The organism is Mesorhizobium sp. P2_A12, assembly GCF_056405075.1.
The window spans coordinates 52797-109080 of sequence record NZ_JBFUCU010000007.1 but is presented as its reverse complement, the minus strand read 5'-3'; the positions used below and the strand labels follow the sequence as shown (position 1 = coordinate 109080).

Sequence of the window (56284 nt, the reverse complement as noted above, 5' to 3'; positions counted from 1 at the left end):
GCCGGCTTCGTCCAGAGCCGCAAGGGCAAGGAAGGCGGCTATCGCCTTGCCCGGCCGGCCTCCGAAATCAAGATCGGCCATGTCGTGCGCGTGCTTGACGGACCGCTGGCGCCGATCCCCTGCGCCAGCCGCACACAGTATCAGCGCTGCGAGGACTGCGACGAGGCGACCTGCCAGGTCCGGCACATGATGTTGGAAGTACGCCAGGCGATTGCCGAAGTGCTGGACAATCGCAGCCTCGCCGCCATGCGCGACGCCGACAATGATGATTTTCCGGTCGAACTGACGTCGCAGATTTAGCGCATCTGACGAACCGCGGCAGCGACAAGTTCGCCGACCGGGCGCGTCGCGTCGAGCGTCAATGCCCGCTCATCCGCCGCCGGTGGCTCGAGGATGGCGAACTGGCTGTCGACCAGGCTCGCCGGCATGAAATGACCCTTGCGGCTGGCGACGCGTCGCCTCGCCGTGGCAGCGTCGATCTCCAGATAAAGGAAGACGATCTCCGGGCAGAAGCCGCTCAGCCGCTCGCGATAGCTGCGCTTCAGCGCCGAGCAGGCGGCAACCACGCCTTCGCCCTGCCCTACCGACATCACGATGCGCTCGCCAATCGCGTCGAGCCAGCCTTCACGAAGTTGATCGGTGAGCGGCTCGCCGCTTGCCATGCGCGCGACGTTTTCGGGCGGATGCAACTGGTCGCCCTCGATGAAGATGGCGCCCAGCGTGGCGGCCAGCGCGGTGCCGACGGCCGACTTGCCGCAGCCGGCGACACCCATCACCACAATGGCCGGCACCGAACCGGGAGCGCCCGTTGGCGCCTGTTCTGTCTTTTCGTCCACTGTCAGCGGCTTGCCGGCGCGCGGCCGTAGAGCAACAGCATGGCAACGATGACGATGCCATAGATGATCTGCCGCCCCGCCTCCGGCATCTGCATGACGGACAGGATGGATTGCAGCAGCGTGATCAGGATGACGCCGGCGACGGTGCCGAGATATGAGCCGCGCCCCCCGAGGATCGAGGTGCCGCCAAGCACCACCGCGGCGATCGACGGAAGCAAATAAGCGTCGCCCATCGATTGCGCCGCCTTGGAAGCATAGCCGGCCAGGAGCACGCCGCCGAAGGCCGAAAGCCCGCCCGAGACGGCGAAGGCAATCATCACCACGCGCCGTGTGTCAATGCCCGAGAGATAGGCGGCGCGCTCGCGATTGCCGATACCGTAGACGGCGCGGCCAAAGCTGGTGCGAGTCAATGCGAACACCATCGCCGCACCGATCAGCGCCCAGATGATGACCGCGTTGGGGACGCCCGGAACGGCAAAACCGGTCGCCAGGTAACGCATCGCGCCCGTTGCCGAATCCTGTGGCGAGAAGCCGCCGGTGTAGACCACCATCAGCCCTTGCGCGACGGCGTTGGTGGCCAGCGTGATGATCATCGAGGGGATGCGCAGATAGGCGACGCCGATGCCGTTGACGACGCCGATCAGCATGCCGCAGACGATGCCGAACGGAATGGCCAGCGCCACGCCGACGGGACCATAGGCGGCCGCCGCACTGGCCATCATGGCGCCCATTGCGACCGACCACGGCACCGACAGGTCGATCTGACCAAGCAGGATGACCAGCATCATGCCGGTCGCGATGACGCCGAGGAACGACGCCACCTTGAGCTGCTGCAGAAGGTATTCAGGAGACAGGAAGCTTCTGGAATAGAGGCTGCCTAGGAACAGCAGCAGCACGATGCAGGCAAAGGCCGTCAGCACAGCCGGATCGGCGTGCCGGATGAATCTGGGCATGCGGCCGGCAATGCCGCCAAGCGTCGTTTCGCTCACAGGAACCACTCCAGCCGGTTGCGGACCCGAAACAGGGCGAAGGCGCCGAGGCTGACCGCGATCAGCAGGATAACGCCCTGGAACAGCGGTTGCCAGAGCGGATCGAAATCGAAGACGAAGAGCAGGTCACCGATGGTGCGGAAAGCCAGCGCGCCGAAGATCGCGCCGATGGCGCTGCCCTTGCCGCCGAACAGCGAAACACCGCCAAGCACGACGGCGGCGATCGAGAACAGCGTGTAGGCGTTGCCGCTGGCATAGGCTGCGTCGCCGGTATAGGTGAAGAAGGTCAGGAACAGCCCGCCGACTGCGGCAAGCAGCCCGGCCAGTGCGTAGGCGGCGAATTTTCCACGGCGGATCGGCACGCCGGACATGTAGGCTGCCGTCTCCGACGAGCCGGCTGCGTAAGCCGCACGACCGAGCACCGAGCGGCTGAACGGCACCCAGACAAACAACACCACGGCCAGCAGCACGACCAAGCTTGCCGGCACCACGCCGAACAGTCGTCCTGTCAAAGCGTCGGCGAGGTCCTCATTGACCGAGCCGCCGGGAAAAGGTCGCAGCAGCAGGGCAATGCCGAAGTAGACGGCGCCGGTGGCGATGGTGGCGACAATCGGCTGCAGCCTTCCATAGATGACGATGGCGCCGTTGATCGCCCCGCACAGCAGCCCGGTGCCGAGCACCGCGATGACGCCGAAGGCGGTTTCGATGCCAGTGCCGATGACCAACCAGGACGCCAGGCAATTGGTCAGGGTGAAGATCATGCCGACGGACAGGTCGATGCCGGCGGTGATCACCACCAGCGTCTGGGCCATGGCGACGAAGGCGAGCAGCACGCCCTTGTTCGCTGCCGTCTGCACGACATTGGCGGTGAAGCCGGCCGGGTGGTTCGAGGTGTAGATGACGAACATGACGATGAAGATGCCGAGCGCCAGCAGCGTCCCGCGCTGCTCGGCCAGCCAGTAGCGCCAATCCTTCACGCGTTTGCTCCCAGGCTCACAGGGCTCTCCTCGCCATGGATGTTGAGCGCGCTGGCGATCAGCGCCCGCTCGGTGATCTCGGCGCCAACCAGCTCACGCTTGACCGCCCCATCATAGAGCACCAACACGCGGTCACAGCAGCCGATCAGCTCGTCATAGTCGGTCGAATAGAACAGGATCGCAGCACCGGCATCGGCGAGCTTGCGCATCAGCTGGTAGAGCTCCTGCTTGGTGCCGACATCGATGCCGCGCGTCGGATCGTTGAGCAGGATGATGCGCGGCTGGCGCATCAGCCATTTGGCGATGACCACTTTCTGCTGGTTGCCGCCCGACAGCGCGCCGACCGGAATGTCGAGCCCCGCGGTCTTGATCGCCAGCAGGCCGACCATGTCGTCGATCAGCCGCTGCTCGGCGGCACGGTCGATGATGCCGGCTTTGGACAGCCGGTCGAGCGCGGCGAAGGACAGGTTTTCGCGCACCGTCATCGGCAACATCAGCCCTTCGGTCTTGCGGTCTTCGGGAATGAGCGCCATGCCGATACCGTCTTCACGTGCGGCGGCGGGGCTGGCGATGGCAACGGGCTTGCCGTCGATGAGGATCTGGCCCGACAGGCCGCGCAACACCCCGAAGAAGGCAAGCAGCAGTTCGCGTTGGCCCTGACCGTCGAGGCCGCCAAGACCAACGACCTCACCTGCCCCAACGGTCAGCGAGACATTGTCCAACCGGTCGGTCCATGAAAGCTTGCGTGCCTCCAACACCGGAACGGCGGCAGCCGAAGCGCGTGGCGGCTTCGGCGGAAAGATGTGGCTGTATTCTCGCCCGATCATCAGTTCGACGACTTCATTGTCGCTCTTTGTGCCCGCCGCGTAACTGGCGACATTGCGACCGTTGCGAAACACCGTGCATTGGTCGGCCAGTTCGGCGATTTCGTTCATGCGGTGCGAGATATACAGCAGCGCCAGCCCTTCCGAGCGCAGCCGCTTCAGCACGCCGAAAATCTTGGCGACATCCGTCGCGGTCAGCGCCGAGGTCGCCTCGTCGAGGATCAGGATGCGCGGCTTGCGTGCCAGCGCCTTGGCGATCTCGACCATCTGGCGGCGCGACAGCGGCAGGTCCTTGACCAGCGCCAGCGGGTGGATATCTGCTGCGCCCGCGCGCGCCAACGCTTCCTCCGCAATCCGGCGTTGTGCCTTGCGGTCGATCATGCCGAACCGCGTCGGCGGGTCTGAGATAACAATGTTGTCGGCAACGCTGAGTTCGGGAACCAGCGACAGTTCCTGGAAGATGCAGACGATGCCGGCCTGGTTGGCGGCAGCCGGCGAAGCGAACGTCACCTCGCGGCCATCTAGCGTCATGCGCCCTTCGTCGGGCGCAACGACACCGGCCATCACCTTGATCAGCGTCGATTTGCCGGCACCGTTTTCGCCGAGGATGCCGTGAATGCTACCGGATGAGACCGAAAGCTCGGCCTTTTCCAGCGCCCGCACACCACCATAGCGCTTGGATATGCCTTCCATCCGGAAGAGCGGAATCGCACCGTCCATCGGGCCTCCCGAGGCTCTTTGACGACTAGGGATATCGAGTGGTCGGCGCCGCGGAATATCCCGCGGCGCCTGGGTGCAGCTACTGGTCGGCCTTGGTCTGGCCCATGATTTCCTGCGCGGTGAAATTGATACCGCAGGTCGGGAAGGAATTGCCGACGAAGAAATTGTCGGACTGATCAGGGAAGAAATCCTGACCTGCCTTGAAGTTCGGATCCTCGACGATCGCAAGCGGCAGCTTGACCGACTGCGGGACGACGTTGCCTTCAAGGGCTGCTATCGCCGTCTTGATGGCAACCGCCACCTGGGCGGGGCCGGTACCGGCTGACGAGCATTTCAATCCGTCCGCCGCATGGGCCGCGCAGAATTTGCGGAAGCCGTTCTCTGTTTCGCCGCCGAACGGCACGAACGGATGCTTGGCGTCGATCATCGCCTGCACGATGCCGGTATCGCCACCCTGGCCGGTGATGCCGACGAACGGACCATTGGTGGCGATCGCGTCAGCCGTGACTTTCTGCGCTGTCGGATCGTCCCACTTGCCGGCGACTTCGGTGACGTCCCATTTCTTGCCCGAAGCGTCGAGAACCTCATGGATGCCATTGTGGCGATCGGTGTCGACCGACGTGCCGGCGACGCCGCGGACTTCAAGGATCTTGCCGCCTTCGGGGATATGGCCGGTCAGCCATTTGCCCCAAAGTTCGCCAAGGCCCTTCTGATCGACATTGACGTTGATGGCATCCTTGGTGTCGAGAATGTTGTCGAAGGCGACCAGCACGACGCCGGCTTCCTTGGCGCGCTTGATGACCGGGGCAAAAGCGGTCGGGTTCTGCGCGTTGACCACAATGGCGTCGTAGCCGGAATCGATGAAGTTGTTGATCGCCGAGATCTGCGCCGGCACATCCTCGCCGGTCGACACCACCTTGAATTCCTTCAGCTTGGCGGCGACGTCCTTCTGCGCTGCGTAAGCCTTGGCCGTCTGGATCATCTGGATGCGCCACGTGTTGGCGATATAGCCATTGGCGAGCGCGATCCGGTACGGGCCATCTTTTTTGGGAAACTTGAAGAACTGCGTGTCTGCGGCCCAGGGCGCGAAGCAGTCCGGTTCGGCGGCTGGGCCCTTCACGACTTCGGGGCCGGCGGCCATTGCGGCCGAGTTGAGCATGACAAATGCAGTGGCGGCAACGATGCCACCCACGAGTGACTTGATCATCGATATTCCTCCCAGTTGCAGTTTTGATTGTTTTGGCTGCCATGCACTTCACGCGTCCGGCGAGGCACCTCCTGCCTTGCCTGTCGCGTTTTCTTAAGTCGCCAATGTCGACCCGGCTTCCTCCCTTGCCACCTCTAAATGGGAAATAAAAACTATCATATTATACATAATAAACAAGCATGAGCTGTCGCTTATATATAATAAACAGGCTTGGCTTTTGTCGTAAGTTTCCACTCTAGACAACTGGTAGCGCTACCATGACGTTGTGTAAACCGGCATTCACACAGTCGCTTCTGTGTGTTTCAACGGGCAGTGCTCTCGCGGCGTTTGAGTTCGAAGCCGAGATCGACGATCCGTTGTTCCGGCCTGTTGCCGGCGATCGCCGCCAGCGCCATGGCGACCGCGCGTCGGCCGATCTCATACCGGTGGGTGCGGATGCTGGTGATCGAAGGAAACGCCACCTGCATCATGTCGAGGTCGTTGAAGCCGACGATGCCTATCGTCTTCGGCACCGCGATCGAGGCGCGATGACACTCGAACAACACGCCGAGCGCGATGTCGTCATTGTTGCAGAACACACCGTCGAGCGTCGGTACCTTTGCTAGCGCGTCGCGGAGCATTTCGCGCCCGAGCGGCACGCTCGACAGCACTGGCGTGGTGGTGACGAGGCGTGGGTCGAACAGCCCGGCGGCCTCCATCGCCGCGCGATAGCCGGCCAGGCGCCGCTGCGAGCGCGGGTCCATGCGCGCGCCGATGAAGCCGATGCGGCGGTAGCCTGTCTCGATCAGATGCTCGGTCGCCGCCCTGCCGCCGTCGAAATGCGAGAAGCCGACCATCATGTCGACAGGATCGGGCCCGGTTTCCATGACCTGCACCACCGGGCAGCCGGCGCTCTCCAGCAGTTTTCGCGAGGTCGGTGTCTGGTCGATGCCGGCGACGATCAGCGCTGCCGGCCGCTGCGAACCGAAGACCTGCAGCAGCCGCTCTTCCTCGAGGCCGGAATAATGGGTGTTGCCGAGTTGGATGCGGAACGGGCTGGCCGACAGGCTGTCATAGATGCCGCGCACCACCTCGGCAAAGACGTTGTTGGTGAGCGACGGCACCAGCACGCCGAACACCTCGGCGCGCGCCGAAGCCAGTGCCCGCGCATTCGGGTCCGGCACATAACCAAGTTCGTCGACCGCGGCCTGGATCTGGCGGCGCAATTCCTCCGAGACGCGCCCCGGCTCGCGCAGGGCGCGCGACACGGTGATGGCGCCGACACCGGCCTTGCGCGCGACATCGGCAATGGTCGGGCGGCCGCCGCCCCGGCGCGAGCGCGGCTTGATCAAGGACCCGCTCCCTCGGAAGAGCACCCACCAAAGCGCGGGGATACGATCGTCCTTGCTGTCGTCATCTCACCCGGCTTGCCTTGCCGCACCCACTCATGCTCTGGCGTCGCGCAGCCTTTCGCCCTTGTCAAGCAACGCGAAGTAGCTCAGCCATTTCAAGCCATCGCCACGGCACGTTGCCTTGCCTTCCAAAACAACAGACCGATCGCCAGTATGTTCAGCAGATTCCAGGCGATACCGTTGAGGAATGCCGCGGCGTAGGAGCCGGTCAGGTCGTAAATCCAACCCGACATCCAGCCGCCGATCGCCATGCCGAAGATCGTCGCCATCATGACAATGCCGATGCGCTGGCCGGCCTCTTTGGCCGGCATGTATTCGCGCACGATGATCGCGTAGCAGGGCACGATGCCGCCTTGCGACAGGCCGAACACCAGCGATACGACGTAAAGCGAGGCAAGCCCGTCGAAGGGAATGTAGAACAGCAGCGACAGGCATTGCAGCACCGAGCCGATGAGCAGCGTCTTCACGCCGCCGATGAGGTCGGCGAGAAAACCGGAGGCCAGCCGGCTGACGACGCCCGCCGCCATCATGATCGACAGCATGTCGGCGCCGTGCGCCATGCCATAGCCGAGATCCATGCAATAGGCGACGATATGCACCTGCGGCATCGACATCGCCACGCAGCAGCCGAGGCCAGCGACGACCAGAAGCACCTGCAAGGCCGCCGGCGACAGCGAGATCGGCTGCACCGGCCGGCTTCCCGGCGAACCAGCTGCGGCAGTCTCCGGAGCACCGCGCCGCAGCAACAGCACCAGCGGCACCATGGTCACCAGGCAGAAGACGCCGATCAAGGCATAGGTGAAGCGCCAGCCTTCAGACTTCATCAGCGTCGGCATGATGGTTGGCCAGATCGCTCCGGCAAGGTAGTTGCCGGCGGCCGCCGCGGTCACCGCGACACCGCGCCGGCGGTTGAACCAGTGCGAGATATCGGCGATCAGCGGCCCGAAGATCACCGACGTGCCGACACCGATCAATAGCCCTTGAGCAAGGGTGAATTGCAGGATCGAGGTCGACAGCGCCGCGAGCAGGAGGCCGGCGGCGAGCGCAATCGAGGAGAGCAGCGCGGGGATCCAGTAGCCCATGCGGTCGATGGCGCGGCCGACCAGCACGTTGCCCGCGGCGAAACCAACCATGGTCGCGGTATAAGGCATGGACGCCGCGGCGCGATCAACGCCGAACTCGGCCTGCACGGCGGGCAGCACGACAACCACAGCCCACATGCCGACGCCGCCGATCGTCGCCAGCAGCATCGAAATGGCGAGCCGCATCCAGGAATAACTGCTGTCGATACCGGGGCTCGGCCGGCTCAAGTCGGTTCGGGTCAAGGCGTTTCCTGTCGGCGGTCTCGAAAATCGGCAGCCGTTTGCGCCACTATCGGCACATTCGCAACGCGCAGCAGCGCCACGGCGGGCAAATCCGTCGCACCAGACCCAAGACCAATGGGGAACCGATGCCAAGGTGTGGAGTTTCCCGGCAAGCCACCCTGCAAAGGAGTCCTGTCATGACCGCGAAGAAGAAATGGTCGGCCGAGGTGACCGAGCACAGCGACGCTATGGATCTCGAGGACCACGTCTTTGAACCCGACGACGCCAGGAAGATCGCAGCCTCCCTCAAGCGATCCGCTGAACACAGCCACCGGCGCAAGGCCGAGCCGTTCCAGTCCGCCATGTCGATGCTGAACTTCTACATCAACCGCGCCGGCAAGAATCTGCCCGCTTCGCGCAGACAAGTGCTTGAGGACGCCAAAGACGAGTTGCGCGCCGCCTTCGGGCGAGAGAAAGAGGACTAGCCGCGACCCATTGGGTGCCTAGCGCGAACGGATGACGCCGTCGGTGTTGGCCAACAACTTGCGCACCGCGTTGCGCGCCGCATCCGGCCGCTGCAGGCGGATGTTCTTCTCGATCGCCTCGTGCAGCTTCTGTGCGTGCTGCAAATCATCCAGCTCCCGCGTCGTATAAGCGAACAGGTGGTCGAACGCGGACTCGATGAGCACGCCGAGCGGCACCAAAAGGTCGTTGCCGGATGCGCGCAGGATCGCCAGGTGGAAACGCGTGTCGGCACGCGTGCGCTCCTGCAGGCTCGTCGCCTCGCCCATCTCGCGGCAGGCCTGGCTGATCTCGGCCATCTGCTCGTCGGTCCGCCGCATGGCGGCAAAGGCGGTCGCTTCCGGCTCGATGATATGGCGGAACTCCTGGACGGTCTTCAGGAACACCTCGCGATCCGGGGATGTCGCGTACCAGGCGAGCACGTCGCGATCGAGAAGGTTCCAGCGTTCCTTCGGCTCGACCCAGCTGCCGATCTTGGGGCGCGACGCCAACAGGCTCTTGGCCATCAGCATCTTGATCGCTTCGCGCACGGCCGAGCGGCTGACGCTGAAGGTTTCCGACCATTTCGCCTCATTGGGCAGGATGGTACCGGGCGGATAGTCGCCGCGCACGATCCTGAGACCAATCTCGCTGGCCAGCGAAGCATGGACGCTCGAGCCGGGGATGCGCGCCGCGTCAGGTCGGCGAACGCCTGCCGGGCGCTCGCCGGAGGCCGCTTTCGCTGGCGATTTTTCCTTGTTCGGCTTCGCGTCCCGCATAGGCTCCAGAAAGGCCGGATTGCAGGGGCTGTCAAGCGCGGCAAGCGGCTCAGACGGCAAAGCCGGCCGCTGTGCACAGATCAGCCCGATTGCTCCTGCGGATCAGGCCTGCTTGACGTATTTGCGCCAGCTGTGCTCCGGGCGGAAGCCGAGAATATCCCGCGCCTTGCGGTTCGACAGCAGCGTCTCGTATTCGCCGAGTTCGGCCTTGACCGGTACGCTGGGATAGAACCGCTTCAAGAGTTCGGCGGTCGGCAGGTCGGATGAGGTATCGTCATTGGCGGCGTTGAACACCTGATAGCCGAGCCCGTCCTTCTCGACGGCACGCAGCGTGATCTGGCCGAGGTCGCGCGCGTCGACATAGCTCCAGGCGATGCGCTTGCGGAAACCCGGGTCGGCGAACCATTTCGGAAACAGTGAATATTCATGTGGCTCGATGACGTTGCCGATGCGCAGCGCATAGATGTCGGTGCCGCTACGCAGCGCAAAGGCGCGCGCCGTCTTCTCGTTGACGACCTTGGACAGCGCGTAGCTGTCCATCGGATCGACATCATAATCCTCGTCGAGCGGGAAATACTGGGGATCACGGGGCTCGTTGGCGAACACCAGCCCATAGGTGGTTTCGCTCGAGGCAATTACTACCTTGCGGATGCCGAGCTTCACCGCCGCCTCGATGACATTGTAGGTGCCGAGCGCATTGATGCGGAACACCTCGTTGTCGGTGGTGATCATGATGCGCGGGATGGCGGCGAAATGCACCACCGCATCGACTGGCTGGGAGCGCAGCGACGGGTCGAATTCGTGCAATCCCATATAACTCGACAGCGCGTTGAACACCTGTCCGCTGTCGGTGATGTCGGTGATCAGCGTGCGCACCTTGGGATTGTCGAGCGGCTTGGTGTCGATGTTGAGCACCTGGCAGCCCTGCTCCACCAGATACTGCACGACATGGCGTCCGGCCTTGCCGCTACCGCCGGTGAACATGATCCGCTTCGTCATTTTGCTCTCCACATACGCTGGGATTTATGTGTATTGTCAGACAAAATCGCAATCCGCAACCACCCTCGCCTGCAAAACGGCAGCGCTGATCATCAATCATTGCAACAGGACTTGAAGACATGAACACGACTGCCGCGAGCGAAAAGATCGGCTTCATCGGCCTTGGCCTGATGGGGCACGGGATCGCCAAGAACATCGTCGACAAGGGCTACAGCCTGACCTTTCTCGGCCGCAAGAACCGCAAGCCGGCGGAAGACCTGCTTGGCCGCGGTGCCGTGGAAGCATCGACCTCGCGCGACGTCGCGGCGGCATCGGACATCGTCTTCATCTGCGTCACCGGATCGCGCGAAGTCGAGGCCATCATTCGCGGCCCCGGCGGCCTCAAGGAGGGCTTGAAAAAGGGCGCGGTCGTCGTCGACTGCTCGACCTCCGATCCGGTCTCGACCATTGCACTGGCGGCCGAACTCAAGGCGCTCGGAATCGACTATGTCGATGCGCCGCTGAGCCGCACGCCGAAGGAGGCCTGGGAAGGCACGCTCGACGCCATGGTCGGCGCGCCGGACGCCGTCTTCGCCCGGCTGAAGCCGGTGCTGGAAACCTGGGCCGGCCGCATCGTTCATATCGGCGACACCGGCGATGGCCACCGCATGAAGCTGCTCAACAACTTCATCTCGCTCGGCTATGCCGCGATCTATTCGGAGGCGCTGGCGCTGGCGCAGAAGGTCGGCATCTCGCCGCCGCGCTTCGACAGCGTCATCCGCAACGGCCGCATGGATTGCGGCTTCTACCAGACCTTCATGCGCTGGACGCTGGAGGGCGACCGCTACGCCCACAAATTCTCCATCGCCAACGCCTTCAAGGACCTGACCTATCTGGAATCGATGGCGGGCGCGGCCGGCATCGCCAACCCGCTCGGCAACGCCACCAAGAACTCTTTCGCCGGCGCCTTCGCCACCGGTCCGGCCGAGCAATTCGTGCCGATGCTGGCAACCCATATCGGCAAGGTCAACGGCGTCGACCTGATGCCATCGAAGGATGGCAAGAAACAGACGATTTGAGGGAGAAGCAGTCCGCGCAGCGGACGGAAAGCCAATTAAGGGCCGGCGTCACTGCCGCACTATCACCGCCGTGACCGCCCGATCCCTTCATCGGTGTTCTCAAGCAGTTTGTGCACGGCGTTGCGCGCGGCTGTCGGACGCCGCAGGCGGATGTTCTTCTCGATCGCCTCATGCAGCTTCTGCGCATGCCGCTGATCACCAACCCTCTGCGTCGTGAAGTCGAAGAGATGGTCGAGTGCCGATTCGATCAGCACGCCGAGCGGCACCAGCAGATCGTTGCCGGAGGCGCGCAGGATGGCGAGATGAAAACGCGTGTCGGCGCGGATACGCTCCTGCAGGCTCAAGGCATCGCCCATCTCGCGGCAGGCTTGGCTGATCTCGGCCATCTGCTCGTCGCTGCGCCGCATGGCGGCAAAGGCCGACGCTTCCGGCTCGATGATATGGCGAAACTCCTGCACGGTGCGCAGGAATGCCTCGCGATCGGGCGCCGTCGCGTACCAGGCCAGCACGTCGCGGTCGAGCAGGTTCCAGCGCTCTTTCGGCTCGACCCAGCTGCCGATCTTGGGGCGCGAGGCCAGAAGGCTCTTGGCCATCAGCATCTTGATCGCTTCGCGCACCGCCGAACGGCTGACATTGAAGATTTCGGCCCATTTGGCCTCGTTGGGCAGGATGGTGCCGGGCAGATAATCGCCGCGCACGATCCTGAGGCCAATCTCGCTGGCCAGCGAGACATGAACGCTCGCTCCCGAAAAGTGTGCAGCGCCAGCCCTGCGCATGACAACCGGACGGAGGCTGTCTTGTGCCTTGGCCCGGTCGGTTCGCTTCTTTGACTTCTTGTCCGGCATCCACGTTCCAATGCGTCGGCCGTCTGTCGTCCGGACTGGTCCGAACCCGAACGGCACGCCGATCTCGTTGCCGAAAAATCCAGACCATGGACGCGGCAAAGCCGGAGCCTGCCGCCCCAACCGCAGTGTCCCGTTCAGGAATCGACGGGGGGCGCCCGTTGCCGAGCGCCCCAAATCGAGAACCTACTTCTGGATGCAGGTGTCGACGGTGTCCTTGGTGCATTCGTCGAGACCGGTAAACACCGGATCGGCGACGGTCTTGCCTTCGATCAGGTCGATCATCACCGAGGGCGCCTTGTAGCCCATTTCGAACGGCCGCTGGCCGACCAGTGCGGTGACCAGGCCGTCACGAGCAATCGCCACCTCGTCGCCAATCGTGTCGGCTGCGCCGATGACGAAGTCGTTGCTGGCGATGCGGTCCTTGAGCGGCCCGAACAGATCGCGATAGGGCTGCGGCGCACCGAACAGCGGCCAGCCGCCCATGATGCCGAACGCGTCGAGCTTGGGGTTGGCGGCGAGGATATCGGTCATCGCCTGAACGCCCTTGGCGCCATCGTCATTGGTGAACACCGGGCAGCCGGCGACTTCGGTCCAGCCACCTTCGCCGGCGAGCGCAGCGAGGCCTTCCTTGCCCGACAGTGCGTCACGCATACCTTGCGCGCGGCGCAGGATGTTGTCGGCCGCAGGATTGCCCTCGATGGTGCAGATCGTGCCGCCATTCGGCTTGCCCTTCTTGATATACTCGCCGATCTTCTTGCCCATCAAATAGTTGTCGGTGCCGAGATAGGTCTTGCGCAGCGCCGCATCTTCCTTGCTGAGGTCGGCATCGACCGTCATGATCGGGATCGTCGGATTGGCGGTCTTGATCGTTTGCGCGATCAGCGGCGCGTTGGATGGCGAAATCGCCATCGCCACGGTGTCGGCCTTGCTCAGCATGTCCTGGACGATCTGCGCCTCGCCGGCCTCGTCCGAGGTCGAAGCCGGGCCGGTGTAGAAGCATTCATATTCCGAGCTGGCGTTTTCCTTGTTCCATTTCTCGCAACCCTGGTGGATGGCTTCGAAGAACGGATTGTCGAGACCTTTCACGACAATGACGAGCTGTTTCTTGGCCAAAGCCGGCCCGGCGCCAAGCGCCATCATGGCGGCGGCGGCGAGCAAAAGTGATTTCCTCATGTCAGTCCTCCCTTGAAAACAGACGGACACGGCGTGCCCGCCACACAGATCGACCGGACGCGTGATGACCGAGGTTCGTTTCGCGAGCACTCGTGTCGCCAAGACAGATCGATAAGCATTTCCAGATGCGGCTTTGGACCGGCTCAACACACGGGGTATAGCCGGAACCTCGACCGATAAGCCTCCACCGATTCCACCCGGCGAACCGCCGGCAGGGATCGGCATAATCTCCTCCGACGCTTAGCTAATATCGGCTCGCCGCCAACGTCAATGCTATTTGTCCTACAAAACTGATTTTTAGAATAATCCAGCCTTAATTCATCCGACAATTGATTGACGCGCGCCGGCTTTTGCGTAAAAGAACGCTAACGCTGTTTCCGGGAGGAGCTGGGGAGAGCGAGGCCAAAGCAGGGCCGGCATTGACGCCGGGAACAGCAGCAGGTCGCAAAGCACGGGGAGGCAAGAAGGCTGGTGGCGGTTCTCGAACTCACCAACATATCGAAGCATTTCGGCGCCATCCAGGCGGTCAACGATGTGTCGTTGTCGATCGAGCCCGGCCAGGTTGTCGGCCTGATGGGCGACAATGGCGCCGGCAAGTCGACGCTGGTCAAGATGATCGCCGGCAATTTTCGCCCGAGCCACGGCACCATGCAGATGGACGGCAAGGATTTGATCCTGCACAAGCCGGTCGAGGCCCGCCAGCACGGCATCGAGATCGTCCATCAGGATCTGGCACTCTGCAACAATCTGACGGCAGCGGCGAATGTCTATCTCGGCCGTGAATTGCGCCGCGGCGTCGGCCCCTTCCGCATTCTCGACTACGCTTCTATGTACAAGCGCGCCGGCCAGATCTTTGCGGAGCTCAAATCCGAGACCCGCCCGCGCGACCTCGTCAAGCAGATGTCGGGGGGCCAGCGCCAGGCGGTGGCGATCGCCCGCACCATGCTGTCGCAAGCCAAGATCGTGCTGATGGACGAGCCGACGGCGGCGATCTCGGTGCGGCAGGTCGCCGAGGTGCTGAACCTGATCCGCCATTTGCGCGACCAGGGTATTGCCGTCGTACTGATCAGCCACCGCATGCCCGACGTCTTCACCGTCGCCGACCGCGTCATCGTCATGCGACGTGGCCGCAAGGTCGCCGACAAGACGATCGCGTCCAGCTCGCCCGAAGAAGTCACCGGGCTGATCACTGGTGCGATCGAACAGGTTTGATTTCAGCGCGTTCCACCGGCAGATAAAGGTCGATAATGGCAGTCACCCTTGATCAGACGATCGCACAGAAACAGCACACCTTGCTGTCGAAAATGTTTGCCAGCCAGACCTTCTGGGTAGTGATCGCGGTCATCCTCGCCTGCCTGTTCCTGTCGTTTGCCACCGACGCCTTCGCCACGCAGAAGAACCTCTACAACATCACCCGCAACATCACCTTCGTCGCCATCATCGCGCTCGGCATGACCTTCGTCATCATCACCGGCGGCATCGACCTCTCGGTTGGTTCGGTGTTGTGCCTGTCGTCGATGGTGCTGGCCGTCACCATGCACGCCGGCTACTCGATCGAGATCGGCATCCTGGCCTCTATCGCCACCGCGCTTGCCATCGGCGCCTTCAACGGCATCCTGATCGCCTATCTCGGCTTTCCGCCGTTCGTGGTGACGCTCGGCATGTTGTCGATCGCCCGCAGCCTGGCCATGGTCGCCTCCAACAACACCGTCGTCTTCCAGTTCGGACCGGACCACAACAAGCTGCTGGCGCTGGGCGGCGGCGCCTGGGTGTTCGGCATCGCCAATCCAGTGCTTTACATGATCCTTCTGGCGCTGATCACCGGCTTCATCCTGCGCTGGACCAAGTTCGGCCGGCACATCTTCGCCATCGGCGGCAATGAGCATGCTGCGACGCTAACCGGCGTTCCGGTGCGCCAGATCAAGGTCGCCGTCTACATGATTTCTGCGCTGTCGGCCGGCATTGCCGGTATCATCCAGACCGGATGGCTGGGCGCCGTCACCACCAATCTAGGCACCGGCATGGAGCTTCAGGTCATCGCCGCCACCGTCATCGGCGGCGCTAACCTTGCCGGCGGCGTTGGCACCGCCTTCGGCGCCATCGTCGGCGCGGCGCTCATTGAGGTGATCCGCAACAGTCTCGGCCTGCTCGGCATCAACGCGTTCTGGCAAGGCGTGTTCATCGGCGGCGCCATCCTGCTGGCGGTTCTGTTCGACCGCATCCGCAATTTCCGCCGCAACGACTAGGACCATGATCCCAAAAAGTGGAAACCGGCTTTTCGGACAAACGGAAACCGTTTGTCCAGAGATCATGGTCGAACAAAAGACAGCCTGATGGCAAACTCGCTGTTCAGCCTTGAGGGCCGGCTGGCGCTGGTAACCGGCTCTGGTCAGGGCATAGGTTTTGCCCTGGCGCGCGGCCTGGCTGAACATGGCGCGAGCGTGGTGCTGAACGGCCGCGATGCCGCCAGGATCGGCGGCGCCGTCGAAAAGCTGCGCGATGCCGGCTTCAAGGCGCACGCCTCGACCTTCGACGTCACTGATTTTCAAGCGGTCAACGCGGACATCGCCCGCATCGAAGCCGAGATCGGCGCCATCGATATCCTCATCAACAACGCGGGCGTGCAGTTCCGCGCCCCGCTCGAGGACTTTCCAGAGGAGCAATGGGAGCGGCTGTTCAAGACCAATGTCTCGGGCGCCTTCCATGCCGGCAAGGCGGTCGCCCGCCACATGATCGCGCGCGGCATGGGAAAGATCATCAACATCGGCTCGGTGCAGAGCGAACTGGCCCGGCCGAACATCGCGCCGTACACCGCAACCAAGGGCGCGATCAGGAACCTGACCAGGGGTATGTGCGCCGACTGGGCGAAACACGGCCTGCAGATCAACGCGATCGCGCCCGGCTACTTCCGCACCGAGATGAACCAGGCGCTGGTCGACAATCCCGAATTTTCCGCCTGGCTGGAAAAGCGCACGCCTGCCGGGCGCTGGGGCAATGTCGACGAACTGATCGGCGCCGCCGTGTTCCTCGCCTCCGACGCATCGTCCTTCGTCAACGGCCACACGCTCTATGTCGACGGCGGCATGACGGCTTCGGTTTGAGGCACCAACGCCGGCGCGGCCATCCAACCGTTGTTCGGTTCACTGCCTATCGCTCAGTCTGAAAATCCACCGGCATCGGCCGTCACCCGACCTCGCCAAAGGCCCACGTCTTGACGCGGCCCCGAACCCCGCCGCACAATCCCCCTGCAGGCGAAGGGAGGCCAGTCGTCTGCGGGAGGAATACCCATGACGGAAGCGATCAGGCTCTACTGGGGCCGGTTCGGACATGTTTCTGTCCTGAATGTCGCAAGCGACTTCGTCACCCATGCCCATGTCGAAGCACATTTGATCATCTGGCTGGAAGGCACGGCCGGCGAGATGACCATCGGCCGCGAGACGGTAAGGCTTGGACCGCGCACCGCCGCCGGCATCAACTCCTTCCAGCCGCACAGCCATGTCCTGGCGCGGAACGGGACGCCGGGCCTGTTCCTCGCGTTCTACATCGATCCCGAATGGGCGCGGCGGCGCCGCGACCTGCCTTCGTCCGCACCGCTGTTCTCGCAGGCCGCAATCGTGCTGGAGCCCTGGCTGCACCAGGCCGCCGCCAGTCTGCTCGATCACCTCATCGACAATGAAAGCGTCGACGATGTCGCCAATTACGAGATCGAGCGTTTCATCGACAGCGTCCTCGATGCCGCGGACGCGTCGGCGCCGCAGGAAGCGCGCGTCCGCATAAACACCATGCAGGATTTCCGCGTCCGCAAGGCAATCCAGCTGATGAAGGCCAATGTCTGCGAGCGCATCTGTTTCGACGACGTGGCGCGCGCGGTCGGCCTGTCACGGCCGCACTTCTTCGCCCTGTTCAAGGAACAGACCAATCTGACGCCCAATGTCTACTGGAACACGCTGCGCATGGAGGAAGCGGTGCGGCAATTGCAGTGGTCGCAGGAGCCGCTGATTTCGGTCGCCTGCAATCTCGGCTTCACCACGCAGGGTAATTTCTCGCGCTTCTTCCGCGACCATGTCGGCGTGCCGCCGACGCTCTACCGCGAAGCGGCGCGGATGATCGCCTGAGCCAACCGGCCGCCACCTTTTTCGGACTCCCGCCGTTTTTCAGACTCCTTGATACGGGCTCAAGACGCATTGATAAGCGTCCCTGACATACCCGCCCTACCCTTGCCCGACTGCCGCATCTGCAAGGGACATCCATATGGCGAACGTCACCATCTCCAGCGTCATCGACGCACCGGTCGAACAGGTCTGGGCACGTATTCGCGACTTTAACGGCTTGCCAGGCTGGCACCCGCGCATGGTGGAAAGCCATATCGAGGACGGCAAGGACGCCTCGACGATCGGCTGCGTGCGCAATTTCCAGCTCGCCAGCGGCGCCCGCATTCGCGAAAAGCTGCTCGACTTCTCAGACAACAATTTCCTCGTCAGCTACTCGATCCTGGAGACGCCGCAGCCGCTCACCAACCACAAGGCGACGCTGCAGTTGCGACGCGTCACTGATGGCGACCGAACCTATGCCGAATGGACCGCCAGCTTCGACGCGGCGCCCGAGGAAGCCGGCAAGCTGGCCGAGGGCATGGGCGCCAATGTCTTCCAGGGCGGCTTCAATGCCCTGAAGAGCCATTTCGCCGGCCAGAGCTGAGGGAGCCCGGCTATGGCGCTAGCATTGCAGACTTTTGCGACGGTGAAGGAGGCCAACGCGGCGCTGAAATCCCAGGGCACCCGGTATCTCGGTGGCGGCACGCTGGTCGTGCGCGCCGCCAATGAAGGCGATGTTTCGGTCTCCAGCCTGGTCCGTTCGACCGAGCCGTCGCTTTCAGCGATTACCGTCACCGACGGCACGGCCCGCATCGGCGCTTCGGTGACCATGGCGGCGATCGCCCGTCATCCGAACCTCAGCTCCCTTGCCAAGGCCGCCCGCGCCGTCGGCGGCCCGGCGGTCCGCAACATGGCGACCGTTGGCGGCAATCTGTTCGCACCGGCGCCTTATGGCGACTTCGCCGTTGCCTTGCTGGCGCTCGATGCCACGGTTGGAACCAATGACGGCGAAACGCCGATAGAAACCTTCCTGGCAGGGCGGGACAGCAACCGCGCCATCGTCACTTCGGTCGCTTTCGCGCTTCCGAAGGCAGACGGCTTGCGCTTCCTGAAAGTGTCGCGGGTCAAGCCGAAGGGTGTCTCGGTGCTCAGCATCGCCGCCGTGCTTGATCTGGCCGGCAACGGCACCGTGTCCTCGGCGCGGATCGCGCTCGGCTGCATGGCAGACCGGCCAATGCGCGCCAAGGCGGCGGAAAAAGCGCTGATCGGCCAAAGCCTGACCAAGGACGGCATTGAGCAGGCGCTCGCCGCGGGCAACGAAGGCACCTCGCCTATCACCGATCCGATCGCCAGCGCCTGGTATCGCAACGAAGTTCTGCCGGTCCATCTCGGCCGGCTGCTGCTGAGCTGAAAACACCCGTTGGGGGGCGCGCGTCTGTCCGATCAATCGGGCAGGCGCGCAAGGAGGAAACATGGCAAAGGTCCCGGTCCAGTTCACGCTGAACGGTTCTGAAAAGGCCGAATTCATCGACAGCGGCACGACGCTGCTCCAGGCACTGCGCGACAAGATTGGCGACACCTCGCCGAAAGGCGGTTGCCATCAAGGCACCTGCGGCGCCTGTTCGGTCATCATGGACGGCGAGCTCCGGCTGTCATGCCTGACGCTGGCCGAGACCTGCAATGGTTCTGCCATCACGACGACATCGGGGCTTTCGGAGGGTGGCGTCCTGCACCCGCTGCAGCGCGCTTTCCTCGACACCTTTGCCACGCAATGCGGCTTCTGCACGCCGGGCATGATCATGGCCGCCAAGGTGCTGCTCGACCATACACCCAATCCCAGCCGCGCCGACGTGGTCGAGGCGCTGTCGGGCAACATCTGCCGTTGTACCGGCTACGAGCCGATCATCCAGGCGGTGCTGCGTGCAGCCCGCGCCAATTCGCAGAACGCAGCCTGAGGGAAGCAAACATGGAACTGCGCAAGAGCTACTTCGCCGATGTCCGCAAGGATGATCTGCACGAGATCGGCCAGCCCCGGCCGCGGTCGGATTCACCCGGTCATGTCGCCGGCAAGACCGGTTTTTTCGCCGACCGCAGTTTCCCCGGCATGCTGCACCTGAAGATGGTGCGCAGCCCGCATCATCACGCCCGCATCCGCTCGATCGACACCTCGGAGGCGGAAAAGCATCCAGGCGTGGTGAAAATCCTTACCGCCAAGGACGTGCCGCACAATGTCTACACCATCCTGATCCTGATCCAGATTGGACCGGAGGACGAGACGGTGCTGGCCGACGGCAAAGTGCGCTGGAAGGGCGAGGCCGTGGTCGCCGTTCTGGCCGAAACCGAGCGCGCCGCCCAAGAAGCCGCCGCCAAGGTCAAGGTCGACTATGAAGTGCTGCCGGCCGTCTTCGACATGGAGGAAGCGCTGAAGCCCGGCGCGCCGCTGGTCAACGAGTACCACGGCCAGAATTATTATCTCTATGACAGCGGCGAATGCCGCAAGGTGCGTTTCGGCGATGTCGAGGCAGGCTTCGCGGCCGCCGACCACGTCCTCGAGCAGAGCTACCAGTCCTCGCCGATCGAGCATGCGCCGACCGAGACCACCGGCTGCGTGGTGGCGCCCGAAGGCAATGACCGCTTCACCTGCTACACCAACACGCAAGCGATGTTCTTCACCCTCGACAACGCCTCGATCATCCTGCAGATGCCCGGCAACAAATTGCATTTCGTCGGCGGCACCGTCGGCGGCGGATTCGGCGGCAAGGTCGACGTCATCGTCGAGCCGATCGCCATTCTCGGCGCCAAGCTCACCGGCCGTCCGGTTTCCTTCATCTACAGCCGCGAGGAGGAGATGCAGATCTCCTCGCCGCGCGCCGCCGAAAAGGTGGTCATCAAGGACGGCGTCATGAAGGACGGCCGCATCGTCGCGCGCAAGGTCACCGGCTATACCGACGCCGGCGCCTATTCGCGCCATTCGCCCTACGGCGCGCAGAAGGGCGCTGGCCACTATCCCGGCCCCTACACCATCCCCAATGTCTGGATCGACACCTACTGCGTCTACACCAACCGCACGCCCTCCTCAGCCATGCGCGGCTTCGGCGTCACCATTGGCGACTTCGCGCTGGAGGTGCAGATGGACAAGCTGGCGCGGCTGATCGGCATGGATCCGCTCGAATTCCGCTTCATCAACGCCTATCGTGACGGCGACATGAAGGCGCATCGCCAGCCGACCGAGGGTGCGGCGCTGATCGAGTGCATGCAGGAAGCTTCGCGCGCGGCCAACTGGCCTGTGGCGGAAAAATTCATGGCCATGTCGTCCTACGTGAAGGGAGCTTGAGATGGCGATCAGGCGCGGACGCGGCGTTGCCGCCATCAACTATCCAACCGGCATGAACCTTGGTGGCGACCCGACCCAGGCCTTGGTGCATTCGACGCCGACCGGCAATTTCATGGTCACGCTGTCATCGGTCGATCTCGGCCAGGGCATGAAGCAGATCATGGCGCAGATTTGCGCCGAGACGATCGGCGTGCCGACCGACCGCGTCGTCGTCGACACCGCCGACACCGACACCGGCCCGCACTGCATGGGCACCTTCGCCTCGCGCGGCACCCACCGCGCCGGCAACGCCGTCATCCAGGCCGCCAGGGAAGCCCGCCAGGTGATGCTGGAAGTGGCCGCAGAGGAGCTGGAAGTGAACGCCTCCGACCTTGAGACCGATGGACAGGGCAACATCCTGGTCAAAGGCGCGCCGCAAAAGTCGATCTCGATCTTCGATGTCGCACTGTCGGCGCATTTCAAGCGCGGCCGCTCGATTTCCGGCCGTGGCATGTTCCTGATCCCTCGCTCCTATCCCGAGAAAGAGACCGGCGCCATGAAGCCGTCGACCTGCTATGCGCACGCCTGCACGGTGGCCGAGGTCGAGGTCGACGACGAGACCGGCGAGGTCACCGTGCTGACGGTGAAGAACATTTTTGAGATCGGCCGTGCGCTGAACCCGAAAATGGTCGAGCAGCAGCTGGTCGGCGGCTCGTGGATGGGCATCAGCCATGCGCTCTATGAGACGACCGAGCCCTATTACCCCAACCGCGACCATGGCGGCACCGACTTCAACCAATATCTGATGCCCGGGCCGGGCGATCTTGCCGAGACCGAGATCATCGTGCTGGAGCGGCCGTCGGCCGACGGGCCTTACGGCGCCAAGGGGCCGGGCGAAATGTGCGCCAATCCGCAAATCCCCGCGGTCGCGAACGCCGTCTTCGACGCCGTCAGCGTGCGCATCGACACCTTGCCGATCACGCCGGAGCGCATCCTGCGTGCGCTCAGGGCGCAAACGGCGAACTGAGTGATCGAAATGCCCGAGGTGAACGCCGAGACATCAGCGACCTCGCCGGAGGCAGTGGCGCAACACCTGGCCGCCTCGCGCTATCTGGCCGATGACAGCCTGGCAACCGCCATCTTCCTGGCCATCCGGCTGGGCAAGCCGCTGCTGCTCGAAGGCGCGCCGGGCGTCGGCAAGACGGAAGCGGCCAAGGCAATCGCGCAGCTGCTCCGCCGCGATCTCGTGCGGCTGCAATGCTACGAAGGCATCGACGCCGCGCACGCGCTCTACGAATGGAACTACCAGCGCCAGTTGCTCGCCATCCGCCATGCCGGCGAGCACGAGATCGACATCTATGACGACCGTTTCCTGATCGCCCGGCCGCTGCTTCAGGTGCTGAAGGCGCCCGAGCAGCGCGTGCTGCTGGTCGACGAGATCGACCGTTCGGACCATGAATTTGAGGCGCTGCTTCTGGAATTCCTCTCCGATTTCCAGATCAGCATTCCCGAGCGCGGCACCATCCGCGCCACAGCCCAGCCGATCGTCATCCTCACCTCGAACCGCACCCGCGAACTCGCCGAGGCGCTGCGCCGACGCTGCGTCTACCACTGGATCGGCTATCCCGACGCCGAGCGCGAGGCCGCCATCATAATGCTGCGCGCTGGCGATGTGGCGCAAGACACCGCACGCGCAGTGGCGGCAGCCGTACAGAGCATCCGTGCCCGCCCGCTGGCCAAGCCGCCCGGAATTGCCGAGGCTGTCGAATGGGCCAACGCCGCGACCATTCTGGAAAAGGGTGGCAGCCCGTGGCCCGAAGCCTTCCGCCGATCGATCGGCGTGCTGATCAAGGACGAAGAAGACCTGACCTGCATCGCGCCGGAGCTTGGCCGGATTGTCGAGGAGGCCTTGGCGTGAGCGCGGAGCGCCTACCAGCCTTGCCCCGCGCGGCCACGCCGTTCCTCGGCTTCGGCCGGCTGCTGCGCCGTTACGGCTTTGCCGTCGCGCCGGAGCAGGTGTCGGGCTTCATGCAGGCCGTGACATTGCTCGGGCCGCGTTCGATGGCCGACATCCGCGAAGCGGCCCTTGCCACGCTGGCACCGCCGCCCGACCGCCGCGACGAATTCGAGGCGCATTTCCAGAACCATTTCTACGGCAACGCATCCGCCGTGCTCGAAGGCGATGCCGACGAGGAAACCCGCATCAAGGACGATGGTGGCGCGAGCCAGGAAGAGATCGAGGTGATCAGCCGGCAGGAAGGCGGCGAGTTGTCCTCCGGCGCCGAACAACTGAGCACGCGCGATTTTCAGCGCGACGACGACAGGCTGGCCGCTTTCCGCCGCAAGCTGTCGTCAGCCTTGCCTGCCCGTCGCTCTTTCCGCACCGTGCGCACCCACTCGCGCGGCAAGCTCGACTTGCGCCGGTCGCTCAGAGAAATCGTCAGCGCCGATGGCGACGTACCCTCGCCGCTGCTCCGCCGCAGGCAGACCGTGCCGCGCAAGTTGCTGATCCTGATCGACGTCTCCGGCTCGATGAAGCTGCACACATCCGACTATCTCAAGCTGGCCCATGCCGCCGTACAGGGCGCGGACCGCGCTGAAATATTCACTTTCGGCACCCGGCTCACCCGCATCACCGCCGCACTTCGCATTCGTAACCGCGACCAGGCGCTGGCCCGCGCCGCGGCACAGGTCGACGATTGGGACGGCGGCACCCGCATGGGGCCGACGCTGCTCGCCTTCCTCTCGGTGCCACGCTTCTCCGCCTTTGCACGCGGTGCAGCGGTCGTCATCCTCTCCGACGCGCTGGAGCGCGGCGACCACGCCGAACTGGAGGCTGCGTTGCGCCGGCTGAGCGCGCGCGCTTTCCGATTGTCTCTTGCAACGCCCCTGGCCGGCGACCCGCGCTTCCGGCCGGCAACAGCGGCACTGCGCGCCGTCCTGCCAATGCTCGACGATCTCATCGACGGCTCGTCGCTCAAGGGCCTGACCGATTTCATCCTGTCGCTCGCCCGTCCAGCCCCGGCTGCGACGACAATCTGGAAGAGGGTTTCGTGATGCAGGAAGCAATCGACGCGCATTTCCACATCTGGCGCCAGCAGGACCAGCCCTGGCTGGTCGGGCCGATGGTGCCGCGCATCTTCGGCCCCTACGAGCCGATCCGCCGCGACTATCCGATAGAGGAATTTTTAGCCGACCAGAAGGGATCGGGCGTCGAGAAGGCCGTCTACGTCCAGACCAACTGGGCCAAGGAGGATTTCGAGAAGGAGGTCGCCTTCCTGCAGAAAACTGCCGATGAGACCGGCTGGCCGCACGCCATCGTCGGCTATACCGACATGACCGTGGACGATATCAGGCCGCAGATCGACCGGTTGAAAAAATATCCGCTGCTGCGCGGCGTGCGCATGCAACTGCACTGGCACGAGACGCCGGCCTTCCGCTTCGCCACTTCGGCCGATCAGGTCATCGACCCGAAGGTGCGCGCCAATGTCGCCCGGCTGAGGGATTGTGGCCTGTCCTTCGACCTTCAGCTCTTTCCCGCCCAGATGAAGGACGGGCTGACGCTGGTCGGCGAGAACCCGGAGACGAATTTCATCCTCACCCATGCCGGCATGCTGACCGGCATGGAGCCCGAAATCACGGAGTCCTGGAAGGCTGGCCTGCGCACGCTGTCGGCAGCGCCAAACTTCTACGCCAAGCTGTCCGGTCTCGGCACCTTCGTCCATAGTAACGACCCGGCACTGATCGCCTACATCGTCGACAATGCGATCGACATCCTGGGCGCGGACCACCTGATGTTCGGCTCGAACTTCCCGATCGAGAAACTGTGGACCAGCCACGCCGAACTGATCAAGGCGCATCGCACTGCGGTGTCAAAGCATGGCGCGAAAGCTGAGGCGGATATTTTCTGGAACACGGCCGAGAGGGTTTATCGGCCGGCATAGCGCTCGCCTTCCCTTCTCATTTCATGAAGGTGGCCGAGTGCATGTGATGTATCTGCTCACAACGGCCGGCCTAAAACCTGGACCATATGCCGTTTTGCCCCAATGCTGACTGGCCCGGCCGTCCGCAACAGCTTGAAGCCCTGCCGCTGCCAAAAGCGAAGAGCCTGCTCATTTTCTGTGATCACGCCGAGTTCCACCCACTTGACGTTCTGGGATTTCAGCCACCTGAAAAAGTCGTCGCACAGTGTACGCCCCAACCCTCTTCCGCGAAGTGTTTTGTCGATCATGAACAACGCGATCCACCAACACTCCACTCGCGGATAATTGCGGTCGCAGGCCAGCAAGCCCACGAATTCACCATCGATTGCCTTCACCCCGAATACGAATTTGTCGGCTTCCGTCCGGTTCGGTGGAAAGTTCTCAAACTCCTCCTTTGCAGTGGCAGCGTTGGGCGGCTCGCCTCGTTCCAACACGACATAGTCGGAGCAGCCCTGATACAGCGGCACCAGTCGGGGAGCGTCAATTCCAATCAAGCCTTCAATCTCGTAGCCAGAGAGCGACGTTGGAAATCTGGTGCTTTTGTTCATGAAAATTCCAGCCCCGGGAAGCAACCGCCCTCACTTCACCTCGAACTGCGGATCGACCGGGATCTGCATCGCCGTGACCAGATGATTGGTCTGCCCGGCCAGCCCGATGATCGACACCAGTTCGCCATGCTGCACGTCCGTCATGCCTTTCGCACGAGCGGCGGCGGTGTGCGAGTGGACGCAGTAGGAGCATCCATTGGCGGTCGACACCGCGATATAGATCATCTCCTTGGTCAATGGGTCGATGGCGCTGTCAGCGACCATCACCACCTTCAACTGCTCCCAGATCCGCTTCAACGCCGGTGGATCATTGGCCAGCCCGCGCCAGAAATTGTTGACGAAATCGGATTTGCGCGTCGCGCGTATGTCGTCGAATACGGCTTTCACAGCCGGAATCTTCTCCACCTCGGCATCGCTCAGAAGTTTCGTCGTGGCCATGGTCTGGTCCTCTTTGTTTCAATCGTTGTGTGATTTAAATCGGGTCTTGAGCAATCGCAGCCAATCCATTTGCCCGATTCACTTTTTGGCGGCGGCGTGGCGATTCAGGTCAGAAGCCCAGGAAGCCGCCTTTTGCAGGGCCGGCCTGACCTGACTCTAGTGAACCGCTGCGTACATGATCTTTTCCTCTGTGGCCTCCGCCGGCGAAAACTCTTCGACGATGCGGCCTTGCCGGCAGACCAGGATGCGGTCGGACAGATTCATGATCTCCGGCAGATAGGAGGAAATCACGACGACGGCCAAGCCCTCATCGGCCAGCCGGTTGATGATCTGATGGATCTCCGCGATCGCGCCGACATCGACGCCTCGCGTCGGTTCGTCAAAGATGACGACGCGTGGCTGCTGCACCAGCCCCTTGCCGATCACCACCTTCTGCTGGTTGCCGCCGGACAGTTCTACCACGCGCGCATTGTCGTTGATCGCCTTGATGTTCAGCGTTTTGGTCCATTCGGCCGAGAGCGCGCGCATCTCCTGATGGTTGATCACCCAGGCCTTTTCGCGGCCCGCCGCCAACAGCCCGCCGAACAGGTTCTCGGCAATGCCCATCGTCTCGAAGATGCCCTCGCTCTTGCGGTCCTCGGTGACATAGACGATGCCGTCGGCCACCGCCTCGCTCGGCACGAGATAGCGCACCGGCTTGTCGTCGAGTTCGATCGCCCCGCCACGCAGGAAATCGCGCTTGTAGATGCCGGAGACGATCTTGAACGTCTCGGTGCGGCCAGACCCGATCAGTCCGAACACGCCCGTAATCTGTCCCTCGAAGATCGAGAAGGAGTTGTTGCGCACGACATTGCTCATAGAGATGTCCTGCACCGACAGCACCTTCTTGCCGGCCTTGCGCAATTTTGCTTCGTCGCGCTGCCTATAGATCTGCCCGGACAGTGTTCGCCCGACCATGGCGGCGACGATCCGGTCGCGGTCGAAGGCGGATGTGTCGTCGGTGATGACCAGCTCGCCGTCGCGCAAGATGGTGATGCGGTCGGCGATATCAAGCGCCTCTTCAAGCGCGTGGCTGATGAAGACGATCGACACGCCGCTCGCCTTCAGCCGCCGGATCAGCGCGAAGAAATGCCGTTTCTCCTCTGGCGTCAGAGTCGCCGTCGGCTCGTCGAAGATGATGACCTCGGCATTGTGGTGGACGGCACGCGCGATCTCGACCATCTGCCGCTTGGCGGCACCCAGCGTCGCCACCATGGCGTTCGGGTCGACGGGAAAGTTGAGGGACTGCAGGAACTGCTGCGCCGAAATGTAGGTGCCGCGTAGCCGGTTGAGGAATTTTTCGGTACCGAGATAGAGGTTCTGCGCCACCGTCATCGACGGCACCAGGCTGGTTTCCTGGAACACCATGGCAATGCCGGCTTCGAGCGCCGCATGCGGCGAGGCGTAGGCGATTTCGGCGCCCTTATGGAACATCCTGCCGGAGGTGGCGTCGACCACCCCGGCGACGATCTTGGTCAGCGTCGACTTACCCGCGCCATTCTCGCCGAGCAGCGCGTGGATCTCGCCCTTGCGCAGGTCGAAGCTGACGTTTTTCACCGCGGGCACGCCGCGATAAGTCTTGGTGACGTTTTCCAGGCGGACGATCGGTTCCATCAAAACCCTCCCGACGCGAGGTCGACGGACAACACGCAGTCGCCGCCCCTGGAGGCGATGAACAGAAGGCCGGCCCTTTCGGCGACGCTGCAAATGCCGTGGCGCGTGCCGTTGGCGCGGCTGTGCAGGCTGAATTGCGGCTGCAGCTTCTGATCGAGCCTGACCACCAGCCCGTAGGAGCGGCTTGGCGACCAAGGCTTGTGGATGCCCATGGTGCGGATGCCGCCGCATTGCAGCGGTTCGAGGAAGCTGCGGCTGGAAGCCAGCGCCGGCGCGATCCAGTAGGCCGGCAGCACCTGCTCGATCATGTCCTGCCGGTAGTGCGTTTCCTGCAGCACGAATTCGATCAACCGGTTGCGCGGCGCAAACAAGGTCAGCCACGCCCCGCCATCGGCGGTCGGCGACAGCCGTGCGGGATAGCCGGGCAGATGCGCCAGCACCGTCGAGCGGTTGCCGGTCGCGCCGTCGAAGCGGACGAGCTGGTGGCGCCAGCTTTCGCTGACCAGCACATCCCGCCCTATGGGATGGAGCCCATAGGGAAAGGCGATCCCGCCGGCCACCTTGCGGAAGTCACCGCCCGCCGCGTCCCGCTTCCACAGCGAACCAGACGCGCCCTTCTTCATCAGGTCGGCGGCCCATAGCGACGGCGCGTGTTCAGCCGAACCATTGGCCAGCCACAGCGTGCCGTCGTCTGCATAGGCAAGTGCGGTGATGCAGCCGATCCCGGCCGGCAGCGAAATCTCCTTGCCGGCAATCAACAGCCTGCCGCTCTCCAACCCGACCGTCAGTTCGCCCGATGGCGACAGCGCCAACGCCGTAACCGGAGATGGAAAGGTCTCGACCAAGGTTGGCACGGCGCCGGCAGCAATAGCGTGTATGGCATTGCCGCTGGAGGCCAACAGCCTGTCGCTGGAAATCAGCAGATTGTCCGGCTCGGTCAGCTCAGCGACCGCCAGCGCGTCGTCCAGCCGCGTGTTGGGACGGAAGGCGCCGTCGAGCGGCGGAATGGTCACTGCCTTGCCGCGAAACAGGTCAAGCACCGGATCGAGGATCACGACTTCGCCCCCCAGTAGGAAGCGGGGCTGGTCCAGTTCGGGTCGGCGCCCGATATCTTGTAGCGGCCGATACGGTTGTTGAGGATGCCGCCGACGAAAAGATAGCCCTTGTGCTCGCGCATCGAGGTGACCATCGGGTGTGCGCCGCCGGTGAGGTCGCCCATCGCCTCGACAATGCCGCCGGTTTCGTTGAACTTGACCACGCCGCCGGTGTTGATGTTGGGGAACAGCCATTCATCCTGCGGCAGCCGGCGCGTCATGCGTTTGCGCATGTCGGGGTGGCGCAGCGACAGGTCGAAGCTCGGCGTGCGCATGCCGAGCCACGCCATCCAGTAATTGCCGTCGGAGGCGCGGTTGATGTTGTCGGGGTAGCCCGGCATGTCGCGGATGACGCATTCGGCGGTACCCGCCTTCGGCCCTTCCAGCCAGTAGCGGTGCACGCGGCAGGCCCAGCTTTCGGCGAAGAACAGCGACTTGCCGTCATGCGCCATGCACACACCGTTGGTGTAGCGGTAACCGTCGAGCAGTGTCTTGGTCGAGCCGTCCTTCGGGTCGTAGACCAGCAAGCGGCCGGTGGCGCGGTTTTCGATCGAATCCAGAGCCCAGTCATGGGCGTCGTAGCGCTTGGTCGAGTCGGTGAAATAGATGCGGCCGTCCGGTGCCACGTCGCAGTCATTGGGATCGCGCAACCGCGCATCGTCAACGATCGAGGTCCAGGAGCGCGAGGTCTCGGCCGACAGGCGTTTGACCTCCCGGTCCGGGGACACGGAATAGAGCCCCATGGCGCCGACACAGCTGATCAGGTTGCCTGATTTGTCGAAGGCCAGGCCGAGCGGAAAGCCGCCAATATGGGCAAACACTTCCGACCTGACATAGTCTGGCGCGAAGAAGCGGACGATCTCGCCATGGCGGGTGCCGCAATAGAGATTGTCGTCGCGGTCGAGGATGACGTCCTCCGGCCCCTCCAGTTCGGCGAGCCCGATATGGTCAGCTTCTGACAATCGATTATCGAGTTCGTATGGCGTGCCCGAACCGGGCGCCGCCGACTGGGTCGGGCCCATCTTGAGATAGACCGGCGCGACATAGACCTCGTTCAGCACCTTGTGGCGGTTCTTCAGCCAGCGGATGTCGATGGTCACCGCCACCGCCAGCATGAGGCCGAGCACCATCTGGTTGGTTCCGGTGCCATAGCCCAGCCGGATCAGCCCGTTGGTCATGGTCAAGACGATGATGGCGCCCATCAGCCCCTTGATCACCGAGCCGCGCCCACCGCCCAAGCTGACGCCGCCGACCACCGCCGCCGTCAGCGCCATGATCTCGAGATTGAGGCCGGTGCCCGGCCCTGCCCCGCTCAGGCGGCAAGCGATGAGGAAGCCACCGATCGAGGCGCAGAAACCTGAGAAGATATAGGTCATGAACACGGTGCGGCGCACCCGAATGCCGGCATTGTGCGCCGAGCGCCTGGAGCCGCCGACCGCCAGCACGTGCCAGCCCGGTCGCGAACGCGTCAGCGCGATATGGGTGACGATCGCCAGGATGATCGCCAACCAGACCGAGACCGACAGGCCCCAGAAGGTGCTGTCGCCGATGAAGTCGAGCACGTCGGAGGTGGCGGTCGAGAGCTGCACGTCGGCGGCATAGGTGGTGACCAGGATGTCGAACAGCGCCCGCCCGAAGATGAAGGTGACCAGCGTGGTGAGAAAGGCGCGCAGGCGGAGATAGCCGACGAGATAGCCATTGATGGCGCCGAAGACGAGGCCGGTGGCAAGCGAAGCGGCCAGCGCCAGCCAGATCGACTGTTCGAGGATGAAGAAAACATAGACGGCCGAGAAGCACGACAGCGCGAAGATCGAGCCGACCGACAGGTCGATGCCGCCGCCCAGCATCACCACCGTCATGCCGGTGACGACCATCGAGAACTCGCCGAGCTGGCGGGTCGATTCCTGCAGCGAGGTCAGCTTGAAGAAGCCCGGAATGATCGAGCCGAAGGTCGCCAATGTCACCACCAGCGCCAGGAACGGAATGCCGTTGTCGGTCCAGCGCTTGGTCAGGATCTCGCCGACAAGATGGTCGGGCACGAGATTGTAGCGCCAGGACTGGAGGCGTTCGCGAAAGGACATCAGGTCACTGCTGTAAGATCTGGGCTGCAAGAGAAAGAGGTGGCCGGGCAATCCGGCCATCTCGTTGATTGGTGTCGGCAAGGATCGGACTATTTCGCCGCCGCTTCGGCCTGCAGCGCCTTCAGGTCCCAGCAGCTGTCGGGCTTGAGGTCGGCCTTGGTCGTCGCCTTCTCCAGCGTGTAGATGTAGGTGTGCGAGGTGCCGGCCGGCTGGCCGCTCTGCAGCAGGAACTTGATGATGGCGTTCATGTCGCCCGACTGGCGGGCAAGCTCGGTCATCACTACGGCGCCATAGGTGCCATCCTGCAGCTTGTCGCAGTCGGCCGCCTTTTCTCCGCCGCCGGTGGTGACCAGGAACACCTTGCCCTCGAGCTTGGCATCGCGGATCGCGGCCGAAGCGCCGGTGGCGTCACCATCCCAGAAATCGATGATCGAGCAGATATCGGGGTTCTGCTGAAGCATCGTCGTCGTCACGTTGCGCGAGGTCGTCGCATCCCAGTTGGAGTCGGGCTTGGCCACCACCTTGAAGTCGGGATGCTTGTCTAGAACCTTCATGATGCCGGCATACTGATAAAGGCTGGACGAGTTCGCCTGGTCGCCCTGCACCAGGCCGATCTTCTTCGACGAGTTTTCGCCGCAGCCCTTGATCGCAGCTTCGGCCTCAAGCTGGCCGAGCCGGTCCCAGTCGCTGCCGACAAAGGCATCGGCAGGGAAGTTGGCAGGATTGTCGACCAGAAGCACATAGGTGCCGGCCGCCTGTGCCTTCTTCATCAGCTTGGAATAGGAGTTGAGGTCCGGCGCGTGGATGATCAGCACGTCCGGGCGGGTGTCGGACGAGATGGCGTCGGTGATCGCCTGCGCGCCGGCATCGACAACCCAGTTCGGGTCGCGCGTCTCGAACACGCCGCCCCAGGCCTCGACTTCGGTCTTCAGATAATGCGCCCATCCCTGCGCCAGGTCGAAGCCCATCGCCAGCGGCACCAGCATGACTCGCTTGCCCTTCAGCGACTGCGCATAGGCGGCCGGGCCTGGATCGTCGGCGGCAAAGGTGGGCGCCACGAAGGCGGTAACGGCAAGCGCCGTTGCGGCGGCCATGAGTGTTCTGATCAGTTTCATGTCACATCCTTCTGTTTTGGTCACTGTGGTTCACCGACGGCCCCAACCGTCCGCGTTTGGTCTTCTGGTTCGAGCATGCTCTCTTCGGGACCATGCTTAGATATCGCCCTGCTGCGCGGTCTGTTCGTCACGTGGATTGATGACGCCGTCGACGATGATCGCCCCCAGCAGGATCGCCGCCTTGATCAGGTTCTGGTAGAGCAGCGGAATATCGATGATGGTCATGGCGTTGAGCAGGATGCCGATCAGCGCCGCCCCGACCAGCACGTTACGCACCCCGCCCCGCCCGCCGGACAGGCCGATGCCGCCGATCACCGCCACCAGCACGATGTCGTAGAGCAAGGTCGAGTTGACGACGCGGGTGTTGATCGAATGCAGGCTGGCCGCCGTCAGCAGGCCGGCAATCAGCGCGACGAAGGCCGACAGCACATAGCGCAGCACCAGCATCGGCCGCACCGGAATGCCGATGTTGCGCGCCGCGACCGGATTGTCGCCGGCGAAATAGATGTAGCGGCCCCATTTGGTGTAGCGCAGGAACAGGAAGAACAGGAAAGCCAGGCCCGCGAAGACGAACACCTCGATGGGAATATCGAGGAAGCGCAGGCCGCCGAGCAGTTCGACCCAATGGCCCTGCGGCACCGGCACGGCATCCTGCGTGATCAGTTGCGAGCGGACGTAGCCGAAGACGAAGGAACCGGTCGCCAGCGTCACGAAGATCGCCGGCACATCGGCATAGGCGACGAGGAAGCCGTTGAGCAGGCCGATCGCGAGCACGCCGGCCAGCACATAGGCGAAGGCCAGCCCGTCCGGCGTTCCTGAATTCAGGAGTTGCAGATACCAGGCGACAGACATTGCCATGATCGCCACGGCCGAGAGGTCGATGCCCCGGCCGATGATGACGACAGCCATGCCGAGCGCCAGTATGCCGAGCACCGACACCGAGCGGACGATGGCCACGAGATTGTTGGGGTCGATGAAGCCCGGCAGGCCGATGGCAGCGGCAACAAACAGCACCACGGCAATGGCAAAGACAATGCCTTCCTGATTCAGGCTCCTGAAATTCGGCCAGCCGATCGCGTTCATGTCCCGCTTACGCCCCAATGGCAGCGCTGCCATCCCACGGAAAGCTAATCGGCTTAGCGCCGGTTCGTCAAATGAATCCGCGTTCAGAAGCCCGGTCGGCGGCGATATTCATCGAGTGGACGCATCGATTGCCAAAACTGGCGCAATGCCCGGAAAAGCCTGGATTTTTAGCAATTAGTTGCGCCATTGCGATCGCTTGCGAAAGCATCGCACCAAGGCGAAAGGGCAAGGCGGAATTTATCTGCGCATCCGGTAGAAAAATTCGATTTCAGTTCCCCCGTGCGTGGCCGGAAACCTCGGCACCCGCACCTGGCGGCAGCGCGAGGAAACGCAACGCCGCCACCAGCCCGATGGCGCCGATCGCCAGGAAGGCGATTCGAAAATCGACGAGGTCGAGCGCCGGCCGGTCCCTGGCGATCTGCGACAGGTTGAGGATCGCCGCCGCCACCGCGACGCCGAACAGCATCGCCACTTGCTGCAGCATGCTGGACAGTGTCGCGGCCGAGCTGCGCTGCGCCGCGTCGATATCGGCGAAGGCCAGCGTGTTGAGGGCGGTGAACTGCATCGAGCGCGACAGGCCGGCGATCAGCATCAGTACAATCACCAGCGCTTGCGGCGTCTGCGGTGAGATCGCCGCGCACGCCATGATCGACGCCGAGGCGATCAGGCCGTTGACGACCAGCACAGATCGAAAGCCGAAGCGCCGCAGCGTCGGCGTCGTCACCGTCTTCATGCCGAGATTGCCGAGGAAATAGGCCAGGATCATCATGCCGGCATCGACGGGGCTGAGACCGAAGCCGACCTGGAACAGAAGCGGCAACAGGAACGGCGTGGCGTTGATCGCCACCCGGAAATTGGTGCCGGCGGCAAGCGTCGAGATGGCGAAGGTCAGCACCTTGAACGATGAGAGGTCGAGCAGCGGATGCGGTGCGCGCCGGAGATGGCGCACCGCCAGCCAGCCGATGGCGACGTCGAAGGCGATGAGCGCCACCGTCGGCAAGACACCGTCTTCTGGATGCGCGATGCGTTCGAGCCCGTACAGAAGGCAAGCAAGTCCCGCCGATGTCAGGAAGAAACCCGGCCAGTCTAGCGGTTTTGGGTTGGCCTCGCGGTCGCCGGGAATGAAGCGGGCGACCAGCGCCAGCCCGATCACGCCCAGCGGGATGTTGATGAAGAAGTTCCAGTGCCAGGACAGATAGGTGGTGATGAAGCCGCCCAGCACCGGCCCGACCACCGGCGCGAACAGTGCCGGCCAGGTGATCAGCGCGGTGGCGTTGAGCAGCTCGGACTTCGATGCATTGCGCAAGACGAGAATGCGGCCGACCGGCGTCATCAGTGCACTGCCCAGCCCTTGCACGACACGTGCGGCGACGAACTGGGTCAGGTTTTGCGAGAAGCCGCAGGCGAGCGAGGCCAATGTGAAAAGGATGATTGCCAGCAGGAAGATATTGCGCGCACCGAACCGGTCGGCGAGCCAGCCCGACAGCGGCACGAACACTGCCATGGTCAGCATGTAGACGGTGATGCCGATACTCATCGCCACCGCCGGCACGCCGAAGGAAGCGCCCATCTGCGGCAGCGATGTCGAGATGATCGTCGAATCAAGCAACTGCATGAAGAAGGCGATGGCGACGATCAGCGCCACGCGCCGCGCATTGGTGGCCGTTTCGGGCAAGGCTTCAGTGTCGGGAATGGCAGTCATGACGGTACCGGTTTGAACAGCAATTAGCCGGCCGCGTCCATAGACGGCGTAACAAACTTTCGTGTCGCGTCACGGCCTGTTATGGATGAGAGGCGACCGGGGAAAGTGCACGCAGCAGATGAAACCCATCTATATCGACTATCTCAATGCCCTCGATATCGACGCCCTTGCCATGTCCGATGGTGAAATCATCGCCGCCGTCGAGGCCGGCCTGGTGGCGCAAGGCAATGGCCAGACGGTGATCGAGCCGCGCGTTCATCTCGAGCCGGACCCGTCCTTCCATGGCCATTTCAATGTCTTGCGCGGCTACGTCGCGCCGCTCGACACCGCCGGCGTCAAGATCGTCGGCGACTATGTCGACAACTACCTGCACGGCCTGCCCTCCGAATTCGGTATCCTCAATCTGTTCGATCCGCGCACCGGCACGCCGCGCGCCATCCTGGATGCCACCGTCATCACCGACATGCGCACAGGTGCCGTCACCGCCATTGGCGCCAAGCATCTGGCGCGCAAGGGCTCAAAAGTGCTGGCCCATATCGGCGCGCGCGGCACCGCCTACTGGAACGTGCGCCTGCTCGACCATCTCTTCGACTTCGACGAAATCCGCGTCCATTCGCGCCGCCCGGAAAGCCGCGACGGTTTCGCCGCAAAACTCTCCGCCGATCTTGGCAAGCGTGTCACCGCTGTGGCCGACTGGAAGAGCTGTGTCGAAGGCGCCGACATCGTGGTCGAGGCCTCGCGGCTGCCGGAACCGCAGCCCTTGTTGAAGACCGAATGGATCAAGCCCGGCGCGCTGGTCGTGCCCTACGGCACCATGAGCGCCGTGGAGCTGTCGCTGACCGACATCATGCAGAAGATGGTTGTCGACGATTGGGGCCAGTGCAAGGGCGGCAAGTTCGGCTCGCTGCGCGCCCATGTCGAGACCGGGCGGCTGAGCGAAAAGACGCTGCATGCCGAGCTTGGCCAGATCGCCGCCGGTCTCAAGGCCGGGCGAGAGAATGACAGCGAGACGATCCTGTTCTGGCACCGCGGCCTGTCGCTGTCCGACATTGCGTTGGGCAAGGCGATGCTGGCCAGGGCGCAGGCGCAAGGCATCGGCCAGCGGCTGCGCTTCGCATGAGTGCGCTCGTCCTCACCGGAGCCGGCGTGGGCACTGCGGATGTCGCCGCTGTGGCCCGCGAAGCGCGCAAGGTGGAGGTCCGATCCGATGTCCTCGGCAGGCTGCAGAAGGCGCGAATAGTGCTCGACCAGGCCGCCGCCTCCGGCCAGCAGATCTATGGCCTCAACACCGGGCTCGGCGCCAATCTCGGCACGACGGTCGAGGGCGACGCCAGCGCCTTCCAGCGCCAGCTGCTGGAAGGACGCAGCGGCGCGGTCGGCGAAGCGCTGCCGGTCGAGACCGTGCGGGCAACTATGTTTGCCCGCGCGGCGATGCTTTCAACGGGAGGCTCCGGACTTTCGCCCACCGTGTTTGTCGCTTTGGTCGACGCGCTCAATGCCGGCGTCCACCCGGTGATGCCGTCGCTCGGCTCGATCGGCGCCGGCGATCTGGTGCTGATGACGGCGCTGGCCCGCCTGCTGACCGGCGAAGGAGACGCCGACTATCAGGGCCGGCGCATGCCGGCGGCCAAGGCGTTGATGATGGCCCGCCTCGTCCCCATCAGCCTGGCGCCCAAGGACGGGCTGTCGCTGATCAACGCTTCGGCTGTTTCAGCGGGCAGCGGTGCGCTCGTGGTGACGGATGCGCTGTCCGCCCTTGCCCAGCAGCACCAGGCCGGCGCGCTGACCATGGAAGGTATCGGCGCCAATCGCACCATCCTCGACCTACGCCTGCATATGGCGCGGCCGGCCGCCGGCCAGCAGGAAGCGGCAAAGGCCTTGCAGGATCTGCTTGCCCGCGACGAGGCGCCGGCGCCGACTATCTTGCAAGATCCTCTGTCCATCCGCTGCATGCCCTCGATCCATGGCGCTCTGATCGAGGCGCTCGGTCAGGCGAGGCGTGCCGTCGAGATCGAACTCAATGCCGCCGCCGACAATCCACTGGTGCTCAGCGACGACGAGCTGGTGCTGTCGACCGGCAATTTCCACACTGCCTCGCTGTCGCTCGCCTTCGAAACGCTCGGCCTGGCTATCGCCCAGTGCGCCGCGGCGAGCGCCGCCCGCTTCATCCAGCTCACTGGCTCCGGCCGCAACGGCCTGCCGAAATATCTGTCGCCGGTCGGCGGCGCCTCGGCCGGCTTTGTGCCGCTGCAGAAGACGGCGACATCGATCCTGGCAGCCATCCGCCACAGGGCCAATCCGGTGATGCTGGATTTCTTAGCCGTCTCGGAAGGCGTCGAGGACCATGCCACGCAGACACCTCTGGCCGTCGCGAAATGCGCCGCGATGATTACACTCTGGCGGCGGCTGATCGCCTTTGAGCTGCTGGCAGCGGCACAGGCGGTCGACCTGCGCGACGGGCTCACCCTGGCGCCCCGAACCGCCGCTGTTCATATGGCGATACGCGCGCTGGTCCCTGCCCTGAAGGAAGACCGGCCGCTCGGCATCGACGCCGAAGCGCTCTACGCCGCCCTCGCCAATGGGCCCTGGCCGGTGACCTTACGCCCGGCCGACCTTGTCGAGGAAAAGTCGTAGCTCACCGGGGTCCATATGCACAACGTGCCTGTCCTCGGGATAGGCCAGACTGTTGACGTCGGCGACATATTCGGAGAACGCCGCGATGCGCTCGGCTTGCAAGCGGTCATATTCGGCGGCGAAATTGCGATAGACCTTGGAGTGGCGAGGCATGTGGCCACGGTTCTGGCCGAGAATGTCGTCGGCGAACAGGTATTGCGCGTCGCAGCCGGTGCCAGCCCCCATCGAGAGCATGATCAGCGACGTCCGCTCCGAGATCGCTTTCGCCACCTCGACCGGCACCACTTCGATCTCGGCGCCGATGGCGCCGGCAGCCTCCAGCTGCTTCACCGCTGCGAAGACCGCCATGGCGGTGTCGGCTGTCTTGCCAACAGCCTTGAAGCCGCCCGTCCAGGTGGCGCGCGATGGAATGAGGCCAACATGGCCGATGACCGGGATGGCATCGTCGGCCATCCGCTTGATCGTGGCGTAGCCGGCGCTGCAATAGACCGCGTCGGCGCCGGCCTTGTAGAGCCGGAAGGCCCAGCGCAGGAAATCGTCCGCCGTGCCGATCTCGAAGAAATTCTCCCCCGGCATGGTGAACAGGCTAGGGGCTGCGTCACGGTATTGCGGGTTGAGCACCAGTTCGGGCGGCACCGAGACGATGTCGACCCCTGCCCGCTCGGCGGCCTCGGCCTCGTCCATCGTCAGCACGCGCAGCATGGTCAGCTGGCGTTTGCCCTTCATGGCGCGCAGGTCGGCGACGGTCGGTCTCTTTCGGCTCATCGGCATGTTTCCATTTTTGTTGCTTGCTAACTGGCCGGTCAGCCGATCTCGATCATGACCTTGCCAGCTTCGATCCGCACTGGATAGGTCTTGAGGTTGACGCACACCGGTGCGCCCTTGGCGGCACCAGTCTTGTAGTTGAAGCGGCCATTGTGCTTGGGGCATTCGATGATGTCGTCCATCACCAGCCCGTCAGCCAGATGCGCCTTCTCATGCGTGCAGTACCCGTCAGTGGCGAAGAACTCGTCATCCGGGCTGCGATAGATGGCGAAGGTTCGACCGTCATGGTCGAAGCGGATGACGTCCTCTTCCTCGACATCATCGACGCCACACGCTTCAACCCAGTCGGCCATCTGTTTCTCCCCTATTCCGCTGCCGCCGGGACGGCCAGCGCATGGAACTCATCGCGGTACGGCCGCGCCGTCGGCGGCAGCTCGCGCTTGAGGAAATAGTCCTCGTACTGGAGCTGCTTGACCAGCACCGGCCAGACCTCGCGATAGGCTTGCCACATCGAAGGGTTCGGCTCTGGCAGATCATGCTTGATCAACTCATGCAGCGTCGGCAGCGCATGATAGGGCACCATCGGAAACATGTGATGTTCGACGTGGTAGTTCATGTTCCAATAGATGAAGCGGCTGATCGGGTTCATGGTGACAGTGCGCGAGTTCAACCGATGATCGGTCACATTGTCGGCCAGCCCGATATGCTGCAGCAGCCCGGTCAGCACCATGTGCCAACTGCCGTAGAGGCGCGGCAGGCCGATCAGCACCAGCGGCAGGAACGACCAGAGGTAGATCGCCAGCGCAATCGCAGCGAGATAGATGGCGATATGCCAGCGCGCGGCGATCACCGCCTTGCGCCGTTCCGTCTCCGGCACGAAGCTTTTCTCGTCCGGCGAGAGGTTGCCTAACGCATTGCGCACCAGCGTTGGCAGCGAATAGCGGAAATCGAGGACGCCGGTGAAGGCAAGTGCGGCGCGCAACAGGTCGGGCGGACGCATCACGGCGATCTCGGCGTCGCGTCCAACGATGATCGTGTCGGTGTGGTGGCGGGCATGGCTCCAGCGCCAGGTCACCGGATTGCGCATCAGCATGAAGCTGGCGATCTGGTAGACGACGTCGTTCATCCAGCGTGTCCGGAAGGCGGTGCCGTGGCCGCATTCATGCCAGCGCGAGTCGCTGGAAGAACCGTAAAGCACGCCGTAGACGAAAAAGAACGGCACGCACCACCATGAACCCCAGAACCACATGCCGCCGGCAGCCGAGCCCAATATGGCGGCGATCCAGATGATGGTGTCGCGGATCGCCGGCCCGTCGGAGCGCTGCATCAGTTCCTTCATCGTCTTGCGCGGCACATCCGTGTGATACCACTCGGCCGAGGCCAGCCCGGTCTCGATCGCGATCCGCGCGCTTTCACCGACCAGGCTGTAGTCGCGCTTTGTCTTGACCGTGGCCATCGTCGCCTCCCGTGCGGTCCTCAAAGGCCGTTGGCGCGGAATTTTCCATCGAGGAATGTCTTGGCGCGTGGCACGTCGTCTTCGGTCAGATGCTCGATGATGACCGGGATGTTCGGGTGCTTTTCGCTGAGCCGCTTGAGATAAAGATCATAATTGAGCGAACCGAGGCCGGGCGCCGGCAATTCGATCTCGCCGACGCCGCGAAAGGTGAGGCCTTCCGAAGCATTGTCATCGCCAATGTCGGCGTGCTTCTCCGACTTGTCGCTGCCGGAGCGCTTGACGTCCTTGGCATGCGCGATCCTGATCTTGTCGGTCAGCGTGTCGAACACCTGGTTCAGCACCTGGTCCATGCGGTCGATATTGTGCGCCTCGAAGTAGTTGGTCGGGTCCATCAGCAGGCCAAGACCGGGATGGTCGACCTGCGCAAACATTTTCACCGTTTCCTCGACTGAGCCGACGACATTGTTGACATAAGTTTCGAGCAGGAAGACCGCCCCGTGGTCATAGGCCGTCTGGGCAAGGTCGGAGATCACCTTGCGGCATTCCTCGAATCCTTCCTCGGTCTTGTTCCTGGGGTGGTGCACCCAATCGGATTCGGTGTTGTAGGTGCCTGTTTCCGAGATCACGTAAGGCGAGCCGAATTCGCGCGCGTTGCAGATGATCTCCTTGAGATGGCCGACGCGCTTCTCGCGCTCGACCTTGTCCGGGTGGATGATGTTGGTGTAGCCGGAAATGCAGCAGACCGGCAGATTGTGGTCTCGGAACGTATCCCGCACAGTCCTCGCCTTATCCTTGGTGATCTGCCCAACCGACAGGTCGATATCCCTGAAATGCAGGTCGAGTTGTACCGTGTTGAAGTCGAGCCCGCGAATGCGCTTCGCGACCTCCTTCAGGTCATAGGGGAAATAGCCGGTGAAGATACCCGCCTGCATCATGATGTGAACTCCTCCCGGTAAGCGATTCAGCCGCCACGCGATTCGGCGGATAGATGTTCAGTCGATCGAGATCTCGGACAGCTTTACCGTGCGGCCCTCCGCCATGGAGCGGTAGCCGGCCTCGACCAGCGCCATGGTCTTGACGTTGTCGGCGACGGACAGCGCCGGTGGAGTGCCCGTCTTCACCGCATGCTGCAGCTGTTCCATCACGCCGATGAAGGCGTGCGGGAACCACATCGTGTCCCATCTGGGACTGACCCATTCGCCGCCTGTCGTCTCGGCCGAGGCATAGGTCAGGGTCGAAGCCACGCCCGTCGGCCAGCCGATGGTGCCCTTGGCGACACCCCTGGTGCCGTCGACGCGCCAGTTGATGTGCTGATCGTCCTTGTAGCCCTCCTGGCGCGGGCCGGACCAGACATCCTCCAGCGACACGGCGAGCACGCCGGACGGGAAGCGTAGGGTCGATACCGTGATGCCGTCGGAATGGTCGAATTTCGTGCGCGGGTCCTTGCGGGTCAGCGTCGTGATCTCCTGCGGATCGCCGAACAGGAAGCGCAGCACGTCGAGATGGTGCACGCTCATATTGGCAAGCGTCAGCCGGTCGTAGCCGGCGAGGAATGACTGCCAGTGCGGAATCGCGTGCATGTCGATCTGCGCGAAAACGATGTCGCCCAGCGCGCCGCTGTCGATGATCTGTTTCAGCACGCGCATCGACTGATCGTAGCGCATGTTCTGGTTGACCGAGAGGATCTTACCGGACCCGGCCGCTTCGTCGCGCAGCCTGACCGCTTCCGCGACCGACAGCGCCAATGGCTTTTGCGCCAGGATCGCCTTGATGTGCTTCTGTTTCAGCGCCTGGCGGATCAGCGCCGGTTGCTGGTCGGGCGGAAAGGCAAGGTCGACGATCTCGACCCGGTCGTCCTCGATCAGCTGTTCCGGCGTCTCATGAACGGTTGGGATGCCCCAACGCCCGGCCACTTTTTCGGCGTTGGCTTTCGTGCGCGAAGCGATCGCGATCACCGGGAAGCCGGCTTGTGCATAGGCGGCGAGATGGCATTCGGCCATGATCATGCCGGCACCGACGCAGCCGATCCGGTATTCTCTGCTGCGAATCTTCACATCTGGCTCGAAATCGGTGCCTGCCATTCATTCCTCCCGTGGAGGACAGGATATAACGCGATGGCCTGCACCTCGGCCAAGGCCGACACCATCATTTCCCATCACGGGGCGTGACGACCGACCATTCAGACCAGGAATGACGAAGGCCGCACTGATGAGGCGCGGCGTTCATAGAATTGGATGGTTGCTCTACCGGACGGCGGCGACTTCCGTGGCGGCGGTGCGATTTGGGAAGAAGATCAGTCTGGGCGTCTCCCGATGCTGACGATCGCCCGGCCATTTGCGTCGTGGCCGATCGCGATCCGGTCGCCTGAGGCGATACCCGCAATGTCGCCCACGACCAGCGGTATGCGGATGTCGTAGAGGAATTCGGCGACGATGGCGCCCACGGCAAGGATCGGGTCCGGACGCTCCAGGAGAATACCGGCCGGTGCCGTGCGCCTGCGGATCGCCTCGGCTAGGACCGAGGATGAGGATGACGAGCCGCGCCCGCTCGGCATGACCAGGATCTTACCGGCGATATTCTGGCCGAGACCGGGATGCGAATGGTCAATGATGTCGCCAGTCTCGGCGTCGACGCCGCCCCAGAAGCTGAGTGGCTGCGAAAACACCAGCGCTTGGCCCTCGGCCTCGCCGGTTACTTGGAAGGTGCCGAACCGCTCGGTGGCCCCGGCTTCTGTCGACCAGATCATGGCGCACCCCGCACGACATATCCGACTGCGGCTGAGCAGATGCAATCCCGCAAGTCAGCGAAGGCGACGGACACACCGATATTGCCCGGTGCGTAATGCGCCCATTTGCCGGAATTGGTCATCACCACGCCGTCGAGGCGCTCGAGGATCGAGGTGACATAGGTGCAGGTGTCGGCGACCGGGATCAAGCCGAACGCCTCTATGCCAGCCAGCGCGCCCTCCTCCTGCAATCGGGTCAGCGTTGCGCGACCGGTGTTGACATAGATCGGGATACGCCTGCCCGGCGCGATCTCGCGCAGCATCGGCAACAAGCGCATCCATTCCTCATGCGAGAAATGCGGTGTGCCCAGCGATACGGCCGAAAGCGGCGCGCCATCGGGCACGGTCGATAGCCTGGCGAGCGCTTGATCGATGTCGGCGCGGCTGATGCGGATCGTCTCCTCTGGCGCATGGCCCTGGAACGCATCGTCGAGCGTCTTCGCTTCCGGGGTGATACCGACCGCATGGAACAACGCCACCGCGCCGGTGGTTGCCGCGGCGGCGCCCAGCGCCTTCAATTGGTCCTCGTCGCGCGGTTGTGGTAGGCCGGCGACCACCGGAATGCGATCGCCGCTCGCCTGCCCAATGAATAGCCCGACGCCGACGAACAGGCTGTCGCTCGGTTCTGGATCAGGAACGGCCAGTTCGAACAGGATCCGGCCGCGCCGGTTCTCGCACAAATGCAGGCCCCAGGCCGGCGCACGCCCGGTCATGGCGCAGCAGAGGTCGATGAAATCGCCATAGCGGTTGGTGCGCGCGCCGATAACCGAATTGGCAAACACGATGGCATTGGATTCACCCCAGGCGATCTGCTCGCCGAAGCCCGGCCGGAACCGCGTCTGGTAGGGTGCGCAGGTGAACGTCGCCTGGCAGCCGAGTTCGAGATGCGCCTTCATCAGACGCCGCGCCGGCACTTCCTCCGCCGCCGGCATCTTCACCATGCCGGGATGAATGAGATCGAACGAACCAACATTGAGCGTCGTCGGCACCCGGACACGGCCACCGCCCTCGACCAGCCGTTCGACGAAATCGAGCCCGGCCTTGCCGTGGTAAAGGCAGCCATCGATATGGGCGCCGGCAATATCCAGCAGGCTGCCGGCTCCAACTGCATTGGAAAACGCGACCAGGATCTTCATCGCAGCGGCTGCGGCCTGCCCCTGCTCGCCGTCGAGCATGGACTGGTCCTCGGCCGTCAATTCCAGCGTCATCAATGTGCTCCGCGCCCGTGCCCGGTTATGCTGTCCCTGATTACGAACAGTCTGGCAAGACCCGTTGCAGATCTCAGCCCGCAGCGATCAGCACCGTGCTCTCCGGCGACCAGCGCAGCACCACGTCCTGCCCTTCCGCCAGCCGCTCGATGCCGGTGTTCTGCACAATGACCTTGAGCGTCTGGCCGGCACGATCGACGAAGTACGTGCTGTTGTTGCCGGCGAAGATGCGCTTGGAGACCTGGCCCTTCAGCACGTTCGTGTCGGTGGCATTGGAAACCCCGGCATCGGTGGCGATGCGGATGCGTTCGGGCCGCACGGCGCAGCTCGCCTTGGCGCCGACAGCAAGGGTCGCGCCCGCGCCCGCGGCAATCGCCGTGCCGTCCGCCAAGCGGATGCCGCTGCCCGTCGTGTCGCCGCGAAAGATATTGGCGTCACCGAGGAAAGTGGCGGCGAACTCGCTCTTTGGCCGGTCATAAATTTCCTCCGGCGGCCCTTCCTGCACCAGCCTGCCGTCGCGCAAGATGCCGATGCGGTCGCTCATCGTCAGCGCCTCTTCCTGGTCATGGGTGACGAAGATGGTGGTGATGCCGATCTCGCGCTGGATGCGCTTCAGTTCGATCTGCATGTCGACGCGCAGCGCCTTGTCGAGCGCGCCGAGCGGCTCATCGAGCAGCAGCACGCGCGGCTTGGTGACGATGGCACGCGCCAGCGCCACCCGCTGGCGTTGACCGCCCGACAGTTGATGCGGCCGCCGGCTGCCGAGCTTGCCGAGTTGCACAAGATCGAGCGCACGCTGCACCTCGGCGGCAATCACCGCCTTGGCCTCGCCGCGCACCGACAGGCCGAAGGCGATATTGTCGGCAACGCTCATATTGGGAAACAGCGCATAGTTCTGGAACACCATGCCGATGCGCCGCCTCTCGACCGGCACCCGCTCGACGCTCTCGCCGCCGATGGCAATGCGGCCGGAGTCGGGAAAGTCGAACCCGGCGATCTGGCGCAGCAGCGTGGTCTTGCCGCTGCCCGACGGCCCAAGCAGCGCGTAGAAGCCGCCATCGGCGAAATCGATGGAGACATCGTCCAGCGCCTTGTGCGCGCCGAAGCTGCGCGAGACGTTCGATACCTGCACGCCGGCCATTATTTCTCTCCGCCGAATTTGAAGAAGCGCGCCGTGAGCAGCATCAGCGCCATCGACACGACAATGATGATCGTCGAGACCGCGTTGATCTCGGGCGTGAAGCCCTTGCGGATCGCGGCGTAGATTTCGACCGGCAGCGTCGTCTGCCCCGGCGTCGCCAGGAAATAGGACACCACGAACTGGTCGAACGAGACAGCGAAGGCGAACAGCCCACCGGCAATGACGCCAGGCATGATCCACGGCAGCGTGACGCGCCACGTCACCTGCCATTGGTTGGCGCCGAGCGAGCGCGCCGCTTCTTCCAGTTCCGGCGCGAAGGTCTGAAGCCGGGCCGAAACGACGACGATGACATAGGGCAGCGCCAGCGCCACATGGCCGAGCAGGATGGCATGCAGGCCGCGGCCAATGCCGACGCCGAAGAAGAAGATCAGCATCGCCGTGCCGGTGATCAGCCACGGAATGGCGATCGGCGGGAAAAGCAGCGCCTGCAGGAATTTCTTGCCGCGAAATTCATTACGATAGAGCGCCAGCGACGCCGCCGAGCCAAGCACCGTGCAGATGACGGTGGTGATGACGGCGATCTCGACGCTGTTCCATGTGGCGGCGATCAGTTGATCGTTCTGCCACAGCGATGCGTACCACTCCGTCGTCCATTCGAATGGCAGCTGGTAGAAGGGCGAGACGTTGAATGACATCAGCGCCATGATGATGATCGGCAGGTATAGGAAGGCAAGCAGCACCGAGATGTAGAGGCGGCCGAGCCATTCGAGGATGCGGGTCGTCGCCATCAGGCGGCCCTCCTGAGCACTGGCGAGGCAGCCGCCAGGATCACCAGCACGACGGCCAGCAGGATGAAGGAGAGCGCCGCACCCAGCGGCCAGTTGAACACCGCGACGAACTGGTCCTCGATGACCGTGCCGTAGAAGGTGCCTGTGCGGCCGCCGAGGATGCGCGGCTCCATGAAGGAGCCGACAACCGGTACGAATATGAGCGCCGCGCCCGCCACCAATCCGGGCATCGACAGCGGAATGATTACCCGCTTGAGCACCTGTAGTCGCGAGGCGCCGAGCGAGCGCCCGGCCTCGATCAGCGAGTCGTCGATCGCCTGCAGGGTCAGGTAGCAGGTCAACACCATGTAGGGCACGTAGGAATGCACAAGCCCGATGATCACGGCCGGATAGGAATACATCAGGTCGATGTTGATCTTGAACGGCAGCACGGCGTTAAGCGCCGTATCGAGGATGCCGCCTTCGCGCAGTACCATCGCCCAGGAAAAGATGCGCACCAGCCCGTTCGACCAGAACGGCAGGATGACGAGCAGGAAGATCGCCTCGCGGCTGCGGCCCTTCAGCACCTTGGCCAGCACGTAAGCCGCGGGATAGCCGATGACGATGCACCACAGCGTCACTTCAAGGCCAAGCCGCAGCGAGGCAAGCAGCAGCGTCAGGTAGAGGCTTTGCGAGAAGAAGGCGGCATAGTTGCCGAGCGTGAACGCCCACGGCTTCCCCGACAGCGGCAGCTCGGTCATGAACGAGAAGAAGACCATGGCCGACAGCGGCAGGAAGATCGCCACCGTCAGCCAGAGATAGGCCGGTGCTAGCAGCGGCAATGCCGATCTCAGCCCGCTTCGCGATGCTGTCGCAGCTGCCATGATGCCCTCCTCCCCAGGATTGAAAGAACCAGCCGGCGCGAACCGCCGGCTGGCCCGGATGTCGGCCTTATTTCACGTCGACCTTGAGCTGCTGCCACAGCGCTAGATAGGCTTCGCGCTGCGCGTCGGTGATCGGCGCCTGGAACTGAATGCGCTTGGCCACTTCGGGGTCGCCCATCACCTTGCGGTTGAAGGCATCCTCGGGCAGCGCTTCCACCGCCTTGGTGTTGGCCGACACCGGCGCGCCGACCTTGGTGACCCATTCGACGTAGAATTTCGGGTCGATCATGTAGTTGATGAAGGCCTCAGCGCCGGCAACATTCTTGGCGCCGACGGGAATGGAAAAGGCATCGAGCCAGGCGACGGCGCCTTCCTGCGGCACGACCAGCGAGACCGGCAGCTTGAAATGCGTCTTGGCGCGATCAGCCGAACCGCTCCAGTAGGTGCCGATGTCGATCTGGTTGGAGGCGACCATCTGGTTCCAGTCGTTCTCCGAGCTCCAGAAGGTCTTGATCTGCGGCATCAGCGAGGTGAGCTTCGTCTTAACCGCATCCATATCCTTGATGTCGTTGATGTTCTGGCCGGTGGCGATGGCGCCGAACTGCACCGCCTCGACGGCATCGTCGCGAATGACGACGCGGCCCTTGTGGGCGGCATCCCACATCGCGGCGATGCTGGTCGGCGGCTTGTCGAAGGATTTCTCGTTGATGGCGAGCGCCGTCAGTCCCCACACCCATGGCACGCCATAGACCTTGCCGTCATGGACGAGCATCGGCGATCCCGCCTTGTCCTTGCTGATGTCGGCGTAGTTCGGCAACTTGGACGTATCGATCGGCTGGATCAGCTTTCCGTCCATCGCCTGGTCGTTGAAGGCGGCATTGATCATGACGACGTCATAGAGGCCGGGATTGGTCCGGATCTTGGTCAGCATTTCCTGTTCGGAATTGAAGAAGTCGTTGACGACCTTGTTGCCGGTGGCCTTTTCGAACGCCTCGACGGCCCACGGCTCATCGGTGCCGTAGCCCTTCCAGTTGAGCACATGCACTTCGTCGGCCTTGGCGGCAAAGGTAAGTGCAGAGGTGAAGACGGCGGTCGCCGTCAGCAGAGCAGTCAAATCAGGCATGCGCATGGTTGGTTCCTCTCTGTGGGTTTGCCCGCTTTCCCGGGCTCGTCAGGCTTTCTGGCAGTTATGCATTGGCCTTCAGTGTCCGGCCCTGTGCGCCCGACGGGTCGGCGACATGGCTCAGGAATGTCTGGATTTCGTGATCGGTCGGCGCTGACGAGCCGCCATGGCGCGTCACCGAAATCGACGCCGCCGCATTGGCGTAGCGCGCTGCCTCGAAAGGCGGGATGGCGCGCGACAACGCGCTGACGAAGGCGCCGATATGGGTGTCCCCGGCGCCGTTGGTGTCGATGGCGGTGACTTTGAAGCCGGCAACGGTCTGGACCAAGCCGTCGGCCAGCCGTACGTGGCAGCCCTTGGCGCCGGCGCGGATGACCACGCCCCATGCCTTCGGGCAATGGACCTCCAGCAACCGCGCGGCAACCGTTTCAACGTCGCCCGGACCGGCAATCTCGGCCGCCTCGGTCGTGTTGCAGCTCAGCCATTTGGTGCGGGCCAGCACCCGCGACAGGATGGGGCGCGGAATGTCCGATACCACCGGCGTCGGATCGAAGACAAAAGGAATGACTGCCGGCAGTGCCTCGATCCAGTCGGTGAGCGCGTCGCGGCTTGCGGGGTAGCTCAGCGTGTAGCCGGAGGTGAACACCCAGTCTCCCGGTGTGACCGAGACGGGCGCCATCATGTCGAGGCTGAGCACGCTCTCCGCACCTGGCCACGACACGAAGGTGCGTTCGGCGTCGCTCGAGATCATGGCGACGCAATTGCCGCTGTCCATCAGGGACGATGGCGGCGTCAGCGTCTCGATGCCCTCGTTGGCGAAAGCGGCCCGCAGGAAGTCGCCGTTCGGTCCACTGCCGAGCTGGCCGCCGAACACCACCTTCATGCCTGTACGGCTGGCCGAGACCATCATGTTGAAGCCGCCGCCGGCGACCTGGGCGAAGCTCGATGCGGTCTTCTCCGTGCCGGGCGCCGGCAAGGCATCGATGCGGTAGACATAGTCGACCACGGCACTGCCGATATGGACGAGGCGCCCGCTCATGCCGCCGCGTCCTTGCCGGAACCTTTTTTCGCAACCCTCGCCGCCATGAGATCAGATGCAAGGGCGCGAACGTCCGACATGTCGATGCCGACAAGCCTGGCGATATGCTGCTGCGGCAATCGGGAAAAGCCGGTGCAGGCTCCCGCCATGCCGGCAGCGATGGCGCCGATCGTGTCGGTGTCACCGCCGAGATTGGCGCTGATGACGGCCGCTTGCCATGGATCGCCGCCGGCGATTTCCAGCACCGCGAAGGCCGCCGGAACCGATTCCTGGCTGGCGACGCCGGTGCCGACCAGATCGGTGATCAGCCGGATCGCATCCTTCATCGCCTTGCCACGCACGAGATCCTGCGCCCAGACGATGCGCGCGGCGATGTCGCCGCCGGTCACCCAATGGCCAAGCGTGGCCCCGCGCCTCGCTGCCGCAACGGCGCTGTCGGACGCGGCGCGCCAGCCACCGCCGGCGACGCCACGGCTGACGGCGGCAGCGACGGCGGCGGCCGAAGCAATGGCGATCGAAGTGTTGTGGGTCGCCCGGCAGGTTTCCGCCACCTTGGCGACCAGCGCGTCGAGCGGCTCCAGCGGCATCATGATGCCGACAGGCGCAATGCGCATGGCCGCACCATTGGTGTCGCCGCTGCGCCCAGCCTCTTTCGCTGGCACGCCATTGTTGATGGCGTCGATGGCGCGTTTGGTCGACGGTCCCAGCAGATCGTAGCTGCCGCGCGCTTTGACCTCGCGCTCCCAGTCGAGCAGCGCGTTGACCCAGCGCGCATGGTCGAAACGGTTACCGGACTCCACAAGGATGCGGCCAAGCAGCAGCGCCTGTTCGGTGTCGTCGGTGACGGTGCCGGCAAGAAGCCCTTTCGACACCGGGTGGTCGGCCGCCGGGGCGACGAAATCGTCGACATGGCCATAAAGCTCGGCGATCCGGGCCGGCGACAGGAGTTGCGTCGGCATGCCCAGCGCATCGCCAATCGCCCCGCCGACAAGTGCGCCCATGGCGCGGTCGATCGCCTTGCTTGTTGCATCCGACATCGCTCAGAACCTCATATGCAGCGCGAAATGCGCCGGGTTGAGCAGGCTGGTGACATATTCGATCGGCCGTTCGTCGGCGGCACGCGTCAACCGGCGGCCGCGCAGGAACGGCGAGCCTTGCGGGCAACCGAGGATGGCGGCATCCTCAGCATTGAGCATCTCGATTTCGACCCATTCCTCACCATGGTCAGGAATAAGCCCCGCGCCGCGCAGCGTCTGGTGCAGCGAACCCTCGCGCAGGCCGCGCAGCGGCACGTCCTCCAGTTCCGGCGACAGCGGCAGCCGGCTGCGTTCGATGGAAATCGCATGGCCGTCGCTGGCGTTGGTGCGCACCCGGTCGACGGCGATGAAAAACGGGCTCTCAATGCCAAGCCAGGCCGCCAGGTCGGCGTCCTCGATCACTTCCAGCCGCAGCGTCCGCGTCTCGGCATTGGCGCCGGCATTTGCCAGCGCCCGCGACCAGCCGACCGCGTCGTCTACCGGCTTGCCGTCGAAGGTGACGAACGAGCCGATGCCGACCTTGGTGGTGATCAGCCCGCGGCTGGACAGTTCCTCGAGGCCCTTGCGAACCGTGTTGCGGCTGACGGAGAAGCGCTGGACCAGCTCGTTCTCGCTTTGCAGGCGGTCGCCGAAGCCGAGAACGCCGGAGCGGATTTCATGCTCCAGAACGGTGGCGATCTGCTCGGGCTTGCCCGTGCCGGGAGACAGTTGAACCGCGCGCCGCTTCATATGCGTACCTGTCTAGTGAACCTGTATAGTCCTGTTCAATATACGGACGCGGATACCGTGTCAACGGGATGCCGAAGTCAAAGCCAAATGACCAACGAACGGTAGAGATATGTCTGCAAAGCGTCGGCAGGCCGGACAGTATGAACCCCGAAAAGCAGATCCCGATCGCCGAAAACATCGCAATTAATCAAGAGGATAGAGCCAGGTCTTGATTCAATTTTGGCTGGATGGCATCGACACTTCACGGGGTTCAACGAGGATATCCGCCTCGATTGCGGCACTGATGAATGCCGCCCGTGCCGCCGAGGCTTCTTTCCTTCCCTCAAGCACGGCCAGGCAGACCTTGCGGGCTGCCATGTGCCTTTGCCCTGTCGCAACCGGCCAGCGGTTCATCAGAATATCGGCGGCCTGAGCGACCCGCTCCACGTTGAAGATCGCGTTTCGCGACCGGCCGAGCGCAATCCTGACCGGCTCATCGAAACGCTGGTCCTGCACCACATCACCTCCCGAAGTCGAACGTGCCGACCTAGTTCTTTGTAGTGTGATAGATTTCCTGAGGAAGGTGCAAGATGTCCGATTCCCAAGGCCAGAAAAGTCCTAAACTGATTGTCGTGGTCGCGTTCGACCGCGGTGATGACGGCGAATTGTTTCCGGCCTTCGGCCCTGCCGACCAGCAGAGCGAGGACCGCGCCATACGCACGGCCAGGGCACTGGCGGCAAAACATGTCGGCGTTATCGCCTGGAGTCGGGAAGCCGACCCGACACTCGGCGAGTACGGTCCGCCGAACACCCTGTTCGTCAGCGGCGACGTGCCTGACATGGAGTAGTCCGTTGGCGCCAAGCCCGCACTCAATGTCTGCGGCCAGACCGGAAATATTGCCAAAGCTCCAGTTGGTTCCGCGGCGAGCCGACTAGGGTCAAGAAATAAATTTCGGTTTTTAATATTAGCTCATTTGAAGGAACTGTTTTCTCTCGACCCCGTTTTGTCTACAGGTCGTTTATTCCAATGACCTCCACAGAGAGGAATCCCCAGATGAACTTCAAGATGCTCACGATGGGCGCGATGGCGCTTGCAATGATGACAGGCTCGGCGCTTGCGGCTACCCACACGTCCGCGCTGGACGATCCGGCAAAGATGTCGCCGTTCTTCACCGATGCCGGCATGAAGACCATGAAGTCCGAGGCGGAGTTCAAGGCCGCCTGGATGGCCATGAAGGACGAAGACCGCGCAGGCATGACGAAGGAATGTAGCGACGAGGCCATTGCCAAGTCGCACGACAATTTCTGCAAGATGACCAAGCAGCTCGGCGGCGCGAACTGACGCACCTCGATTTGGGCGCATGCCCGAAATCGAACAGCTGCACAAAGGCGGGCCAAATGCCCGCCTTTGTCCAGCGGCAATCTGAGCTAGCCGGGGATTCACTTCGCGACAACAGTCGGGCAAATGTGTAACGTCCCTATTTGGAGTGGCAGAACGCCGCTCATTTGGCTTTGTGCCCATGTTTCAACCCATTGCGAATATCGAGGACGCGCAGACGCTGGCGCAGGCGATCGTCAACACGATCACCGAGCCGTTTCTCGTCCTCGACGAGCAGTTTCGCGTGCTGGCAGCCAGCCGCTCCTTCTACAAGACATTTGACGTCGACCCCGCGCAGACCCAAGGCTCGCTACTCTACGCGCTCGGTGCCGGTCAGTGGGATATTCCCGCGCTTCGCCTGCTGCTGGAAACGATCATTCCCGAAAAGACCGCCATGGACGGCTTCGAGGTCGAGCATGATTTCCCGCGCATCGGCCGCCGCACCATGCTGCTCAACGCCCGCAAGGTGCTTTACGACCACAGCTCGGCCATCACCATCCTTCTCGCCTTCAACGACATAACCGCCCGTCGTGTCATCGAGCGAGAAAAGGAAGAGCTTCTGCGCCGCACGGAGGATCTGCTTCGGCAGAAGGACGTCCTGCTGCGCGAGATGGAACACCGGGTCGCCAACAGCCTGCAGATCATCGCCAGCATCCTGCTGCTGAAGGCACGGTCGGTCACGTCGGAAGAAACGCGCCAGCATCTCAAGGACGCCCACCAACGCGTTCTGTCGGTGGCCGAAGTACAACGCCATCTCCACACCTCAGCCGGCGTCGACGAGATCGATGTCGGCTCTTACCTGCCGAAACTGTGCAGCAGCCTCGCCTCGTCGATGATCGGCGAAACTCAGCCCATCACGGTCACCGTGACAGCCGAAGGCGGCAGGATGGATTCGCAGCGAGCCGTCAGCCTGGGACTGATCGTTACCGAGCTCGTTCTCAACGCCATTAAATATGCCTTTCCCAAGGAGAAGGCCGGCGCCCGTATCCAGGTGAGTTATGAGACCGCGGGCAGCGACTGGAAACTGACGGTTTCGGACAATGGCGTCGGCAAGATCGCCAACGACACACCGACTACCGGGCTTGGAACAGCCATCGTCGAGGCGCTGGTCAAACAGTTGGGGGCCAAGGTCGACGTCATCAGCGACGCCGACGGCACCAGCGTGTCGGTGACCCGGGCGACATTCATCTCACGGGTGCCGCGAGCGGCGTAAGAACCGCTACCACGATGCCTGCCTTCCCGATATCGCCTCGATCCTGATCTGATAGAACAGATGGCTGCCCGAAACCGTTGGCGCGGCACCTGGCTTCAGGGCTCCCGGTTCCCACCAGTTCGCGTGCTTTGCAAGAAGCGACCAGGCAAATTTGCGCTCAACGTCGATCGGAGCACTCATCCTTTCGACGCCGGCAGCGCTCTCGTCCAGATCCGGCCCTTTGGGCAATTCTTCGAAGACGCCGTCCACGACGACGCTTCTCCATCCGTGCGGGCCACCAACATCATCGACCTGAAGACAGACGTTCGGGTTGGCCTGCATCCACTCAACCTTCCTGCCGGGGAGCGAAAAGCTGAAAATGGCGTTGTCACCGAAGGCAAAATGGATCGGCACCACATAGGGCTTGAGGTCACGCACACAGGCCAGGTGGCCTGTGCGTTGCGTTTTAAGCAGGGCGACGCAGTCCTGCCGCGTCATTTCCTTGACGTTCATCCCGATCCTCCTTTCTCTTCAGCCAGCGCGATCGATGCGGCGGATGACCTTGATGGCCTCTGCTTCCGCTACCCCAATAAGCGCATCAATTCCCTGGATGGTCTCGATATGGCCGCGAGCCGCCACCATCCGTCGCAGGACGTGGAGATCATCGCGAATTTCGCAGAGTGTTGTCCGAAGAGTTGCGGGCATTTGGTGGCCTTCCGCAACTCAACTGTCTCGACGGCAAGCTGGTTCCGCCGACCGCCAAGCAAAAGCCCGCCACGGCGAACCGGAGCGGGCCTTGGAGGAGGACAAGGGGTGGGACCCTTTCCTCTTGTTTCCACGGGGGGTGTGGACCGCGATCACCTTACAAAGTTTTCCAAGCAAGCCGGATCACAAGCCGGCTTGCGAAGTTCACATTCCGGTGCGCGCCGGCACCGACGCGGTCACGGAATTGCGACCGCTTCGGCGAGCAACGCGGCTATATCCGTCCGAGCACGACAAGCACGATGATGATGAGCAGCACGAGCCCGAGACCGCCGCCGCCATAGTAGCCGGTGCCATAGAAAGGACCGCCGCCGAAGCCGCTGAAGCCCCCAAGCAGCGCTATGACAAGAAGAATGATAAGTATGGTTCCTAGGCTCATGGTTTCCCGCTCCTTTGTGCGCGCTTCTGCGCCGGCTCAACAACGCGCCATTCGCGTGTTGCTTGGGATGTGAACGCTTTCAACGCATTAGCGTTCCGCCGGCGGGGCGATGAAGGCCCCATGGAGCAATCAGTGCAGCCGCGGCCGAAAAGTCCGCCAGGATTGGCGGGCTTTCCGGCCCGTCGGAGGCCAGGAGAGTGCGGTCAAAGCCTCACGGCTGGTTCGGCACTTCCGCTCCCGGTACTCTTGGCGTCAGCGGCGTGCGATCAAAAGGCACAGTTGGCGCAGGTCGCGGTCGTAGTCTCCGGAACTGCCGAGGACATCGACGCAGCGCTTCTTCAACCGTGCCACCTGACTGTCCGACATGTCGGCGACGACACCCGGCAGGTTCCTATGTCCCGAAGTACCCGATGTTCCGGTGTTGGCCGGGTTCCCTGTTGTGTCCGGATTGCCGGGATTGCTCGGGTTGATTGAACCAACGCCTCCGCCGACGCCAACGCCGACGCCACCCGTTCCACCAACACTAGCGCCGAGGCCGGCCGTGATGCCGCCAGACCCGCCGACATTGGTACCGGCACCGGCATTGATGCCGTTGCTGCCACCTGCGGATGCACCGAGGCCTGCGCTGACGCCTCCGGTGCCGCCGACCGACGCACCGGCACCAGCATTGACGCCTTTGCTAGCGCCTACGGAAGCGCCGAGGCCCGCACTGACGCCGCCGCCGCCGCCGACCGACGCACCGACGCCGGCATTGACGCCGCCGCTACCGCCCACCGAGGCGCCTGCGCCAAGACCGAGCCCTGCAGTATTCGCTGGCAGCGAAAGAACGAAGACTACTGCACCACCTGCCAACACACTGGCGACTGTTTTGATCGTAAAGGCCATAACACTCTCCTGTTGCCGTTGAGATAAGGCAGTCAGCCAGAGGCCGATTGCGAGTTAACCTACGCAGGGAGTGAACTTAAGTTTCACAAAGCGCTTCACTGGCGCGATTGATGGTATTAATTTTTGAAATTGTAAGAGTATAAAAATAATAAAATTGACGTACAATCTTCATGATCACGATGCGAAGCGGATAGTTATGATCGATATGTATTTCGAAGTTCGTTAAGAATCGATTTTTATGGAATTTTGTTCGAGGCCGCGCCAGGCCGGAGACCGCATGAACTTTTGGCCAGGCCGCCGCGATGGGTCCCGGAGCCCGTCAGCGAGAGGTCCGCATCAAAACGCAACGCATTGGCGTCACGGCTGATCGATCGACGTCAATTTGCGCCAGACAGCAATGGAAGGCCGGTCATGCCAAAAAGCTGCCGGCGCGATTGCCGGCAGACGACGCCGTCCACTGGCCTAGTTGTCAGACGATCCCGTAGTACAGCCTGTAGCGGACGCGCTTCATATAGTCCCGATATTCCGGCGTGGCGGCAAGCAGCGCCTCTTCGCGCAGGATGCGATGCACCTGGAAGAACGTGATGACGGCGTAGACGGCGAGATTGTAGAAGGAAAAGGCCGACAGCAGGAACAGGACATGGCCGACCAGATAGCCGGCATAGATCGGGTGTCGCACCAGGCGGTAGGCACCTCCGGTCATCACGCCGCGATTGCCCGGCAGAATGGCGAACGAACGCCCCAGCGATGCCTTTCCCCAGATCACGAAACTCAACGCCAGGGCTTGCAGCGGCGCGGCGACATAGACAGGGATGATGGCAACGCCCGGCTCGAAGGTGATGAAGCCGACGCCGAAGCTGGCAATCACGGAGACGATCACCGTGAGCGGATTCCAGTCGCGAACCTGCGGTCGCCGCGACAGAAGCAGCCAGGTAAAGGTAAGTATCTCGGAAGTCGCCACCAGCGCCACGTTGATACGGGTGGGATCGAGCATGAGGTGATATATGCCGCGGTAGACAAACAGGCCCGCGAAAACCAGCGCGCAGAGCCGAAAGAAGCCTTCGCGCAAGTCGACCAGGATTTCCCGCTTTCGGGCTGCGGACAAAATCCCTTCGTCGTTGACGTGCGAAAGGGTTTCAATTTTTGACATGAGCAAGGCCAGGCACCCGGTTATCCCTCGGGGCGACCTTTGCACGCAACCATTGCCGTACGGTTAATCGAGAAGATCAGATCGGCACTAAACCGCTTATCCGTCCCCGGAACTCAGCGAAGCGTACGACTTCACCGATGGGACAGGGTTCGACCTACGCCAAGACGCTTGCGGCCCATTCCGTCGCATTGCAATTTATGCTTGCATTTTGGAACAAATAAAGAACAATAGGCGGATTACCCGCTAATGTGGACCAGGGGTTTTCGGGGGAGTACCAGTGGGATGGC

Annotated in this window: 60 protein-coding genes (2 of these 60 only partly in view); 21 read left to right on the top strand and 39 right to left on the bottom strand. The window is 63.2% G+C overall.

The window, feature by feature from the left end:
• Positions 1-300, top strand: the 3' portion of a protein-coding gene (locus AC1DZU_RS17465) for an RrF2 family transcriptional regulator (RefSeq protein ID WP_013530871.1). The gene continues 150 nt to the left of window position 1, outside the view; only the last 300 of its 450 coding nucleotides appear in the window; its start codon lies beyond the left edge, outside the window; its stop codon occupies positions 298-300.
• Here the strand turns inward: AC1DZU_RS17465 and AC1DZU_RS17460 are convergent.
• The 7 genes from AC1DZU_RS17460 to AC1DZU_RS17430 all read right to left on the bottom strand — a co-directional run bounded on the left by AC1DZU_RS17460 (position 297) and on the right by AC1DZU_RS17430 (position 8269).
• Positions 297-836: a gluconokinase gene (locus AC1DZU_RS17460; RefSeq protein ID WP_477286713.1), complete on the bottom strand. Its 540-nt coding sequence runs from the start codon at positions 834-836 to the stop codon at positions 297-299. The genes AC1DZU_RS17465 and AC1DZU_RS17460 overlap by 4 nt on opposite strands.
• Positions 837-838: 2 nt before the next feature.
• Positions 839-1825 carry an ABC transporter permease gene (locus AC1DZU_RS17455; protein ID WP_477286711.1) on the bottom strand — a complete coding sequence of 329 codons (987 nt, stop codon included), beginning with the start codon at positions 1823-1825 and terminating at the stop codon, positions 839-841.
• Positions 1822-2802: an ABC transporter permease gene (locus AC1DZU_RS17450; RefSeq protein ID WP_477286709.1), complete on the bottom strand. Its 981-nt coding sequence runs from the start codon at positions 2800-2802 to the stop codon at positions 1822-1824. Before AC1DZU_RS17450 ends, AC1DZU_RS17455 begins: the two co-directional genes overlap by 4 nt.
• A complete protein-coding gene (locus tag AC1DZU_RS17445; protein WP_477286707.1) occupies positions 2799-4346 on the bottom strand; it encodes a sugar ABC transporter ATP-binding protein in 1548 nt (515 codons plus the stop codon). Before AC1DZU_RS17445 ends, AC1DZU_RS17450 begins: the two co-directional genes overlap by 4 nt.
• A gap of 79 nt (positions 4347-4425) precedes the next feature.
• Complete coding sequence (locus AC1DZU_RS17440; protein WP_095091454.1) at positions 4426-5553, bottom strand: sugar ABC transporter substrate-binding protein; 1128 nt, start codon at positions 5551-5553, stop codon at positions 4426-4428.
• 302 nt (positions 5554-5855) lie between these two features.
• Complete coding sequence (gene gntR / locus AC1DZU_RS17435) at positions 5856-6884, bottom strand: HTH-type transcriptional regulator GntR (protein WP_477286705.1); 1029 nt, start codon at positions 6882-6884, stop codon at positions 5856-5858.
• Between the two features lie 155 nt (positions 6885-7039).
• Positions 7040-8269, bottom strand: coding sequence for an MFS transporter (locus AC1DZU_RS17430; protein ID WP_477286703.1), 1230 nt, complete (start codon positions 8267-8269; stop codon positions 7040-7042).
• 176 nt (positions 8270-8445) lie between these two features.
• Between AC1DZU_RS17430 and AC1DZU_RS17425 the strand changes: the two genes are divergently transcribed.
• Positions 8446-8733 carry a DUF3175 domain-containing protein gene (locus AC1DZU_RS17425; RefSeq protein ID WP_477286701.1) on the top strand — a complete coding sequence of 96 codons (288 nt, stop codon included), beginning with the start codon at positions 8446-8448 and terminating at the stop codon, positions 8731-8733.
• A gap of 18 nt (positions 8734-8751) precedes the next feature.
• Here AC1DZU_RS17425 and AC1DZU_RS17420 read toward each other — a convergent pair whose 3' ends face one another.
• Both AC1DZU_RS17420 and AC1DZU_RS17415 read right to left on the bottom strand, forming a co-directional pair.
• Positions 8752-9528, bottom strand: a complete 777-nt coding sequence (locus AC1DZU_RS17420) for a FadR/GntR family transcriptional regulator (RefSeq protein WP_477286699.1) — start codon at positions 9526-9528, stop codon at positions 8752-8754.
• 102 nt (positions 9529-9630) lie between these two features.
• A complete protein-coding gene (locus AC1DZU_RS17415) occupies positions 9631-10527 on the bottom strand; it encodes an NAD-dependent epimerase/dehydratase family protein (protein ID WP_477286697.1) in 897 nt (298 codons plus the stop codon).
• Positions 10528-10646: 119 nt separating this feature from the next.
• Between AC1DZU_RS17415 and AC1DZU_RS17410 the strand changes: the two genes are divergently transcribed.
• On the top strand, positions 10647-11585 hold the full coding sequence (locus tag AC1DZU_RS17410; protein WP_477286695.1) for an NAD(P)-dependent oxidoreductase: 939 nt from the start codon (positions 10647-10649) through the stop codon (positions 11583-11585).
• A 62-nt stretch (positions 11586-11647) separates the two neighbouring features.
• On the opposite strand, the gene AC1DZU_RS17405 is transcribed toward AC1DZU_RS17410, so the two are convergent.
• Positions 11648-12430, bottom strand: a complete 783-nt coding sequence (locus tag AC1DZU_RS17405) for a FadR/GntR family transcriptional regulator (RefSeq protein ID WP_477286693.1) — start codon at positions 12428-12430, stop codon at positions 11648-11650.
• 183 nt (positions 12431-12613) lie between these two features.
• Positions 12614-13603 carry a sugar-binding protein gene (locus AC1DZU_RS17400; RefSeq protein WP_095091449.1) on the bottom strand — a complete coding sequence of 330 codons (990 nt, stop codon included), beginning with the start codon at positions 13601-13603 and terminating at the stop codon, positions 12614-12616.
• 471 nt (positions 13604-14074) lie between these two features.
• Between AC1DZU_RS17400 and AC1DZU_RS17395 the strand changes: the two genes are divergently transcribed.
• From AC1DZU_RS17395 to AC1DZU_RS17340, 12 genes are all read left to right on the top strand, one after another.
• Positions 14075-14815, top strand: coding sequence for an ATP-binding cassette domain-containing protein (locus AC1DZU_RS17395; protein WP_095091448.1), 741 nt, complete (start codon positions 14075-14077; stop codon positions 14813-14815).
• Positions 14816-14850: 35 nt separating this feature from the next.
• Positions 14851-15849, top strand: a complete 999-nt coding sequence (locus AC1DZU_RS17390) for an ABC transporter permease (protein WP_477286690.1) — start codon at positions 14851-14853, stop codon at positions 15847-15849.
• 87 nt (positions 15850-15936) lie between these two features.
• On the top strand, positions 15937-16704 hold the full coding sequence (locus tag AC1DZU_RS17385) for an SDR family oxidoreductase (RefSeq protein ID WP_477286688.1): 768 nt from the start codon (positions 15937-15939) through the stop codon (positions 16702-16704).
• Between the two features lie 186 nt (positions 16705-16890).
• Complete coding sequence (locus AC1DZU_RS17380; protein ID WP_477286686.1) at positions 16891-17718, top strand: helix-turn-helix domain-containing protein; 828 nt, start codon at positions 16891-16893, stop codon at positions 17716-17718.
• A 136-nt stretch (positions 17719-17854) separates the two neighbouring features.
• The gene (locus AC1DZU_RS17375; RefSeq protein ID WP_184875027.1) at positions 17855-18298 is read left to right on the top strand and encodes an SRPBCC family protein; all 444 of its coding nucleotides are present in this window, start codon (positions 17855-17857) and stop codon (positions 18296-18298) included.
• 12 nt (positions 18299-18310) lie between these two features.
• Complete coding sequence (locus AC1DZU_RS17370; protein WP_477286684.1) at positions 18311-19105, top strand: FAD binding domain-containing protein; 795 nt, start codon at positions 18311-18313, stop codon at positions 19103-19105.
• A gap of 61 nt (positions 19106-19166) precedes the next feature.
• On the top strand, positions 19167-19649 hold the full coding sequence (locus AC1DZU_RS17365) for a (2Fe-2S)-binding protein (RefSeq protein ID WP_477286682.1): 483 nt from the start codon (positions 19167-19169) through the stop codon (positions 19647-19649).
• 11 nt (positions 19650-19660) lie between these two features.
• Positions 19661-21028 carry a xanthine dehydrogenase family protein molybdopterin-binding subunit gene (locus tag AC1DZU_RS17360; protein WP_477286680.1) on the top strand — a complete coding sequence of 456 codons (1368 nt, stop codon included), beginning with the start codon at positions 19661-19663 and terminating at the stop codon, positions 21026-21028.
• A 1-nt stretch (position 21029) separates the two neighbouring features.
• Positions 21030-22034 (top strand): xanthine dehydrogenase family protein molybdopterin-binding subunit, encoded by a 1005-nt coding sequence (locus AC1DZU_RS17355; RefSeq protein ID WP_477286678.1) that lies wholly within the window; start codon positions 21030-21032, stop codon positions 22032-22034.
• A gap of 9 nt (positions 22035-22043) precedes the next feature.
• The gene (locus AC1DZU_RS17350; RefSeq protein WP_477287052.1) at positions 22044-22925 is read left to right on the top strand and encodes an AAA family ATPase; all 882 of its coding nucleotides are present in this window, start codon (positions 22044-22046) and stop codon (positions 22923-22925) included.
• A gap of 62 nt (positions 22926-22987) precedes the next feature.
• Positions 22988-24064 carry a vWA domain-containing protein gene (locus AC1DZU_RS17345; protein WP_477287050.1) on the top strand — a complete coding sequence of 359 codons (1077 nt, stop codon included), beginning with the start codon at positions 22988-22990 and terminating at the stop codon, positions 24062-24064.
• Positions 24064-24951 carry an amidohydrolase family protein gene (locus AC1DZU_RS17340; protein ID WP_477287048.1) on the top strand — a complete coding sequence of 296 codons (888 nt, stop codon included), beginning with the start codon at positions 24064-24066 and terminating at the stop codon, positions 24949-24951. The genes AC1DZU_RS17345 and AC1DZU_RS17340 overlap by 1 nt, the downstream gene beginning before the upstream one ends.
• A 56-nt stretch (positions 24952-25007) precedes the next feature.
• Here AC1DZU_RS17340 and AC1DZU_RS17335 read toward each other — a convergent pair whose 3' ends face one another.
• The 8 genes from AC1DZU_RS17335 to AC1DZU_RS17300 form a co-directional block, all read right to left on the bottom strand.
• Complete coding sequence (locus AC1DZU_RS17335) at positions 25008-25538, bottom strand: N-acetyltransferase family protein (RefSeq protein ID WP_477286676.1); 531 nt, start codon at positions 25536-25538, stop codon at positions 25008-25010.
• 30 nt (positions 25539-25568) lie between these two features.
• Positions 25569-25976, bottom strand: coding sequence for a carboxymuconolactone decarboxylase family protein (locus AC1DZU_RS17330; protein ID WP_477286674.1), 408 nt, complete (start codon positions 25974-25976; stop codon positions 25569-25571).
• 156 nt (positions 25977-26132) lie between these two features.
• Positions 26133-27629: a sugar ABC transporter ATP-binding protein gene (locus tag AC1DZU_RS17325; protein WP_477286673.1), complete on the bottom strand. Its 1497-nt coding sequence runs from the start codon at positions 27627-27629 to the stop codon at positions 26133-26135.
• Positions 27629-28684, bottom strand: a complete 1056-nt coding sequence (locus AC1DZU_RS17320) for an SMP-30/gluconolactonase/LRE family protein (protein WP_477286671.1) — start codon at positions 28682-28684, stop codon at positions 27629-27631. Before AC1DZU_RS17320 ends, AC1DZU_RS17325 begins: the two co-directional genes overlap by 1 nt.
• Positions 28681-30804: an ABC transporter permease gene (locus AC1DZU_RS17315; protein WP_477286669.1), complete on the bottom strand. Its 2124-nt coding sequence runs from the start codon at positions 30802-30804 to the stop codon at positions 28681-28683. Before AC1DZU_RS17315 ends, AC1DZU_RS17320 begins: the two co-directional genes overlap by 4 nt.
• 89 nt (positions 30805-30893) lie before the next feature.
• The gene (locus tag AC1DZU_RS17310) at positions 30894-31919 is read right to left on the bottom strand and encodes a sugar ABC transporter substrate-binding protein (protein ID WP_477286667.1); all 1026 of its coding nucleotides are present in this window, start codon (positions 31917-31919) and stop codon (positions 30894-30896) included.
• 96 nt (positions 31920-32015) lie between these two features.
• Positions 32016-33002, bottom strand: coding sequence for an ABC transporter permease (locus AC1DZU_RS17305; RefSeq protein WP_477286665.1), 987 nt, complete (start codon positions 33000-33002; stop codon positions 32016-32018).
• Between the two features lie 268 nt (positions 33003-33270).
• On the bottom strand, positions 33271-34704 hold the full coding sequence (locus tag AC1DZU_RS17300; RefSeq protein WP_477286663.1) for a DHA2 family efflux MFS transporter permease subunit: 1434 nt from the start codon (positions 34702-34704) through the stop codon (positions 33271-33273).
• Between the two features lie 118 nt (positions 34705-34822).
• On the opposite strand from AC1DZU_RS17300, the gene AC1DZU_RS17295 reads away from it, so the two are divergent.
• Positions 34823-35824 carry an ornithine cyclodeaminase family protein gene (locus tag AC1DZU_RS17295; protein WP_477286661.1) on the top strand — a complete coding sequence of 334 codons (1002 nt, stop codon included), beginning with the start codon at positions 34823-34825 and terminating at the stop codon, positions 35822-35824.
• Positions 35821-37338, top strand: a complete 1518-nt coding sequence (locus AC1DZU_RS17290) for an HAL/PAL/TAL family ammonia-lyase (protein WP_477286659.1) — start codon at positions 35821-35823, stop codon at positions 37336-37338. Before AC1DZU_RS17295 ends, AC1DZU_RS17290 begins: the two co-directional genes overlap by 4 nt.
• Here AC1DZU_RS17290 and AC1DZU_RS17285 read toward each other — a convergent pair.
• The 15 genes from AC1DZU_RS17285 to AC1DZU_RS17215 form a co-directional block, all read right to left on the bottom strand.
• Positions 37303-38103, bottom strand: coding sequence for a 3-methyl-2-oxobutanoate hydroxymethyltransferase (locus AC1DZU_RS17285; protein ID WP_477286657.1), 801 nt, complete (start codon positions 38101-38103; stop codon positions 37303-37305). The two genes, AC1DZU_RS17290 and AC1DZU_RS17285, sit on opposite strands and share 36 nt — an antisense overlap.
• A gap of 38 nt (positions 38104-38141) precedes the next feature.
• Positions 38142-38456: a MocE family 2Fe-2S type ferredoxin gene (locus AC1DZU_RS17280; protein ID WP_477286655.1), complete on the bottom strand. Its 315-nt coding sequence runs from the start codon at positions 38454-38456 to the stop codon at positions 38142-38144.
• Positions 38457-38467: 11 nt separating this feature from the next.
• Positions 38468-39559, bottom strand: coding sequence for a fatty acid desaturase family protein (locus AC1DZU_RS17275; RefSeq protein ID WP_477286653.1), 1092 nt, complete (start codon positions 39557-39559; stop codon positions 38468-38470).
• A gap of 20 nt (positions 39560-39579) precedes the next feature.
• Entirely contained in the window at positions 39580-40494 is a 915-nt protein-coding gene (locus tag AC1DZU_RS17270; RefSeq protein ID WP_477286651.1) for a sugar phosphate isomerase/epimerase family protein, read from the bottom strand.
• 57 nt (positions 40495-40551) lie between these two features.
• Positions 40552-41640, bottom strand: a complete 1089-nt coding sequence (locus AC1DZU_RS17265) for a Gfo/Idh/MocA family protein (RefSeq protein WP_477286649.1) — start codon at positions 41638-41640, stop codon at positions 40552-40554.
• Between the two features lie 212 nt (positions 41641-41852).
• Positions 41853-42305 carry an aconitase X swivel domain-containing protein gene (locus AC1DZU_RS17260; protein ID WP_477286647.1) on the bottom strand — a complete coding sequence of 151 codons (453 nt, stop codon included), beginning with the start codon at positions 42303-42305 and terminating at the stop codon, positions 41853-41855.
• Positions 42302-43552 carry an aconitase X gene (locus tag AC1DZU_RS17255; protein ID WP_477286645.1) on the bottom strand — a complete coding sequence of 417 codons (1251 nt, stop codon included), beginning with the start codon at positions 43550-43552 and terminating at the stop codon, positions 42302-42304. Before AC1DZU_RS17255 ends, AC1DZU_RS17260 begins: the two co-directional genes overlap by 4 nt.
• 73 nt (positions 43553-43625) lie before the next feature.
• Positions 43626-44693: an ABC transporter ATP-binding protein gene (locus AC1DZU_RS17250; protein ID WP_477286643.1), complete on the bottom strand. Its 1068-nt coding sequence runs from the start codon at positions 44691-44693 to the stop codon at positions 43626-43628.
• Positions 44693-45481, bottom strand: a complete 789-nt coding sequence (locus AC1DZU_RS17245; protein ID WP_477286641.1) for an ABC transporter permease — start codon at positions 45479-45481, stop codon at positions 44693-44695. Before AC1DZU_RS17245 ends, AC1DZU_RS17250 begins: the two co-directional genes overlap by 1 nt.
• Positions 45481-46344, bottom strand: a complete 864-nt coding sequence (locus tag AC1DZU_RS17240; protein ID WP_477286639.1) for an ABC transporter permease — start codon at positions 46342-46344, stop codon at positions 45481-45483. Before AC1DZU_RS17240 ends, AC1DZU_RS17245 begins: the two co-directional genes overlap by 1 nt.
• A 67-nt stretch (positions 46345-46411) precedes the next feature.
• Positions 46412-47473, bottom strand: a complete 1062-nt coding sequence (locus AC1DZU_RS17235; protein ID WP_477286637.1) for an ABC transporter substrate-binding protein — start codon at positions 47471-47473, stop codon at positions 46412-46414.
• A 58-nt stretch (positions 47474-47531) separates the two neighbouring features.
• Positions 47532-48506 carry a PfkB family carbohydrate kinase gene (locus AC1DZU_RS17230; RefSeq protein ID WP_477286635.1) on the bottom strand — a complete coding sequence of 325 codons (975 nt, stop codon included), beginning with the start codon at positions 48504-48506 and terminating at the stop codon, positions 47532-47534.
• Positions 48503-49543 (bottom strand): ADP-ribosylglycohydrolase family protein, encoded by a 1041-nt coding sequence (locus AC1DZU_RS17225; protein ID WP_477286633.1) that lies wholly within the window; start codon positions 49541-49543, stop codon positions 48503-48505. Before AC1DZU_RS17225 ends, AC1DZU_RS17230 begins: the two co-directional genes overlap by 4 nt.
• A gap of 3 nt (positions 49544-49546) precedes the next feature.
• Positions 49547-50272: a GntR family transcriptional regulator gene (locus tag AC1DZU_RS17220; RefSeq protein ID WP_477286631.1), complete on the bottom strand. Its 726-nt coding sequence runs from the start codon at positions 50270-50272 to the stop codon at positions 49547-49549.
• 213 nt (positions 50273-50485) lie between these two features.
• Positions 50486-50770: a DUF982 domain-containing protein gene (locus AC1DZU_RS17215; protein WP_477286629.1), complete on the bottom strand. Its 285-nt coding sequence runs from the start codon at positions 50768-50770 to the stop codon at positions 50486-50488.
• Between the two features lie 71 nt (positions 50771-50841).
• Between AC1DZU_RS17215 and AC1DZU_RS17210 the strand changes: the two genes are divergently transcribed.
• The 3 genes from AC1DZU_RS17210 (at position 50842) to AC1DZU_RS17200 (ending at position 52842) form a co-directional block, all read left to right on the top strand.
• On the top strand, positions 50842-51099 hold the full coding sequence (locus tag AC1DZU_RS17210) for a hypothetical protein (RefSeq protein WP_095091414.1): 258 nt from the start codon (positions 50842-50844) through the stop codon (positions 51097-51099).
• A 206-nt stretch (positions 51100-51305) separates the two neighbouring features.
• Entirely contained in the window at positions 51306-51593 is a 288-nt protein-coding gene (locus AC1DZU_RS17205; RefSeq protein WP_477286627.1) for a hypothetical protein, read from the top strand.
• Between the two features lie 178 nt (positions 51594-51771).
• The gene (locus AC1DZU_RS17200) at positions 51772-52842 is read left to right on the top strand and encodes a sensor histidine kinase (RefSeq protein WP_477286625.1); all 1071 of its coding nucleotides are present in this window, start codon (positions 51772-51774) and stop codon (positions 52840-52842) included.
• 6 nt (positions 52843-52848) lie between these two features.
• On the opposite strand, the gene AC1DZU_RS17195 is transcribed toward AC1DZU_RS17200, so the two are convergent.
• From AC1DZU_RS17195 to AC1DZU_RS17175, 5 genes are all read right to left on the bottom strand, one after another.
• On the bottom strand, positions 52849-53334 hold the full coding sequence (locus tag AC1DZU_RS17195) for a pyridoxamine 5'-phosphate oxidase family protein (protein WP_477286623.1): 486 nt from the start codon (positions 53332-53334) through the stop codon (positions 52849-52851).
• An 18-nt stretch (positions 53335-53352) separates the two neighbouring features.
• Positions 53353-53526: a hypothetical protein gene (locus AC1DZU_RS17190; RefSeq protein WP_184875063.1), complete on the bottom strand. Its 174-nt coding sequence runs from the start codon at positions 53524-53526 to the stop codon at positions 53353-53355.
• Between the two features lie 271 nt (positions 53527-53797).
• Positions 53798-53962, bottom strand: a complete 165-nt coding sequence (locus AC1DZU_RS17185; protein WP_379103714.1) for a DUF3309 family protein — start codon at positions 53960-53962, stop codon at positions 53798-53800.
• 252 nt (positions 53963-54214) lie between these two features.
• On the bottom strand, positions 54215-54847 hold the full coding sequence (locus tag AC1DZU_RS17180; protein WP_477286621.1) for a hypothetical protein: 633 nt from the start codon (positions 54845-54847) through the stop codon (positions 54215-54217).
• A gap of 469 nt (positions 54848-55316) precedes the next feature.
• Positions 55317-55997 (bottom strand): methyltransferase family protein, encoded by a 681-nt coding sequence (locus AC1DZU_RS17175; protein WP_477286619.1) that lies wholly within the window; start codon positions 55995-55997, stop codon positions 55317-55319.
• A 282-nt stretch (positions 55998-56279) separates the two neighbouring features.
• Between AC1DZU_RS17175 and AC1DZU_RS17170 the strand changes: the two genes are divergently transcribed.
• Positions 56280-56284, top strand: partial view of a tetratricopeptide repeat protein gene (locus tag AC1DZU_RS17170; RefSeq protein WP_477286617.1) — the 5' portion only. It continues 4018 nt past the right edge of the window; only the first 5 of its 4023 coding nucleotides appear in the window; the start codon lies at positions 56280-56282; its stop codon lies beyond the right edge, outside the window.

Coding starts and splice junctions, on each gene's coding strand:
- AC1DZU_RS17265 (WP_477286649.1), bottom strand. CDS start 41,640: ATGGCAGGCACCGATTTCGAGCCAGATGTGAAGATTCGCAGCAGAGAA.
- AC1DZU_RS17330 (WP_477286674.1), bottom strand. CDS start 25,976: ATGGCCACGACGAAACTTCTGAGCGATGCCGAGGTGGAGAAGATTCCG.
- AC1DZU_RS17370 (WP_477286684.1), top strand. CDS start 18,311: ATGGCGCTAGCATTGCAGACTTTTGCGACGGTGAAGGAGGCCAACGCG.
- AC1DZU_RS17420 (WP_477286699.1), bottom strand. CDS start 9,528: ATGCGGGACGCGAAGCCGAACAAGGAAAAATCGCCAGCGAAAGCGGCC.
- AC1DZU_RS17440 (WP_095091454.1), bottom strand. CDS start 5,553: ATGATCAAGTCACTCGTGGGTGGCATCGTTGCCGCCACTGCATTTGTC.
- AC1DZU_RS17280 (WP_477286655.1), bottom strand. CDS start 38,456: ATGGCCGACTGGGTTGAAGCGTGTGGCGTCGATGATGTCGAGGAAGAG.
- AC1DZU_RS17195 (WP_477286623.1), bottom strand. CDS start 53,334: ATGAACGTCAAGGAAATGACGCGGCAGGACTGCGTCGCCCTGCTTAAA.
- AC1DZU_RS17175 (WP_477286619.1), bottom strand. CDS start 55,997: ATGTCAAAAATTGAAACCCTTTCGCACGTCAACGACGAAGGGATTTTG.
- AC1DZU_RS17275 (WP_477286653.1), bottom strand. CDS start 39,559: ATGGCCACGGTCAAGACAAAGCGCGACTACAGCCTGGTCGGTGAAAGC.
- AC1DZU_RS17425 (WP_477286701.1), top strand. CDS start 8,446: ATGACCGCGAAGAAGAAATGGTCGGCCGAGGTGACCGAGCACAGCGAC.
- AC1DZU_RS17205 (WP_477286627.1), top strand. CDS start 51,306: ATGAACTTCAAGATGCTCACGATGGGCGCGATGGCGCTTGCAATGATG.
- AC1DZU_RS17305 (WP_477286665.1), bottom strand. CDS start 33,002: ATGAACGCGATCGGCTGGCCGAATTTCAGGAGCCTGAATCAGGAAGGC.
- AC1DZU_RS17340 (WP_477287048.1), top strand. CDS start 24,064: ATGCAGGAAGCAATCGACGCGCATTTCCACATCTGGCGCCAGCAGGAC.
- AC1DZU_RS17270 (WP_477286651.1), bottom strand. CDS start 40,494: ATGATGCAGGCGGGTATCTTCACCGGCTATTTCCCCTATGACCTGAAG.
- AC1DZU_RS17240 (WP_477286639.1), bottom strand. CDS start 46,344: ATGGCAGCTGCGACAGCATCGCGAAGCGGGCTGAGATCGGCATTGCCG.
- AC1DZU_RS17360 (WP_477286680.1), top strand. CDS start 19,661: ATGGAACTGCGCAAGAGCTACTTCGCCGATGTCCGCAAGGATGATCTG.
- AC1DZU_RS17295 (WP_477286661.1), top strand. CDS start 34,823: ATGAAACCCATCTATATCGACTATCTCAATGCCCTCGATATCGACGCC.
- AC1DZU_RS17415 (WP_477286697.1), bottom strand. CDS start 10,527: ATGACGAAGCGGATCATGTTCACCGGCGGTAGCGGCAAGGCCGGACGC.
- AC1DZU_RS17375 (WP_184875027.1), top strand. CDS start 17,855: ATGGCGAACGTCACCATCTCCAGCGTCATCGACGCACCGGTCGAACAG.
- AC1DZU_RS17210 (WP_095091414.1), top strand. CDS start 50,842: ATGTCCGATTCCCAAGGCCAGAAAAGTCCTAAACTGATTGTCGTGGTC.
- AC1DZU_RS17335 (WP_477286676.1), bottom strand. CDS start 25,538: ATGAACAAAAGCACCAGATTTCCAACGTCGCTCTCTGGCTACGAGATT.
- AC1DZU_RS17180 (WP_477286621.1), bottom strand. CDS start 54,847: ATGGCCTTTACGATCAAAACAGTCGCCAGTGTGTTGGCAGGTGGTGCA.
- AC1DZU_RS17405 (WP_477286693.1), bottom strand. CDS start 12,430: ATGCCGGACAAGAAGTCAAAGAAGCGAACCGACCGGGCCAAGGCACAA.
- AC1DZU_RS17385 (WP_477286688.1), top strand. CDS start 15,937: ATGGCAAACTCGCTGTTCAGCCTTGAGGGCCGGCTGGCGCTGGTAACC.
- AC1DZU_RS17260 (WP_477286647.1), bottom strand. CDS start 42,305: ATGATCTGGTCGACAGAAGCCGGGGCCACCGAGCGGTTCGGCACCTTC.
- AC1DZU_RS17300 (WP_477286663.1), bottom strand. CDS start 34,704: ATGACTGCCATTCCCGACACTGAAGCCTTGCCCGAAACGGCCACCAAT.
- AC1DZU_RS17290 (WP_477286659.1), top strand. CDS start 35,821: ATGAGTGCGCTCGTCCTCACCGGAGCCGGCGTGGGCACTGCGGATGTC.
- AC1DZU_RS17190 (WP_184875063.1), bottom strand. CDS start 53,526: ATGCCCGCAACTCTTCGGACAACACTCTGCGAAATTCGCGATGATCTC.
- AC1DZU_RS17225 (WP_477286633.1), bottom strand. CDS start 49,543: ATGTCGGATGCAACAAGCAAGGCGATCGACCGCGCCATGGGCGCACTT.
- AC1DZU_RS17285 (WP_477286657.1), bottom strand. CDS start 38,103: ATGAGCCGAAAGAGACCGACCGTCGCCGACCTGCGCGCCATGAAGGGC.
- AC1DZU_RS17390 (WP_477286690.1), top strand. CDS start 14,851: ATGGCAGTCACCCTTGATCAGACGATCGCACAGAAACAGCACACCTTG.
- AC1DZU_RS17350 (WP_477287052.1), top strand. CDS start 22,044: ATGCCCGAGGTGAACGCCGAGACATCAGCGACCTCGCCGGAGGCAGTG.
- AC1DZU_RS17355 (WP_477286678.1), top strand. CDS start 21,030: ATGGCGATCAGGCGCGGACGCGGCGTTGCCGCCATCAACTATCCAACC.
- AC1DZU_RS17325 (WP_477286673.1), bottom strand. CDS start 27,629: ATGGAACCGATCGTCCGCCTGGAAAACGTCACCAAGACTTATCGCGGC.
- AC1DZU_RS17410 (WP_477286695.1), top strand. CDS start 10,647: ATGAACACGACTGCCGCGAGCGAAAAGATCGGCTTCATCGGCCTTGGC.
- AC1DZU_RS17315 (WP_477286669.1), bottom strand. CDS start 30,804: ATGTCCTTTCGCGAACGCCTCCAGTCCTGGCGCTACAATCTCGTGCCC.
- AC1DZU_RS17235 (WP_477286637.1), bottom strand. CDS start 47,473: ATGCGCATGCCTGATTTGACTGCTCTGCTGACGGCGACCGCCGTCTTC.
- AC1DZU_RS17230 (WP_477286635.1), bottom strand. CDS start 48,506: ATGAGCGGGCGCCTCGTCCATATCGGCAGTGCCGTGGTCGACTATGTC.
- AC1DZU_RS17245 (WP_477286641.1), bottom strand. CDS start 45,481: ATGGCGACGACCCGCATCCTCGAATGGCTCGGCCGCCTCTACATCTCG.
- AC1DZU_RS17380 (WP_477286686.1), top strand. CDS start 16,891: ATGACGGAAGCGATCAGGCTCTACTGGGGCCGGTTCGGACATGTTTCT.
- AC1DZU_RS17185 (WP_379103714.1), bottom strand. CDS start 53,962: ATGAGCCTAGGAACCATACTTATCATTCTTCTTGTCATAGCGCTGCTT.
- AC1DZU_RS17365 (WP_477286682.1), top strand. CDS start 19,167: ATGGCAAAGGTCCCGGTCCAGTTCACGCTGAACGGTTCTGAAAAGGCC.
- AC1DZU_RS17400 (WP_095091449.1), bottom strand. CDS start 13,603: ATGAGGAAATCACTTTTGCTCGCCGCCGCCGCCATGATGGCGCTTGGC.
- AC1DZU_RS17220 (WP_477286631.1), bottom strand. CDS start 50,272: ATGAAGCGGCGCGCGGTTCAACTGTCTCCCGGCACGGGCAAGCCCGAG.
- AC1DZU_RS17255 (WP_477286645.1), bottom strand. CDS start 43,552: ATGACGCTGGAATTGACGGCCGAGGACCAGTCCATGCTCGACGGCGAG.
- AC1DZU_RS17310 (WP_477286667.1), bottom strand. CDS start 31,919: ATGAAACTGATCAGAACACTCATGGCCGCCGCAACGGCGCTTGCCGTT.
- AC1DZU_RS17445 (WP_477286707.1), bottom strand. CDS start 4,346: ATGGACGGTGCGATTCCGCTCTTCCGGATGGAAGGCATATCCAAGCGC.
- AC1DZU_RS17250 (WP_477286643.1), bottom strand. CDS start 44,693: ATGGCCGGCGTGCAGGTATCGAACGTCTCGCGCAGCTTCGGCGCGCAC.
- AC1DZU_RS17200 (WP_477286625.1), top strand. CDS start 51,772: ATGTTTCAACCCATTGCGAATATCGAGGACGCGCAGACGCTGGCGCAG.